The sequence below is a fragment of the Streptomyces sp. NPDC001135 genome, from assembly GCF_053598395.1.
The window spans coordinates 503,098-560,435 of record NZ_JBSFKD010000001.1 but is presented as its reverse complement, the minus strand read 5'-3'; the positions used below and the strand labels follow the sequence as shown (position 1 = coordinate 560,435).

Annotated in this window: 50 protein-coding genes, 1 tRNA gene and 1 riboswitch (2 of these 52 only partly in view); of the genes, 20 read left to right on the top strand and 31 right to left on the bottom strand. The window is 72.3% G+C overall.

The annotated features are described in order from the left end of the window. Positions 1–565, bottom strand: the 5' portion of a protein-coding gene (locus tag ACWC94_RS02720; protein WP_450794612.1) for an allantoate amidohydrolase. Its footprint begins 638 nt before the window's first position; 565 of the gene's 1,203 nt are visible here — the first part of the coding sequence; its start codon is at positions 563–565; the stop codon falls past the left edge of the window. Between the two features lie 92 nt (positions 566–657). After that, on the bottom strand, positions 658–2,322 hold the full coding sequence (hutU, locus tag ACWC94_RS02715; protein ID WP_450794527.1) for a urocanate hydratase: 1,665 nt from the start codon (positions 2,320–2,322) through the stop codon (positions 658–660). 209 nt (positions 2,323–2,531) lie between these two features. Between hutU and ACWC94_RS02710 the strand changes: the two genes are divergently transcribed. The 5 genes from ACWC94_RS02710 (at position 2,532) to ACWC94_RS02690 (ending at position 6,169) form a co-directional block, all read left to right on the top strand. Next, the gene (locus tag ACWC94_RS02710; RefSeq protein ID WP_450794611.1) at positions 2,532–3,854 is read left to right on the top strand and encodes a diaminopimelate decarboxylase; all 1,323 of its coding nucleotides are present in this window, start codon (positions 2,532–2,534) and stop codon (positions 3,852–3,854) included. A 179-nt stretch (positions 3,855–4,033) separates the two neighbouring features. Next, complete coding sequence (locus ACWC94_RS02705) at positions 4,034–4,417, top strand: hypothetical protein (RefSeq protein WP_450794526.1); 384 nt, start codon at positions 4,034–4,036, stop codon at positions 4,415–4,417. Then, positions 4,414–5,220 carry a transcriptional regulator gene (locus tag ACWC94_RS02700; protein WP_450794525.1) on the top strand — a complete coding sequence of 269 codons (807 nt, stop codon included), beginning with the start codon at positions 4,414–4,416 and terminating at the stop codon, positions 5,218–5,220. Before ACWC94_RS02705 ends, ACWC94_RS02700 begins: the two co-directional genes overlap by 4 nt. 31 nt (positions 5,221–5,251) lie before the next feature. Next, complete coding sequence (locus ACWC94_RS02695; RefSeq protein ID WP_450794524.1) at positions 5,252–5,764, top strand: roadblock/LC7 domain-containing protein; 513 nt, start codon at positions 5,252–5,254, stop codon at positions 5,762–5,764. A 30-nt stretch (positions 5,765–5,794) separates the two neighbouring features. Further along, complete coding sequence (locus tag ACWC94_RS02690; RefSeq protein ID WP_450794523.1) at positions 5,795–6,169, top strand: hypothetical protein; 375 nt, start codon at positions 5,795–5,797, stop codon at positions 6,167–6,169. On the opposite strand, the gene ACWC94_RS02685 is transcribed toward ACWC94_RS02690, so the two are convergent. The 3 genes from ACWC94_RS02685 to ACWC94_RS02675 all read right to left on the bottom strand — a co-directional run bounded on the left by ACWC94_RS02685 (position 6,170) and on the right by ACWC94_RS02675 (position 8,093). Beyond that, positions 6,170–6,754, bottom strand: coding sequence for a hypothetical protein (locus ACWC94_RS02685; protein ID WP_450794522.1), 585 nt, complete (start codon positions 6,752–6,754; stop codon positions 6,170–6,172). A 98-nt stretch (positions 6,755–6,852) separates the two neighbouring features. Next, positions 6,853–7,722: a MurR/RpiR family transcriptional regulator gene (locus ACWC94_RS02680; protein ID WP_450794521.1), complete on the bottom strand. Its 870-nt coding sequence runs from the start codon at positions 7,720–7,722 to the stop codon at positions 6,853–6,855. Continuing rightward, positions 7,719–8,093, bottom strand: coding sequence for a hypothetical protein (locus tag ACWC94_RS02675; RefSeq protein ID WP_450794618.1), 375 nt, complete (start codon positions 8,091–8,093; stop codon positions 7,719–7,721). The genes ACWC94_RS02680 and ACWC94_RS02675 overlap by 4 nt, the downstream gene beginning before the upstream one ends. A gap of 189 nt (positions 8,094–8,282) precedes the next feature. Here ACWC94_RS02675 and ACWC94_RS02670 point away from each other — a divergent pair, with 189 nt between their 5' ends. Continuing rightward, the gene (locus ACWC94_RS02670) at positions 8,283–8,723 is read left to right on the top strand and encodes a hypothetical protein (protein ID WP_450794520.1); all 441 of its coding nucleotides are present in this window, start codon (positions 8,283–8,285) and stop codon (positions 8,721–8,723) included. 6 nt (positions 8,724–8,729) lie between these two features. On the opposite strand, the gene ACWC94_RS02665 is transcribed toward ACWC94_RS02670, so the two are convergent. Both ACWC94_RS02665 and ACWC94_RS02660 read right to left on the bottom strand, forming a co-directional pair. Next, on the bottom strand, positions 8,730–8,861 hold the full coding sequence (locus tag ACWC94_RS02665) for a hypothetical protein (RefSeq protein ID WP_450794519.1): 132 nt from the start codon (positions 8,859–8,861) through the stop codon (positions 8,730–8,732). 542 nt (positions 8,862–9,403) lie between these two features. Beyond that, a complete protein-coding gene (locus ACWC94_RS02660; RefSeq protein ID WP_450794518.1) occupies positions 9,404–10,798 on the bottom strand; it encodes a cystathionine beta-synthase in 1,395 nt (464 codons plus the stop codon). A gap of 159 nt (positions 10,799–10,957) precedes the next feature. Here ACWC94_RS02660 and ACWC94_RS02655 point away from each other — a divergent pair, with 159 nt between their 5' ends. From ACWC94_RS02655 to ACWC94_RS02645, 3 genes are all read left to right on the top strand, one after another. Next, positions 10,958–11,977 (top strand): SGNH/GDSL hydrolase family protein, encoded by a 1,020-nt coding sequence (locus ACWC94_RS02655; RefSeq protein ID WP_450794517.1) that lies wholly within the window; start codon positions 10,958–10,960, stop codon positions 11,975–11,977. 198 nt (positions 11,978–12,175) lie between these two features. Further along, positions 12,176–13,396: an acetyl-CoA C-acetyltransferase gene (locus ACWC94_RS02650; RefSeq protein WP_450794516.1), complete on the top strand. Its 1,221-nt coding sequence runs from the start codon at positions 12,176–12,178 to the stop codon at positions 13,394–13,396. A gap of 283 nt (positions 13,397–13,679) precedes the next feature. After that, a complete protein-coding gene (locus ACWC94_RS02645) occupies positions 13,680–14,462 on the top strand; it encodes a hypothetical protein (RefSeq protein ID WP_450794515.1) in 783 nt (260 codons plus the stop codon). A 79-nt stretch (positions 14,463–14,541) separates the two neighbouring features. Here the strand turns inward: ACWC94_RS02645 and ACWC94_RS02640 are convergent, their stop codons facing one another. Then, a complete protein-coding gene (locus ACWC94_RS02640) occupies positions 14,542–14,853 on the bottom strand; it encodes a hypothetical protein (RefSeq protein WP_450794514.1) in 312 nt (103 codons plus the stop codon). Positions 14,854–14,952: 99 nt separating this feature from the next. Here ACWC94_RS02640 and ACWC94_RS02635 point away from each other — a divergent pair, with 99 nt between their 5' ends. After that, the gene (locus ACWC94_RS02635) at positions 14,953–15,183 is read left to right on the top strand and encodes a DUF4287 domain-containing protein (RefSeq protein WP_020940491.1); all 231 of its coding nucleotides are present in this window, start codon (positions 14,953–14,955) and stop codon (positions 15,181–15,183) included. A gap of 65 nt (positions 15,184–15,248) precedes the next feature. Here ACWC94_RS02635 and ACWC94_RS02630 read toward each other — a convergent pair whose 3' ends face one another. The 3 genes from ACWC94_RS02630 to ACWC94_RS02620 form a co-directional block, all read right to left on the bottom strand. Further along, the gene (locus ACWC94_RS02630) at positions 15,249–16,109 is read right to left on the bottom strand and encodes a Bax inhibitor-1/YccA family protein (protein ID WP_450794513.1); all 861 of its coding nucleotides are present in this window, start codon (positions 16,107–16,109) and stop codon (positions 15,249–15,251) included. Positions 16,110–16,278: 169 nt separating this feature from the next. Further along, positions 16,279–17,517 carry a 4-hydroxybenzoate 3-monooxygenase gene (locus ACWC94_RS02625; RefSeq protein ID WP_450794511.1) on the bottom strand — a complete coding sequence of 413 codons (1,239 nt, stop codon included), beginning with the start codon at positions 17,515–17,517 and terminating at the stop codon, positions 16,279–16,281. Between the two features lie 178 nt (positions 17,518–17,695). Beyond that, positions 17,696–17,782: transfer RNA gene (locus ACWC94_RS02620), tRNA-Leu, on the bottom strand. 425 nt (positions 17,783–18,207) lie between these two features. On the opposite strand from ACWC94_RS02620, the gene ACWC94_RS02615 reads away from it, so the two are divergent. Together ACWC94_RS02615 and ACWC94_RS02610 are read left to right on the top strand one after the other, a co-directional pair. Continuing rightward, a complete protein-coding gene (locus ACWC94_RS02615; protein ID WP_450794510.1) occupies positions 18,208–18,978 on the top strand; it encodes an ABC transporter ATP-binding protein in 771 nt (256 codons plus the stop codon). Beyond that, positions 18,978–21,506: an ABC transporter permease gene (locus tag ACWC94_RS02610; RefSeq protein ID WP_450794509.1), complete on the top strand. Its 2,529-nt coding sequence runs from the start codon at positions 18,978–18,980 to the stop codon at positions 21,504–21,506. Before ACWC94_RS02615 ends, ACWC94_RS02610 begins: the two co-directional genes overlap by 1 nt. Before the next feature lie 65 nt (positions 21,507–21,571). Here the strand turns inward: ACWC94_RS02610 and ACWC94_RS02605 are convergent, their stop codons facing one another. From ACWC94_RS02605 to ACWC94_RS02540, 14 genes are all read right to left on the bottom strand, one after another. Then, positions 21,572–22,864 (bottom strand): class I SAM-dependent methyltransferase, encoded by a 1,293-nt coding sequence (locus ACWC94_RS02605; protein ID WP_450794508.1) that lies wholly within the window; start codon positions 22,862–22,864, stop codon positions 21,572–21,574. A gap of 162 nt (positions 22,865–23,026) precedes the next feature. Then, a complete protein-coding gene (locus ACWC94_RS02600) occupies positions 23,027–24,418 on the bottom strand; it encodes an NAD(P)/FAD-dependent oxidoreductase (protein WP_450794506.1) in 1,392 nt (463 codons plus the stop codon). Positions 24,419–25,000: 582 nt separating this feature from the next. Continuing rightward, positions 25,001–25,996: a Ppx/GppA phosphatase family protein gene (locus ACWC94_RS02595; protein ID WP_450794505.1), complete on the bottom strand. Its 996-nt coding sequence runs from the start codon at positions 25,994–25,996 to the stop codon at positions 25,001–25,003. Beyond that, a complete protein-coding gene (locus ACWC94_RS02590; protein WP_450794504.1) occupies positions 25,993–26,529 on the bottom strand; it encodes a DUF501 domain-containing protein in 537 nt (178 codons plus the stop codon). The genes ACWC94_RS02595 and ACWC94_RS02590 overlap by 4 nt, the downstream gene beginning before the upstream one ends. Positions 26,530–26,581: 52 nt before the next feature. Continuing rightward, on the bottom strand, positions 26,582–27,058 hold the full coding sequence (locus ACWC94_RS02585; RefSeq protein WP_450794503.1) for an FtsB family cell division protein: 477 nt from the start codon (positions 27,056–27,058) through the stop codon (positions 26,582–26,584). Positions 27,059–27,173: 115 nt separating this feature from the next. Continuing rightward, the gene (gene eno / locus ACWC94_RS02580; protein ID WP_450794502.1) at positions 27,174–28,481 is read right to left on the bottom strand and encodes a phosphopyruvate hydratase; all 1,308 of its coding nucleotides are present in this window, start codon (positions 28,479–28,481) and stop codon (positions 27,174–27,176) included. Positions 28,482–28,773: 292 nt separating this feature from the next. Beyond that, the gene (locus ACWC94_RS02575) at positions 28,774–29,475 is read right to left on the bottom strand and encodes a transglycosylase family protein (RefSeq protein ID WP_450794501.1); all 702 of its coding nucleotides are present in this window, start codon (positions 29,473–29,475) and stop codon (positions 28,774–28,776) included. Positions 29,476–29,479: 4 nt separating this feature from the next. Beyond that, positions 29,480–29,653, bottom strand: a riboswitch (cyclic di-AMP (ydaO/yuaA leader). Between the two features lie 197 nt (positions 29,654–29,850). Continuing rightward, positions 29,851–30,963, bottom strand: coding sequence for a transglycosylase family protein (locus ACWC94_RS02570; protein ID WP_450794500.1), 1,113 nt, complete (start codon positions 30,961–30,963; stop codon positions 29,851–29,853). A 150-nt stretch (positions 30,964–31,113) separates the two neighbouring features. Continuing rightward, the gene (locus ACWC94_RS02565) at positions 31,114–32,424 is read right to left on the bottom strand and encodes a cytochrome P450 family protein (RefSeq protein ID WP_450794499.1); all 1,311 of its coding nucleotides are present in this window, start codon (positions 32,422–32,424) and stop codon (positions 31,114–31,116) included. After that, positions 32,421–33,482 (bottom strand): nucleoside triphosphate pyrophosphohydrolase, encoded by a 1,062-nt coding sequence (locus ACWC94_RS02560; protein ID WP_450794498.1) that lies wholly within the window; start codon positions 33,480–33,482, stop codon positions 32,421–32,423. Before ACWC94_RS02560 ends, ACWC94_RS02565 begins: the two co-directional genes overlap by 4 nt. 336 nt (positions 33,483–33,818) lie before the next feature. Beyond that, positions 33,819–34,472, bottom strand: coding sequence for a SurA N-terminal domain-containing protein (locus tag ACWC94_RS02555; protein WP_450794610.1), 654 nt, complete (start codon positions 34,470–34,472; stop codon positions 33,819–33,821). 188 nt (positions 34,473–34,660) lie between these two features. Beyond that, a complete protein-coding gene (locus ACWC94_RS02550; protein ID WP_450794609.1) occupies positions 34,661–36,154 on the bottom strand; it encodes a protein kinase domain-containing protein in 1,494 nt (497 codons plus the stop codon). Between the two features lie 38 nt (positions 36,155–36,192). Beyond that, entirely contained in the window at positions 36,193–36,837 is a 645-nt protein-coding gene (locus ACWC94_RS02545; protein WP_450794497.1) for a hypothetical protein, read from the bottom strand. 173 nt (positions 36,838–37,010) lie between these two features. Further along, positions 37,011–39,389 carry an N-6 DNA methylase gene (locus ACWC94_RS02540; protein ID WP_450794496.1) on the bottom strand — a complete coding sequence of 793 codons (2,379 nt, stop codon included), beginning with the start codon at positions 39,387–39,389 and terminating at the stop codon, positions 37,011–37,013. 188 nt (positions 39,390–39,577) lie between these two features. On the opposite strand from ACWC94_RS02540, the gene ACWC94_RS02535 reads away from it, so the two are divergent. From ACWC94_RS02535 to ACWC94_RS02520, 4 genes are all read left to right on the top strand, one after another. Beyond that, a complete protein-coding gene (locus ACWC94_RS02535; protein ID WP_450794494.1) occupies positions 39,578–40,285 on the top strand; it encodes a hypothetical protein in 708 nt (235 codons plus the stop codon). 83 nt (positions 40,286–40,368) lie between these two features. Then, a complete protein-coding gene (locus ACWC94_RS02530) occupies positions 40,369–41,085 on the top strand; it encodes a hypothetical protein (RefSeq protein WP_450794493.1) in 717 nt (238 codons plus the stop codon). 70 nt (positions 41,086–41,155) lie between these two features. After that, complete coding sequence (locus tag ACWC94_RS02525; RefSeq protein WP_450794492.1) at positions 41,156–43,021, top strand: M48 family metalloprotease; 1,866 nt, start codon at positions 41,156–41,158, stop codon at positions 43,019–43,021. Between the two features lie 76 nt (positions 43,022–43,097). Next, positions 43,098–44,222, top strand: a complete 1,125-nt coding sequence (locus ACWC94_RS02520) for a hypothetical protein (protein ID WP_450794491.1) — start codon at positions 43,098–43,100, stop codon at positions 44,220–44,222. 21 nt (positions 44,223–44,243) lie between these two features. Here the strand turns inward: ACWC94_RS02520 and ACWC94_RS02515 are convergent, their stop codons facing one another. Then, positions 44,244–44,987, bottom strand: a complete 744-nt coding sequence (locus ACWC94_RS02515; RefSeq protein WP_450794490.1) for a GNAT family N-acetyltransferase — start codon at positions 44,985–44,987, stop codon at positions 44,244–44,246. Between the two features lie 73 nt (positions 44,988–45,060). Beyond that, positions 45,061–45,780 (bottom strand): HNH endonuclease family protein, encoded by a 720-nt coding sequence (locus tag ACWC94_RS02510; RefSeq protein WP_450794489.1) that lies wholly within the window; start codon positions 45,778–45,780, stop codon positions 45,061–45,063. A gap of 251 nt (positions 45,781–46,031) precedes the next feature. On the opposite strand from ACWC94_RS02510, the gene ACWC94_RS02505 reads away from it, so the two are divergent. After that, complete coding sequence (locus tag ACWC94_RS02505; protein WP_450794488.1) at positions 46,032–46,793, top strand: SDR family NAD(P)-dependent oxidoreductase; 762 nt, start codon at positions 46,032–46,034, stop codon at positions 46,791–46,793. A 14-nt stretch (positions 46,794–46,807) separates the two neighbouring features. Here ACWC94_RS02505 and ACWC94_RS02500 read toward each other — a convergent pair whose 3' ends face one another. The 4 genes from ACWC94_RS02500 to ACWC94_RS02485 all read right to left on the bottom strand — a co-directional run bounded on the left by ACWC94_RS02500 (position 46,808) and on the right by ACWC94_RS02485 (position 54,322). Continuing rightward, positions 46,808–47,167: a MerR family transcriptional regulator gene (locus ACWC94_RS02500; RefSeq protein ID WP_450794487.1), complete on the bottom strand. Its 360-nt coding sequence runs from the start codon at positions 47,165–47,167 to the stop codon at positions 46,808–46,810. 30 nt (positions 47,168–47,197) lie between these two features. Then, positions 47,198–50,731 carry a transcription-repair coupling factor gene (gene mfd, locus ACWC94_RS02495; RefSeq protein WP_450794486.1) on the bottom strand — a complete coding sequence of 1,178 codons (3,534 nt, stop codon included), beginning with the start codon at positions 50,729–50,731 and terminating at the stop codon, positions 47,198–47,200. A gap of 223 nt (positions 50,732–50,954) precedes the next feature. Then, on the bottom strand, positions 50,955–53,537 hold the full coding sequence (locus tag ACWC94_RS02490; protein ID WP_450794485.1) for an ABC transporter permease: 2,583 nt from the start codon (positions 53,535–53,537) through the stop codon (positions 50,955–50,957). Further along, entirely contained in the window at positions 53,534–54,322 is a 789-nt protein-coding gene (locus ACWC94_RS02485; RefSeq protein WP_450794484.1) for an ABC transporter ATP-binding protein, read from the bottom strand. Before ACWC94_RS02485 ends, ACWC94_RS02490 begins: the two co-directional genes overlap by 4 nt. A 387-nt stretch (positions 54,323–54,709) precedes the next feature. Here ACWC94_RS02485 and ACWC94_RS02480 point away from each other — a divergent pair, with 387 nt between their 5' ends. The 3 genes from ACWC94_RS02480 to ACWC94_RS02470 form a co-directional block, all read left to right on the top strand. Continuing rightward, on the top strand, positions 54,710–56,257 hold the full coding sequence (locus tag ACWC94_RS02480; protein WP_450794483.1) for an MFS transporter: 1,548 nt from the start codon (positions 54,710–54,712) through the stop codon (positions 56,255–56,257). A 193-nt stretch (positions 56,258–56,450) separates the two neighbouring features. Further along, complete coding sequence (locus ACWC94_RS02475) at positions 56,451–56,972, top strand: DUF485 domain-containing protein (protein ID WP_450794482.1); 522 nt, start codon at positions 56,451–56,453, stop codon at positions 56,970–56,972. After that, on the top strand, positions 56,969–57,338 hold the 5' end (the start) of the coding sequence (locus tag ACWC94_RS02470; RefSeq protein WP_450794481.1) for a sodium/solute symporter. The gene runs 1,277 nt beyond the window's last position; only the first 370 of its 1,647 coding nucleotides appear in the window; the start codon lies at positions 56,969–56,971; its stop codon lies beyond the right edge, outside the window. Before ACWC94_RS02475 ends, ACWC94_RS02470 begins: the two co-directional genes overlap by 4 nt.

The following is a 57,338-nucleotide window of genomic DNA, read 5'->3' as shown; positions in this document are numbered from 1 at the left end:
CCAGGGCCCGTCCCTGCTCCACGTGCAGTTCGACGAAGGCTCCGATCCGGGCCAGCCGCTCCGGGTCGGCCCCGATCCCCTCGGGGTCGTATCCGGCGGCCTCCATGGCCTGCGGGAGGCTGACCCCGTCCCCGTCGGTGAGCCGGTGCGCCTGCTCGACGCTCAACTGCCCGGCGGTGAGCCGGGACCCGACACAGGCGAGCCCGAACCGGGCCCCCTCCTCGTCGCCGAAGTTGACGATGGCCAGGGGCCTCGCGAACCGCACTGCCCTGCCGCGCAGCTCGTCCAGCGCGGCGAAGGAGGACACGACCCCGAGGGGCCCGTCGAAGGCCCCGCCGTCCGGGACGGAGTCCAGGTGCGACCCGGTGACCACCGCGTCCCCGGCCGCCGGGTCCCCGAGCCAGGCCCACTGGTTCCCGTTCCGGTCCAGCTCGTACGTCAGCCCACGGGCTTCGGCCTGCTCCTTGAACCAGGCCCGGCAGTCGGCGTCGGCCCCGGTCCAGGCGTAGCGGCGGTAGCCGCCGGAGTCGGGGTGCCGGCCGATCGGGAGCAGCTCGCGCCACATCTCGTGGAAGGAGGCACCGGCCCGAGCGGCGGACGGCGACGAGAGCCCGGCCCCCACCGGACCGCTGCCGCTCGGCTCAGCAGAGCGCTGGGTCACGCCTCGTCACCCTCACGCATCGGCACCCGCACCCCGCGCTCGGCGGCGACCGACTCCGCGATGTCGTACCCCGCGTCCACGTGCCGGATGACACCCATGCCCGGGTCGTTGGTGAGCACCCGGCGGATCTTCTCGCCGGCCAGCTTCGTCCCGTCGGCCACGGAGACCTGGCCGGCGTGGATGGAGCGCCCCATCCCCACGCCGCCACCGTGGTGGAGGGAGACCCACGACGCACCGGAGGCCACGTTGACCATCGCGTTCAGCAGCGGCCAGTCGGCGATCGCGTCGGACCCGTCGAGCATCGCCTCGGTCTCGCGGTACGGCGACGCCACCGACCCGCAGTCCAGGTGGTCGCGGCCGATCGCCAGCGGAGCCGCCAGCTCACCGGAGGCCACCATGTCGTTGAAGCGCTCGCCGGCCTTGTCGCGCTCGCCGTAGCCGAGCCAGCAGATGCGCGCGGGCAGACCCTGGAAGTGGACGCGCTCGCCGGCCATCTTGATCCAGCGGGCCAGGGACTCGTTCTCCGGGAACAGCTCCAGGATCGCCTTGTCGGTCTTGGCGATGTCGGCGGGGTCGCCGGACAGGGCGGCCCAGCGGAACGGGCCCTTGCCCTCGCAGAAGAGCGGGCGGATGTAGGCGGGCACGAAACCGGGGAAGGCGAACGCCCGGCCGTACCCCGCCAGCTGGGCCTCGCCACGGATGGAGTTGCCGTAGTCGAAGACCTCGGCACCGGCGTCCATGAAGCCGACCATGGCCTCCACATGACGCGCCATGGACTCCCGCGCACGCGTGGTGAAGCCGGCCGGGTCCTTCGCGGCGGCGTCGGCCATGTCCTCGAAGGCCACGCCGACCGGCAGGTAGGACAGCGGGTCGTGGGCGGAGGTCTGGTCGGTGACGATGTCGATGGGGGCGTTCATCGCGAGGAGCTGCGGGACCAGCTCGGCGGCGTTGCCGAGGACGCCGATGGACAGCGGGCGGCGGGCGTCACGGGCCTCGGTGGCCAGCTGCAGCGCGTGGTCGAGGGAGTCGGCCTTCACGTCCAGGTAGCGGTGCTCGATGCGGCGCTCGATGGCGCGGGGGTCGCAGTCGATGCAGAGGGCGACGCCGTCGTTCATCGTCACGGCGAGGGGCTGGGCGCCGCCCATGCCGCCGAGGCCGGCCGTGAGGGTGATGGTCCCGGCGAGGGTGCCGTTGAACTTCTTCGCGGCGACGGCGGCGAAGGTCTCGTAGGTGCCCTGGAGGATGCCCTGGGTGCCGATGTAGATCCAGGAGCCGGCGGTCATCTGGCCGTACATGGTCAGGCCGAGGGCCTCCAGACGGCGGAACTCCTCCCAGTTGGCCCAGTCGCCGACCAGGTTGGAGTTGGCGATGAGGACACGCGGGGCCCACTCGTGGGTCTGCATCACGCCGACCGGGCGGCCGGACTGGACCAGCATGGTCTCGTCCTGCTTGAGGGTCCTCAGCGTGCGCACCATGGCGTCGAAGGAGCGCCAGTCACGGGCGGCCTTGCCGGTGCCGCCGTAGACGACGAGCTTGTCGGGGTGCTCGGCGACCTCGGGGTCGAGGTTGTTCTGCAGCATGCGCAGGGCGGCTTCCTGCTGCCATCCCAGGGCGCTGAGTTCCGTGCCGCGCGGTGCTCGTACGGGGCGGGGTCCCGACATCGTCTGCCTCCTCCTGTTACTACATCTATTCACATCCTGCATTCCTGAATAGAACTAGTCAATACATCGGGGCGCACCCGTCCGCGCGCCGCCGGTGTTTGGCTGGATGTACGCGAGGACGGGCACGACGGGACACGAGGGGAGAGGCCGTGGAGCAGGACATCCGGACGCGGGCCGCCGAGGCACGGGAGCGCGCCGCCCGGCGGGACATGGCGGTGCGGGCCGCCGTCGAGCAGGGGCTGCTGGGACCGGACGCCGCCGTCGTGGGACTGCTGGACGTGACCGGGATCCGGGAGTCGGCGGCGGCTCTGCGGGCGGCGTTCGACGCGGTCCTGCCGCCCGGGACGCCGGTGCTGCACGCCTTCGCGGTGAAGGCGACCCCGCTGGTGCCCGTGCTGCGGCTGCTGCACGAGGCGGGCATCGGCGCGGAGGTGGCCAGCCCGGGCGAGCTGGCGCTGGCCCGCGCGGCCGGGGTGCCGACCGGCCGGACCGTGCTGGACTCGCCCGCCAAGACCCCGGCGGAGCTGCGCGAGGCGCTGGCGCTGGGGATCGCGGTGAACGCCGACAATCCGCAGGAGCTGGACCGCCTGGACACCCTCGTCCGGGCCGCGCCCAGCCGCTCCCCGCTCGGCATCCGGGTGAACCCGCAGATCGGCGGCGGCACGATCGGGGCGACCTCGACGGCGACCGGGACCTCGAAGTTCGGGGTGGCGCTGCGCGACGAGGGGGCGCGCGAATGGGTCGTGCGGGCGTACCTGGACCGGCCGTGGCTGACCCGGCTGCACGCGCACACCGGCTCGCAGGGCATCCCGCTGCCGCTGCTGGCGCGGGGCGCGGCGGAGGCGTACGCGCTCGCGGAGGAGATCAACGAGAGGGCCGGGCGGCGGCAGATCGACACGCTCGACATCGGCGGCGGACTGCCGGTGAACTTCGCGGCGGAGGCGACGGCGCCGTCGTACGCGCAGTACGCCCGGCTGCTGGCCGGACAGGTGCCGGGGCTGTTCGACGGGCGGTACGGGCTGGTGACCGAGTTCGGGCGGTCGCTGCTGGCCAAGCACGGCACGGTGGTGGCCCGGGTGGAGTACGCCAAGAGCGCGGGCGGGCGGCGGATCGCGGTGACGCACGCGGGCGTGCAGGTGGCGACGCGGACCGTGTACGCGCCGGGGGTGTGGCCGCTCAGGATCGGCGCGTACGACGCCAAGGGACGGCCGAAGCCGGGTCCGGAGGTGGTGCAGGACGTGGCCGGGCCGGCCTGCTTCTCGGGCGACCTGCTGGCGGAGGGCCGCGCGCTGCCACTGCTGGAGCAGGGCGACTACGCGGCGGCGCTGGACACGGGCGCGTACTACTTCGCCCACCACTACGCCTACAACTCCCTCGCCCGGCCCGGCATCTACGGCTTCGCGCCGGACGGTTCGGGAGGGGTCGCCTTCGCCACCGTACGGGAGCCGCAGACGGTCGCCGAGGTGGTGGCGGAATCCGGCGGGGCGCACGCGCCCGCGCTCACCACCCTCAGGGCGCCCGGGAGCCGTTGACCCACCCCCGGCACCTTCGAACAAATGGGTCAACACGTCTGAGGGCACACGTCAGTTGACCCACACTAGTACGCCGGACGCATGTTCCACCGGAAATTGCCAAAGGCTCCCACTTCCGCGCGCACGGTGCGTAGTGTCACTGTCACTCAGCCGGAGGCCCAGGCGGGAGGGAACCCACGGTGCCCGGAATCGACGAGTGCCTGCTGGAAGCGATGCGGTTGCCCGGTGCGCGGGGAGCGGCACTGGTGGACTGGACGAGCGGACTGGCGCTCGGCACGGTCGGGGAGGCGCCCGGCGGCGATCACGAGACGACCGCCGCCGAGGCCGCCGAACTGGCCCGGATGGCCGCCGAGCACGGAGCCTTCGCGGCCCACGGGGACGGGCACCCGCCCGTCGAGGACGTGCTCGTCAGCAACCACGACAGCTACCACCTGCTGCGGTTCGTGGACACGTCCTTCGACAGCAGCGTCTTCCTGCACCTGTGGCTCGGCCGCGAGGAGGGCAATCTCGCGCTCGCCCGGATCCGGCTCGGCGAGATGGCTGCCCGGCTGGTGCTGGGATGACCGTGGTGCAGACACCTCCGCCGCCGCTGCCCGTGCGGGACAAGTCGGCCCCCCGGGCGCTGTCGCCGATGCTGACCCGGCTCGCCGAGGAGCGGGCCACCGGCGTCCTGGTGCGCGAGCACGGCACCCTGCACCTCGCCGAGGGCCGGGTGGTGCACGCCGAGAGCCCCCTCGCCCCCGGCCTCGACGTGCTCCTCACGGCCCACGGCACCCTCGCGACCGCCGCCTGGCAGCGGGCCGCCGACCGGGCCGCCGGCCCGCTGCAGGCCGCCGAACTCCTCCTGGAGTCCGGGCTGTTACCGTCCGGCGCGCTGGAGCTGTGCCATCTGGACGCGCTGTACGACGCCGGGTACTTCACACTGGCCCCGAGCAGCACCCCGGGACACTTCCGGTACGACAACGCGCCCCGCATCGGCCCGCTGCCCTCGGTCCCGGTCGTTGCCCTGGAACGGGAGACGCTGCGCCGCCGCCTGATGCTGCACCGGATGTGGCCGGACCCGGCCGCCGACAGCGCCCCGCTGATCCGCGCGGACCCGGCCGCCACCGCACCCGTCACCCCCCGGCAGCGGGCCGTCCTGGACCGTGTGGACGGCGTCCGCACGGCCACCGCGATCGCCCGGAACCTGGGCCGGCAGGCCTTCCACACGCTGGTGGACGTACGCCGGCTCGCGGCGGCCGGCCAGGTCACCCCCCTGGCGCCCGTCGTCATGGAACCCGTCCCGCCGCCCCTGACACCACCCCCGGTCACCGACCCCGACATCGCGCTGCTGAAGAGGCTCAGGGATGCGCTGGAGGCGCTTTGAACGGCACCGCCCCGCCGAGAGGAGAGAGCTGATGGTGTCCGAGGAGGACCTCCAGGCCGTCCTGGACGAGCTGCACCGGCTGCGCACCCGGGTGCCGCAGCTCACCGGCGCCCTGGCGGCCGGCGTCGACGGACTCGTCGTCGCCCACGACACCCCCGGAGTCGACCCGGAGGGCCTGTCCGCGCTCACCGCGGCCTCCCTCGGCGTCGCCGTGCGGGTCGCCGACGCCACCGGCAACGGCGGCCTGCGGGAACTGCTGGTGCGCGGCGAGCGCGGCTACGTCGCCACGTACACGGCCGGCCGCACGGCCGTACTGACCCTGCTCGCCGAAGGCCGGGTCAACGTGGGCCGGCTGCACCTGGAGGGCCGCCGGGCCGGCGCCCGCATCGGGGAGCTGCTGGACGCCGCCGAGGCCGCCGCCCGGGAGACCCGCCGGCCCACCCGGCCGCTGGGCGCCGTCAGCACCCCGCCCCCGACCCGTACCCGCACCGCCCGCGCGCCCCGCACCACGGCCGCCGAGGCGCGCACCGCGACCGACAGCTGATTCGAACCCTTCCGTTCCGAAAGGATCACCATGGCCAACACCGAGACCGCCCTGAAGGAAGCCCTCACCTCCATCGAGGGCGCCACCGGCGTCGCACTCGTCGACTACACCAGCGGAATGGCGCTGGGCACGATGGGCGGCAGCAAGGCCTTCGACCTGAACGTGGCCGCGGCGGGCAACACCGACGTGATCCGCGCCAAGATGCGCACGATGGAGATGCTGGGCCTCAAGGGAGAGATCGAGGACGTCCTGATCACGCTGTCGGACCAGTACCACCTGATCCGCCTGCTCAAGAGCCGCGGCGGCAACGGCCTGTTCCTCTACCTGGTCCTCGACTCGTCCCGGGCCAACCTGGCGATGGCCCGGCACCAGCTGAAGAAGATCGAGGAGGAGCTGGAGGTCTAGTCAGACGACGGCCGCGGTACGGCGGCGGGCCCCGCCCGGGGCCGCGTCGCCGGCCGCGATGCCCGTACCGCGCAGGCCCTTCACGGACCTGCCCGCCGGGCCCCCGCCGCGCCGGTCGAGCCAGTCGACGCGCACCCACAGCAGCGTCTCCCCGGCCCGCTCCCGCCGCCCGATCCAGGCGGCCTTGAGCCGCAGCCCGGTGCCGAGGCCGGCCAGCAGCATGCCGCCGGCCGCGGGCACGGCGAAGGCCGAGCCGAGCGCGGCGGCACAGGCCAGCAGCAGCCACCAGCGGTGCCCCCGGCGCCAGGTGCGCACGGTCACCGCACGGTCCTGCAGCACGTCGTACTTGCCCGCGCGGGTCGCACCGCGAGCCAGGGCGCCGTACCGCCGGCGTCGTACGAGCGCCATGGCGGCCGCTGCCACGAGGAACAGCGCGGCCCCGGCGAGCACCCCGATCCGGCGCCCGGTCACCCCCTGGGGCAGCACACCGATCCCGGTGGCGAACACCCCGGACCACCACAGCGGTGCGGCCCCCGCCCGTACGACGACGGCCACCCGGGCCAGTCCCTGTCCTCCGCGCGCCACGTCAGCCTCCCGTGTCACGTGCCCGCAAACAAAGCCTCGCCGGGAACCTAGTGGCAGAACGTGAGACGAATCTGAGAGCACACGCGGAAGACGGCCGGTCACTCCACGAACAGACCCCGGGCCGCCGCCTTCGCGTCGAACTCCTCCAGCCGGGCCTGCGCCTGCGGCAGGTCGTCGCAGACCGCCTCCAGCAGCACCCGCCCGAGCAGCATCGGCGCGCACGCGGTGTCGAAGGCGAGCCCGGTGCCGACGGCGGCGGGCAGCAGCAGATCGGAGTACTTGGCGACCGGGGCGAACGCGGAGTCGGCGACCGTGACGGTCGTCAGGCCCATGTCCTTGGCGTAGGCGAGGGTGTCGACGACCTCGCGCGGATGCCGGGGCAGCGCGAAGCACAGCAGCGCGGAGGCGCCGGCGCGGACGGCCGCGTCGATCCGGTCCTGGATCATCGTGCCGCCCTCGTTGAGCAGCCGGACGTCCGGGTGCACCTTGGCGGCGAAGTAGGCGAAGCCGTACGCCTGGGAGGCGGCGGCGCGCAGGCCGAGCACCGGCAGCGGACGCGATGCGGCCAGGATCCGGCCGGCCCTCTGCACCGGGCGCGGGTCGGCCAGCAGGTCGGCGAGGTGCCTCAGGTTCTCGATCTCGGCCTCGACGGCCTGCTGGTACTCGTTGAAGGCGCCCGCCCCGGCGGCCGGTTCGGCCGGTACGACCTCGCGCAGGTGCTTGCGCAGCGCCGGATAGCCGTCGAAGCCGAGCGCGACGGCGAACCGGGTCACCGACGGCTGGCTGACCCCGGCCAGTTCGGCCAGCTCCACGCTGGACAGGAAGGGCACGTCGGCGGCCCGCCGCACCATGCTGTGCGCGATCCGGCGCTGGGTCGGCGTGAGCCGGTGCCCTTCGAAGAGCGCCTGCAGCCGGTTGGCGGGGCTGTCCGTCATGCCCGTCGCCCCGGTACTCCTGTCCACGCTCATGACGCGCTCCCCCTCCAGATGTCCGTGAACCGGTCGAGCAGTGCGGCCGCCGCCGTCACGTCGTCCGTGAGCGGCCGGTCGGCCGGATCGTGACGGTACGCACCGCACGCGCGCGGGGTCTGCCGCGCGGCGTTCCGGTGGGCGCCGACGCCGGTGGAGCGGCCGTGGACGCGCCGGGTGGCGGCGGTCGGCCGGGCGGCGTTCCAGGAGTGCTCCGCGGGCCGCGGCGCGTCGGCCCCGGGGACCGGGTGCGCGGCACCGTCGGCGAGCCGTACGGCGTCCTCGACGCCGAGCCCGTCCCCGTCGACCACGCCCGTCGCGGCCCGCAGGGGCGGCACGGACTCCGGCGCGTCCATGATGCGAGACGACATCAAGCCCAAACTCCCCTCACCCCGACATCCGATCCTGCTCTGTGACCACCGAAGCCTATTCAGTCGCCCTATTCAGTCACCAAGAACTCTGCATGACGTTATACAGCCAGGCAAGCGGCGGCGGCCCGGCGCGAAGAGGGGGGCTGTCCCCAGTGCGGGGGGAAGCGACCGCTCCGTAGGCTCGGGCCCATGAGCACACTGGACTCGCCGGACGCGAGCCTGAAGAAGGACGCGGACCTGCGGAAGGAACTCGACGCCACCGTGCGGGCCCGCACGGACCTCGGTGACGACTACGACTCCGCGCTGGCCGACTCCTTCCTGGAGAAGGTCGAGCAGCGGATCGACGACGCGGTGGACCGCCGGGTACGGCGGCACCTGGCCGAGCAGCGGATGGAGACGGCGCGCGGCGCCCGGCGCCCGAAGGACGCCGACACCTGGACGGAGCGCTTCGGGTTCGCCGTCGTCTCGCTGGTCCTGGCGATCCCGCTGACCGCCGTCGGCGGCGGCATCGCGGGGACGGCCGGGACGCTGGCGACCTGGGCCGGCATCGTCGGCGTCAACTTCGCCCAGGCGGTGCGCACCAACCCGGACCTGCTCACCGGGCGGCGGCGCACGTCGTCCGAGGACTGACCGCCCTCACGCCTGCCGGGCCGGCAGCACCATGACCCGGCGGAGGTCGACGTGCCGGGGCCGGCTGGTGGCGCGGGCGACGACGTCCGCGACCCCGACGACCCCGGCGGGCCCCGGGCAGACGATCGTGGCGTACACCCCGGAACCGGGGGCCGGAGACCGCGGAGCGCCTTGTCCTGCTGGGGAGTTGGGGGCCCGGCACCGCACGCCGAGGCCCACGGGGACCCGCGGAAGAGGCTTTCGCGGGGACCGCCGCACCCCCGTTGCCGGGGGGCGGGACGACGGCGGTCCCCGCGAGGGACGCGGGCCGGGTCAGGCCGGGCCCCGCGTCCGTGGCGTCCATGGAGGTCCGGGAGCCGCTCCGGAGGTCCTAGGCGCCGTTCTGCGCCGGCCCGGACGGGAGCCCGCCCCCGCGCTCAACGCCTGGGAGGAACCCCGCCGTCCTGCCGACACCCACCAATGTGCCGGACCCGTGTTAAGCGGGTGCTGCGCGCACGTGACACTTCCGGTACGGCTTCGGACGGCCCGGGTCACCGCATGTTCGCCCGGGACACGGGCCGTTCACCAGGGGGCCGTCACCTGTTCCCGCCGATCCGGCCACGATCAGACCCGGTCGCTCTTCGGCGGCGGTCCGGATCCCTGCCCACGGCTCCGCAGAGGTGCCGGGCCCAACGGCGGGATCACGCCGCCGGGTTCGCGAGGAAGGCCAGGAGGTCCTGGCGGGTGACGATCCCGGCGGGCTTTCCGTCCACCAGGACCACCGCAGCGTCACGGCCTTCAAGGGCGGACATCAGGCGCTCCACCGGCTCACCGGAACCGACGACCGGCAGCGGCTCGGACATGTACTTCTCCAGCGGAGCGTCCGAGGGGGCGTGGTCGGCCACCAGGGCGTGCAGCAACACCCGCTCCTCCACGGCGCCGATCACCTCTCCCGCCATCACGTCGGGATGTCCCGCACCGGGGGCCACCACCGGCATCTGGGACACGCCGTACTCGCGCAGCACGCTGATCGCCTCCCCCACGGTCTCCGTGGGGTGCATGTGCACGAAGTTCGGGATGCCCTCTTCCACGTCCGCCTTCTGCGCGAGCACCGCCCCGGCCGTCTGCCCGGTGGTGGTCTGCTCGCTGAACCCGTGCTGGCTGATCCACTCGTCGTTGAAGATCTTCGACAGGTACCCACGGCCGCTGTCCGGGAGCAGTACGACCACGACGTCGTCCGGGCCGAGCCGCTCGGCGACCCGCAGCGCGGCGACGACGGCCATGCCGCAGGAGCCGCCGACGAGCAGGCCCTCCTCCTTGGCCAGGCGGCGGGTCATCTGGAAGGCGTCCTTGTCGGACACGGCGACGATCTCGTCGGCGACGGTGCGGTCGTAGGCGGTCGGCCAGAAGTCCTCACCGACGCCCTCGATCAGGTACGGCCGCCCGGAGCCGCCGGAGTACACCGAGCCCTCGGGGTCGGCGCCGATCACCTGGACCTTGCCGTCGCTGGTGTCCTTCAGGTAGCGGCCGGTACCGGAGATGGTCCCGCCCGTACCCACGCCCGCCACGAAGTGGGTGATCCTCCCCTCGGTCTGCTCCCACAGCTCCGGACCGGTCGAGTGGTAGTGCGACAGCGGGTTGTTGGGGTTGGAGTACTGGTCGGGCTTCCAGGCCCCCGGGGTCTCCCGGACGAGCCGGTCGGAGACGTTGTAGTAGGAGTCCGGGTGCTCCGGCGCCACGGCGGTCGGGCAGACGACCACTTCCGCGCCGTACGCGCGCAGCACGTTGATCTTGTCGGTGGAGACCTTGTCAGGGCAGACGAAGATGCACTTGTAGCCCTTCTGCTGGGCGACGATCGCCAGTCCCACACCGGTGTTGCCACTGGTCGGCTCGACGATGGTGCCGCCCGGCTTCAGCTCCCCGCTCTCCTCGGCGGCCTCGATCATGCGCAGGGCGATGCGGTCCTTCACGGAGCCGCCCGGGTTGAAGTACTCCACCTTGGCCAGGACGGTGGCCTGGATGCCCTTGGTCACGTTGTTGAGCCGCACCAGCGGGGTGTTGCCGACGAGGCTGATCATCGAGTCGTGGAATCGCACCGTTGTCTCCGGTCGCTGCAAAAGAAGTGTTCGTAGTGGTGTCGCCAGCCTAAGGCCAGCTGTGTGGCCGTGGCGGTCGTTCACTCCCCGTTGAGATTGGCACACGGTCTGTACGGGGCAAGGAGTGGATGTACGGCTATGAGGAGGTGGCGGCGACGCATGACGAGCATGTCGAGGGCGAGGGTGGCCCGCCGCATCGCGGCCGGAGCGGCGTACGGCGGTGGCGGGGTCGGACTGATCGGCGCGGCCGCGGTCGGTGTGCTGCTGGCGGAGGTCCGTCTGGCGCGGCGCCATGTGGGCAACGGCAGCGGCGGCCGGGTCCCGGTGGCCGACGGTGTGTACGGCCACGCGTACGACGTCCCGGGAGAACCGCCCCTCCGTCTGACCATGCTCGGCGACTCCACGGCGGCCGGGCAGGGTGTGCACCGGTCGGGACAGACACCGGGCGCGCTGCTGGCCTCGGGCCTGGCTGCGGTGGCGGAACGCCCCGTGGAACTGCGCAACGTCGCCCTGCCGGGCGCCCAGTCCGACGACCTGGACCGCCAGGTGGCCCTGGTCCTGTCGTCCTCGGCTCCCGTCCCGGACATCTGCGTGATCATGATCGGCGCGAACGACGTGACGCACCGGATGCCGCCGACCCGTTCGGTACGTCACCTGTCGGCGGCGGTACGACGGCTGCGCACGGCCGGCGCGGAGGTGGTGGTCGGCACGTGCCCGGACCTCGGCACCATCGAGCCGGTGCAGCAGCCGCTGCGCTGGCTGGCCCGGCGGGCCTCCCGGCAGCTGGCGGCGGCACAGACGATCGGGGTGGTGGAGCAGGGGGGCCGGACCGTGTCCCTGGGCGACCTGCTGGGCCCGGAGTTCGAGGCGAACCCGCGGGAGCTGTTCGGCCCGGACAACTACCACCCCTCGGCCGAGGGGTACGCGACGGCGGCGATGGCCGTGCTGCCGACGGTGTGCGCGGCGCTGGGCCTGTGGCCGGCGGAGGAGGAACGGCCGGACGTGTCGCGGCGCGAGGGCTTCCTGCCGGTGGCACGGGCCGCCGCGGAAGCCGCTTCCGAGGCGGGCACGGAGGTCACGGCGGCGATGCCCACCGGGCCGCGGGGGCCGTGGGCGCTGCTCAAGCGGAGGCGGCGGCGCCGGGTACCGGAAGCGGAGCCCGCACGTCCCTCGGTGTGACCCCCTGCGGGCTCCGCCCCGGTGGGCACGGGCCGGGGATCCGGGGGCGGAGTCCCCGGGTGGCCCGCCATGGCCAAGCAAGCGCTTAGTAAATTGCGGTACGGGTCACACGGCAACACCCGTGACCTGGGCCATACGGAGCGGTAACTTCCCAACCGGCCCTGCCCGATAAGCACACCCCGTTCAGATGGAGCCGTGATGCCCGAAGCCGTCATCGTCTCGACCGCCCGCTCCCCCATCGGCCGCGCAGGCAAGGGCTCCCTGAAGGACCTGCGCCCCGACGACCTGACCGCCACGATCATCCAGGCCGCGCTCGCCAAGATCCCCGAGCTGGACCCCCGGGACATCGACGACCTGATGCTCGGCTGCGGCCTCCCCGGCGGCGAGCAGGGCCACAACCTCGGCCGCATCGTCGCCGTGCAGATGGGCATGGACCACCTGCCGGGCTGCACGATCACCCGCTACTGCTCCTCGTCCCTGCAGACCTCCCGCATGGCCCTGCACGCCATCAAGGCCGGCGAGGGCGACGTCTTCATCTCGGCCGGCGTCGAGACGGTCTCCCGTTTCGTCAAGGGCAGCTCCGACGGCCTGCCGGACACCCACAACCCGCTGTTCGCCGAGGCCGAGGCCCGCACCGCGGCGGTCGCGCAGCAGGAGGGCACGACCTGGCACGACCCGCGCGAGGACGGCCTGCTGCCCGACCCGTACATCGCGATGGGCCAGACCGCCGAGAACCTGGCCCGCGCCAAGGGCGTCACCCGCCAGGACATGGACGAGTTCGGCGTCCGCTCGCAGAACCTCGCCGAGCAGGCCATCAAGAACGGCTTCTGGGAGCGCGAGATCACCCCGGTCACGCTTCCCGACGGCACGGTCGTCAGCAAGGACGACGGGCCCCGCCCCGGCGTCACCCTGGAGGGCGTCGCCGGCCTGAAGCCGGTCTTCCGCCCGGACGGGCTCGTCACCGCCGGCAACTGCTGCCCGCTCAACGACGGTGCCGCGGCCGTCGTCATCATGTCCGACACCAAGGCCCGCGAGCTGGGCCTGACCCCGCTGGCCCGGATCGTGTCCACCGGCGTCTCCGGCCTCTCCCCCGAGATCATGGGCCTCGGCCCGGTCGAGGCGAGCAAGCAGGCCCTGCGGCGCGCCGGCCTGACCATCGACGACATCGACCTGGTCGAGATCAACGAGGCCTTCGCCGCCCAGGTGATCCCCTCCTACCGGGACCTCGGCATCGACCTCGACAAGCTGAACGTCAACGGCGGCGCCATCGCCGTCGGACACCCCTTCGGCATGACCGGCGCCCGGATCACCGGCACGCTCATCAACTCCCTGCAGTGGCACGACAAGCAGTTCGGCCTGGAGACGATGTGCGTCGGCGGCGGCCAGGGCATGGCGATGGTCATCGAGCGCCTCAGCTGACACACCGTCCGTAGCGGAGCAGGCACGTCACGTCAGGAAACGGCCCGGAACCGAGGAAACCCCAAGGTTCTGGGCCTTTCCGTGATCCAATCTCGCCCAGGATGTGACCTATCTCGCTCGCCGCCCCCATCGGTGCAGGTCAGCGCAGGTCAGCGCGGTACACAGCCCCGGCGCGAACTCAAAGTCCCGTCCGTTTCGTGACGTTACGCACTGACAGTTGGATAGTCCGCCCTTCAAGCTGATGTAGGAAGTCGGGGGTCGACTTTGAACCGGGAGTACGTCAGTGAGCGCCATGCCGATCGCCCTGCTGCTCACCACGGCCGCCACCTGCGCCGTGGGCGTCGCCGTCCTGCGCACCGTTCTGAAGCTGCGCCGCCAGCTCGGGGAGCTGCAGGCCCAGCTCGCGGAGAACCAGTCAGCCGCCATGCGCGCGCTGGTGCCGAACGCCCGCAGCCACTCCGACGCCGACCACATACGCGCCGCCGTGGCCGAGGCGCTCGCCGAGGAGCGGGAGCGGGAGCTGGCCGAGGCGCGCGCCTTCTGGGCCGCGCAGGAGGCCCGTGACGCCTCCGACACCCCCACGCTGCTCGGCCTGCCCGACGCCGACCTGTTCCTGCCCCGGCCGACCGACTTCGCCGGCCTGGAGCCGGTGTCCGAGCCGACCGCCGAGGCCGACGAGTTCGCCGGGGAGTCCCCGGAGCTGGCCGCGGCCCGCCGCCGCCACCCCTCGCACCCCGACTTCGTCCCGGTGCAGTCGCCGGCGGTGAACGACCACGAGCGCACGGTGACCACGCTGGAGCAGCTGGCCGCCCAGCGCGTCGAGCTCTCCGACGTCCGGCCGGGCCCGCTCGGCACCCTCGACGTCTACGTCTTCGCCGACGGCACCACCCTGTGCATGACCCCGGGCCACCGCGAGACCGCCGAACGCCTGGCGGCGGCCGTGGGCGCGGGCGAGGCCCCGTACCTGCTGGGCGGCTCGGGCATCTCCGGCGCCTACACCCTGACCTTCGCCTGCGGCGAGGACATGGTCTACATCCTGGCCGACCGGGTCATAGCGTCGCTGTGAGACACCGGCGGGGCCCGGCACCCCGCCGGGGGCGCGGGCACCGCGGGACCGGCCACCAGACCGCCGGTCGCGAAACCCCCTAGACGCCCGCCCTCTGCCGCGCCTCCTCGACCATCCGGACCGATTCGGCGACCTCGTCCTCGGTCCGCAGCACCAGCGCCAAATCGTGCGCGGCCACGAGGATTTGATCAGCCGCCGCGAACATCCCCGCATCCGGCATCTCCCGGGCCTCGCTCCCCGGCTCCTCCACAGCCTGCGCCCGCCGGGCCAACTCCCTGGCCAGTGCCAGTGCCTCCGCGGCGGCGCCCCGCTGAAGGCGGCTCTGCGGCGCCGCGCGCAACCGGTCGGCGAAGTGATCCACTGCTTGGGTCAAGGGCGTCGTATCAACCACGCGCCGAGCGTAACGTGCCGCACTGTTGCCAATACGCGAACGCTCAGGCACGGTGACGTGAAGGACCGGCTTACATCCCCTTTGCGTTCGGAGGCGCCGATGTCCCAACTCTTCTCCGAGGAGACCCACCGCAACCTGCTCGCCCGCATCCCCCATTGCACCGGTCGTGAAGTCTCCGACTGGCTGCGCACCGTAGAAGAAGGCCCCGCCCTGTTCCGCTTCGAGGAGAAGGTCAGCTGGCTCCGGCACGAGTACGACCTCGCGTACGGTCACGCGAAGGCGATCGTCCACGAGTACGACCTGAGGAGGGCAGCCCGCAAGCTGCTCTAGACGGCGAAGGGCCCCGGGTCGCGACCCGGGGCCCTTGCTCATGACCGGCGCACGCGCCGCTCGCGCTAGTCGTTGTTGGTGAAGATCGCCACCAGCCGGAGCATCTCGACGTAGATCCACACCAGGGTCATGGTGAGGCCGAACGCGGCCAGCCAGGACTCGTTGCGCGGGGCGCCGTAGGCGATGCCGTCCTCGATCTGCTTGAAGTCGAGGGTCAGGAAGAACGCGCCGAGCAGGATCGCGATGATGCCGACGAGCGCGCCGAGCGGACCGAAGCTGCGCAGACCGCCGTCCTCGGCGACGCCGAACGCGACCAGCAGCAGGTTGACCGCCATGACCACCAGGAACGCCATGGCGATGGCGATACCGATGCGGGCGTAGCGGGCGGTGACGCGGATCCAGCCGGCCTTGTAGACCAGCAGGGTCGCCGCCGTGACCGCCATGGTGCCGAGCACCGCCTGGAACGGGGCGCCGCTCCAGCGGCTGTTGTACATCTCGCTGATGACCCCGAGGAAGACGCCCTCGAAGGCGGCGTACCCGAGGATCAGCGCGGGGGACGGGGTGCGCTTGAAGCTCTGGACCATCGCGAGGACGAACGCGACGATCGCGGAACCGACGGCCAGGCCGTAGCTGGTCGCCGTGACCGGCAGCAGCGCCCAGGCGAGGACGGCGCCGACGGCGACGGTGCCGAGTGTGATGGCCGAGCGGACGACGACGTCGTCCATGGTCATCCGGTCGGTGGTGACGGGGGCCTGCGGCGGGGCGCCGTGCTGAACCCCCGGCTGGGCGTACGGGTTCTGGGCGTAGGGGTTCTGCGCGTACGGGTTGCCCTGTGCGTACCCGGCCTGCGGTGCGGTGTTGAAGCCGGCGTAGCCGTTGTCGCGGCTGAACCCCCGTCGCGAGAAGACCGGGTTACTGCTCCTCATTTCACTCCTCCATGGCTGCCGTGCGCAGCCTTGGCTCAAGAGTAATGGATTGGCAAAGGACCGACCATGATACTTGAGGAGGATCTTTCCTCTGCCCTGCTGCCTCACACGCTACGTGGACCGGTGATTCCCGGCCACGGTTGATCGCATTCCCTGACGAACCTGCGACCTAACCGAAAGGAAACCCGGTGTACGCCTCGGCCAGGTCGGTCGCGGCCGCGCGGGAGGAGGCGATGCGTTCGAGCCGGGCCCGCTGGAGGCGGGCGTCGAACGGGGTGCCGCCCGGGGCCGGATGGAGCATCGTCGTCATGTCGCAGGAGAACCGCTCGGCCTGCCACACGCGGCGCAGACACGTCGCGGAGTAGGCGTCGAGGAGGTCCGGGGAGCCGGTCTCCTTCTCGTGGGCGAGGGCGCGGGCGAGGGTGACGGCGTCACCGACGGCGAGGTTCAGCCCCTTGGCCCCGGTGGGCGGGACGATGTGGGCGGCGTCGCCGGCGAGGAAGAGCCGGCCGTGGCGCATCGGCTCGTGCACGAAGGAGCGCATGGGGGTGACCGACTTGTGGGTGAGGGGGCCGCGTTCGAGCCGCCAGTCGTCGTCCGTCTCCGAGCGCCGCTCCAGCTCCGACCAGATCTCGTCGTCGGTCCACTCCTCGGCCCGTGTTCCGGCGGGCACCTGGAGGTAGAGGCGGGACACGAAGGAGGGGGCAGGGAGCGCGGCGACCTGCCCAAAAGCCTGCCCGGCAGGGTGGTGGCCGGTGACGGGCGGGCGCATCGACAGCAGGGCGAAGCCGCGCTCGTGGCGGGCGTAGACGAGTTCGTCGTGCGAGGGCGGGACGTCGGCGAGGACGCCGAGCCAGGCGTAGGGGTACGTCCGCTCGAACACGCGGGACAGGGCGGCCGGGAACGCCCCCCGGGCCACGCCCCGGAAGCCGTCGCAGCCGACCGCGTAGTCGCACTCCAGCACGTCCTCGCGGCCCTGGTGCCGGAACGGGATGCGCGGCCGGTCGCCGTCCGCGCCCTCCACCGCCAGCGCCCGCGCCTCGAACAGCAGCGGTCCGCCCTCCTTGAGCTGAAGGGCGATCAGGTCCTTGCAGACCTCGGTCTGGGCGTACGCCACGACCGACCGACCGCCGGTCAGGGCGGGGAAGTCGACGCGGTGGCGGCGGCGGTCGAAACGCAGTTCGATACCGTCGTGCCGCAGGCCCTCCCGGTCCATCCGCTCCCCGGCGCCGGCGGCGCGCAGCACGTCGGCCGTGCCCTGCTCCAGGATCCCGGCGCGCTGGCGCCGCTCGACGTAGGCGCGGTCGCGGCTCTCCAGGACCACGCAGTCGATGCCGGCGCGGTGCAGCAGCCGCGCGAGCAGCAGTCCGGCCGGCCCCGCTCCGATGATCCCGACGGTGGTGCGCATCGGCCCTGCCCCTTCCCGTGGCGCCCTCGCCCAGACGGCGACACAACCGACCCGCTGTCCGCGCTGTTCGCCTGATGAACTTTCCTCCACCGGCCGCGGAGGCGATTCCGCGCCGGTGACCATCCGGTGTCAGTGGGGGGTGGGAGCCGCGCGCTGAACCCTGTCCCAGGGGCGCGGGTGGTGCCCGGAGCCGGACTTGAACCGGCACGCCCGCGAAGGGGCAGCGAGGTTTAAGCTCGCCGTGTCTGCATTCCACCATCCGGGCAGGCCATGGGCTCCGCTTCGAGGTTCGAGCCTATCGGGACGCATCCCCCGAACAGCGGAAGGGCGGACCGATGTTGTCTTATTTTATTGACGTCTGAGGGTGCATCAGCCCGCGGAACGGGCCATCCGCACTTGCCAACAGCGTGACGTGACGGGGGTACGGACGTACGTGGAATGACGGAATTTCACCGTCCCAACGAGGGTGTTCCACCCGTTCTCGACATCGTTCGACACCGGTTCGACATCCGGTTCGACCGCCCCCCTGTCAGGGTCGGCCGTCCTCCCCAGGTATGACACCGGGGCCCGCCCGTCCGACCCGAGTCGCCCTACGGAACCGGAACAGCGGCTGACTACACGCGCTCCTGGCACCGAGACGATGGAACGGTCCCCATGGAACACACGTCGTCCCGACAGGAGCACCGTCCCGTGACCACCACACCCACCGCCGGCCGGACCACCGCCGTGGCCGCACGCGCCTCGGAGCTGTCGAAGACCTACGGGCAGGGTGAGACCCGGGTGGTCGCCCTGGACCGGGTCTCCGTCGACTTCCGGCAGGCCGAGTTCACCGCGATCATGGGCCCGTCCGGCTCGGGCAAGTCCACGCTGATGCACTGCGTGGCCGGCCTCGACACCTTCTCCTCCGGCTCGGTGCGCATCGGCGACACCGAGCTGGGCTCCCTGAAGGACAAGCAGCTCACCAAACTCCGCAGGGACAAGATCGGCTTCATCTTCCAGGCGTTCAACCTGCTGCCGACGCTGACCGCCCTGGAGAACATCACCCTGCCGATGGACATCGCCGGACGGAAGCCGGACAGGGCCTGGCTGGACCAGGTGATCTCGATGGTCGGCCTGTCCGGGCGGCTCAGCCACCGGCCCGCGCAGCTCTCCGGCGGTCAGCAGCAGCGCGTGGCCGTCGCCCGTGCCCTCGCTTCCAGGCCCGACATCATCTTCGGTGACGAGCCGACCGGAAACCTCGACTCGCGCTCCGGCGCCGAGGTGCTCGGCTTCCTGCGCAACTCCGTGCGCGAACTGGGCCAGACCGTCGTCATGGTGACCCACGACCCGGTCGCCGCCGCCTACGCCGACCGCGTCGTCTTCCTCGCGGACGGCCGGATCGTCGACGAGATGTTCGCGCCCACGGCCGACTCCGTCCTCGACCTCATGAAGCAGTTCGACGCGAAGGGCCGTACCAGCTGATGTTCCGCACCGCCCTGCGCAACGTCCTCGCGCACAAGGCCCGGCTGATGATGACCGTGCTCGCCGTCATGCTCGGCGTGGCCTTCGTCTCCGGGACCCTCGTCTTCACCAACACCATCTCCGACGCCTACCAGAGGAGTTCCGCCAAGGGCTTCGACCAGGTCGACGTCGCCGTACAGCCCAAGTACCAGGACTCCAAGGGGGACGAGGTCGGCCGGACGGCCGACCTGACCCGGGCCCTGCTGGACCAGGCCGGCAAGGTCCCCGGCGCCGCCTCCGCTACCGGTGTCGTCAGCGGCTTCACCGCCGTCGCCGACCAGGACGGCAAGCTGGCCGGCGGCGACTGGCAGTCCGCCGGCGGCAACTACTGGGGCGCCAAGGACGCCCGGTACCCGCTGGTCAGCGGCCACGCCCCGCACGGCGGGGACGAGGTGCTGCTCGACTCCAAGACCGCGAAGCGCGCCGGCTACGAGGTCGGTGACACCGTGCGCCTGTCGGTGAACGGCCCGGTCCTGAAGCCGACCCTCGCCGGCATCTTCACCACCGACGACGGCAACGTGTCCGCCGGCGGCAGCCTCGCCCTGTTCGACACGCCGACGGCGCAGAAGCTCTTCGGCAAGAAGGGCACGTACGACGAGATCGACGTCAAGGCCGCGCCCGGCACCAGCCAGGCCGCGCTCAAGGCCGAGCTGGACAAGGCCCTGCCGTCCCACCTGGTGGAGACCACCACCGGCAAGCAGCTCGCCGACGACCAGGCGAAGCAGATCGCCGACTCGATGAGCAGCCTGAAGCAGAGCCTGCTGGTGTTCGCCGGCATCGCGCTGTTCGTCGGCACGTTCATCATCGCCAACACCTTCACCATGCTGGTCGCCCAGCGCACCCGGGAGCTGGCCCTGCTGCGCGCGGTCGGCGCCTCCCGCCGCCAGGTGACCCGCTCGGTGCTCATCGAGGCGTTCGCGGTCGGCGCGGTCGCCGGTGTGACCGGTCTGGCCGCCGGTATAGGCATCGGCGCGGGCCTGCGCTCCCTGCTGGGCTCCTTCGGCGGCAGCGTGCCCGACGGGCCGCTGGTGATCAGCCCCGGCACCGTGGTGGCCGCCCTCGCGGTCGGCATCCTCATCACCATGCTGGCCGCCTGGCTGCCCGGCCGCCGCGCCGCGAAGATCCCGCCGGTGGCGGCGATGAGCAGCGTGCACGCCAAGGCGACGACCAAGTCGCTGGTGCTGCGCAACACGCTCGGCGCGCTGTTCGCGGCGGCCGGTGTCGCGGTGGTCCTCGCGGCCACGTCGATGGACGCCGACTCCGCGCAGGGCCCGATGGGCATCGGTGCCGTGCTGCTGATCACCGGTGTGTTCATCCTGACCCCGCTGCTGTCCCGGCCGCTGATCGCGGCCACCGGCCCGCTCATGCGCGCCTTCGGTGTCTCGGGCAAGCTGGCCCGCCAGAACTCGGTGCGCAACCCGCGCCGTACGGCGGCCACCGCCTCGGCTCTGATGATCGGCCTGACCCTGATCACCGGCATGACGGTGATGGCGGGCAGCCTGCAGACGGCGATCGACAAGATGGCCAGCTCGTCGCTGCGCGCGGACTACGTCGTCTCGATGACCAGCGGCGACCCGCTCTCCCCCGACGTGGCGCGGAAGCTCGCCGCGACCGACGGCGTGACCGCCATCAGCCCCGTGCGCCGGGCCGTCTCCCGGATCGACGGCTCCAGCGAGGTGCTGACCGGCGTCAACGGCTCCGCGATCGGCGCGCTGACCCATCTGGAGACGAAGCAGGGCACCTTCGAGGTGGGCGGCTCCCGGGTCGCCGTGGACGAGGACACCGCCAAGGCGCACGGCTGGAAGGCCGGGTCGGTCTTCACCGTGCACTACGAGGACGGCAAGCGGCAGAAGCTGACGGTGGCCGGTGTCTACCAGGGCAACGAGATGTTCAAGGAGATCCTGGTCGACAACGCGGCGGTCACTCCGCACCTGACCCACCCGGCCGACAGCGACGTCATGGTCAAGACCGCGGGCGGCGCCTCCAGCGCCACCAAGGACAAGCTGGTCAAGGCCCTCGACTCCAACCCGGCCATCAGGATCCAGGACAAGCAGGACATCTCCAACGCCATCGCGAAGATGTTCACGCTGATGCTGAACATGCTCTACGGCCTGCTCGGCATGGCGGTGATCGTCGCGGTCCTCGGGGTGATCAACACCCTGGCCATGTCGGTCTTCGAGCGCTCCCAGGAGATCGGCATGCTCCGCGCGATCGGCCTGGACCGCAGGGCGGTCAAGCGGATGGTCCGCCTGGAGTCCCTGGTCATCTCCCTGTTCGGCGGGGTGCTCGGCATCGGTCTGGGCGTGTTCTTCGGCTGGGCGGCCGGTGAGCTGCTGGGCACGAGGATGCCGACGTACGAACTGGTCCTGCCCTGGGGCCGGATGGCGGTCTTCCTGCTGCTGGCGGGCCTGGTCGGGGTCCTGGCCGCCCTGTGGCCGGCCCGGCGCGCGGCCCGGCTGAACATGCTGGCGGCGATCAAGGCCGAGTAGCCGTACGGCATCCGAGGGGGCCCCGTTCCGTCACCGGAGCGGGGCCCCTCGCGCCGTACCGCCGGTCAGCCGTTCCAGGTGCGGGTGCGCAGCGGCAGGCCGGAGGCGCCGGACTCCGGGGTGCGGACCGCCAGGACCTGGTTGACGCCGATCCGGTTGCGTTCGAAGGCGAGTGCGCAGGCAGCCATGTACAGCAGCCAGACGCGGGCGCGGCCGGGGCTGGCGAGCCGGACGGCGCGCTCCCAGTCCGCCTCCAGGTTGGCGACCCAGCGGCGCAGGGTGCGGGCGTAGTGCTCGCGGATGGACTCCACGTCCCGCACCTCGAACCCGGCGCGCTCCAGCTGGGTGACGGTGGTGCCGAGGGGGGCGAGTTCACCGTCGGGGAAGACGTACGCGTCGATGAACTCGTCCACCTCGTACGCCGATTCGTCGTACTGCGGGCGGCGGGCGATCTGGTGGTTGAGCAGCCGCCCGCCGGGCTTCAGCAGACCGTACAGCTGCTGGGCGTACTCCAGATAGCGTTCGGCGCCGACGTGCTCGGCCATGCCGATGGAGGAGATCGCGTCGAAGGGGCCGTCCCTGACGTCCCGGTAGTCCTGGACCCGGATGTCCACCCGGTCGGTCAGCCCCTCGTCGGCGACGCGCTTACGGGCGTACGCCGCCTGCTCCTGCGACAGCGTGACCCCGACGACGTCCACGCCGTGCTCGCGGGCCGCGTGGACGGCCATCGAACCCCAGCCGCAGCCGACGTCCAGCAACCGCTGCCCCGGTGTCAGGCCGAGCTTGGCGCTGATGAGTTCCAGCTTGTCGCGCTGGGCGCTCTCCAGCGTGCCGCCGTCCTCCCAGTAGGCGCAGGAGTACACCATGGACGGGCCGAGGACCAGCTCGTAGAAGTCGTTGCCGACGTCGTAGTGGTGGCTGATGGCCCGCCTGTCGGTGCGCCGGGTGTGCAGCTTCCGGCGCGGTCTGCGGGCCTCCTCGCGCGGCGGGGCGGGCGGGACCGGCGGCCCCGCCAGCTTCAGCAGCTCACGGACGGCGGCCCGTACGGCGGGGTCGCGTGCGCACTCGAGCAGACCGCGGGCGTCCTCCCCGCGCTCCCACACCAGACCCGCCATCGCGTCCAGCGCGGTGTACAGGTCCCCCTCGATCCCCAGGTCGCCGGAGACCCAGGCGCGGGCGAGGCCCAGCTCGCCCGGCTTGAACAGCATGCGCCGCAGGGCGCGGCGGTTGCGCACGACGAGCGCCGGCGCGCCCGGCGGCCCGGCCTGCGAACCGTCCCAGGCCCGCAGCCGGACCGGGAGCGGGGCTCCCAGCAGTTGCTCGGCAAGACTCCACAGCCGCGACGCGGCGTCGGCCATGACGCACACCTCCAAGACGACGATCCCGGATGCCGGTAACCACGTAAACACCGTCAGCCACCGAAGGTAGTCCCGCAGGCCGTCTTTTCCGGGCAAAACCGAAGGACCTCCCGCACCACGGATGGCAGGAGGTCCTTCGGGTCGGTCGTCGACCGGTGGGGGTCAGGAGGCCTTGGCCTTCTCCCCGGTCTTGTCGGCCGTGCTCGCGGCGGCGACCGGCGCGGGCTTGGCGGCCTCGTAGAACTCCTCGCGCGGGTTCTCCATGGCGCCCAGGGAGACGACCTCGCGCTTGAGGAACATGCCGAGCGTCCAGTCGGCGAAGACGCGGATCTTGCGGTTCCAGGTCGGCATCGCCATGCCGTGGTAGCCACGGTGCATGTACCAGGCGAGGCGGCCCTTGAGCTTGATCTTCATCTTGCCCATGACGATCATCGCCACGCCCTTGTGGAGGCCGAGACCGGCCACCGCACCCTTGTTGGCGTGCTCGTAGTCCTTCTGCGGGAAGCCCCGCATGCCGGAGACCACGTTGTCGCCGAGGACCCGCGCCTGGCGCAGCGCGTGCTGGGCGTTCGGCGGGCACCAGGCGTTCTCGTTGCCCGCCTTGCGGCCGACGAGGTCCGGGACCTGGGCGTTGTCACCGGCGGCCCAGATGTAGTCCGTGCCCTTGACCTGGAGCGTGGGCTCGCAGTCGACGTGGCCGCGGGGGCCGAGCGGCAGGCCGAAGCGGGACAGGGCCGGGTTCGGCTTCACACCGGCGGTCCACACGATCGTGTTGGAGTCGACCTCGAGGCCGTTCTTCAGCACGACGTGGCCGTCGACGCAGGAGTCCATGGAGGTGGAGAGGTAGATCTCCACACCGCGGCTCTCCAGGTGCTCCTTGCCGTACTGGCCGAGCTTGGGGCCGACCTCCGGCAGGATCTTGTCGGCGGCGTCGACGAGGATGAAGCGCATGTCCTCACGGGACACGTTCTTGTAGTACTTGGCCGCGTCCCGGGCCATGTCCTCGACCTCGCCGATGGTCTCCGCACCCGCGAAGCCACCGCCGATGAAGACGAAGGTGAGCGCCTTGCGGCGGATCTCCTCGTCGTTGGTCGAGTCGGCCTTGTCGAGCTGCTCGAGGACGTGGTTGCGCAGGCCGATGGACTCCTCGATGCCCTTCATGCCGATGCCCTGCTCGGCGAGGCCGGGGATCGGGAAGGTGCGGGAGACCGCGCCCATCGCGATGACCAGGTAGTCGAAGGGCAGCTCGTACGCCTCGCCCACCAGCGGGGCGATCGTGGCGACCTTGCGGTCCTGGTCGATGGTGGTGACCCGACCGGTAAGGACCTCCGCCTTCGGCAGCACGCGTCGCAGTGGCACGACGACGTGGCGAGGGGAGATGTTGCCGGCGGCGGCTTCGGGGAGGAAGGGCTGGTAGGTCATGTACGACCGGGGGTCGACGACCGTGACGGTCGCCTCTCCGTAGCGCATCTTCTTGAGGATGCGCCGAGCTGCGTACAGGCCTACGTACCCACCGCCTACTACGAGGATCCTGGGACGCTCCGTGGTGCTCATGCCATCGAGTATCCACCCGCCTCGGAGGGGTCGCTCGTGCGCCCCTTCACAAGGTCCGACAGGCCCTGTGCTACACTCCGCGGCTCGCGTGACGCAGATCATGGCGGCCGAGGGGAACCGCAGCATCCTCGGAGCCGTTGTCAATGCCGCGTGAGCTGCCTCTCTCGGCGGCGAGCGCGGGTGTGAGCCGTTCGCAACACCCCCGCCGGAACGCAATCCGAAGGTGTCGCACGACCCCCATCTGAACATGTTCAAGGACGTCTTGGGCACCCGAAAGGGTCAGCGGACACCCTTCCGTGCCCCGACCGGGCCGAATTCCTTGTGAAGAACTTCACGAAGTTTTCCGGCGCCGCACCGCCGGGGGCGCCCGGGAGGGCCCTTTCGGTGCCGCTCAAACGTTATCCGACCTGCTCAGCCGGAGGCTACTCACCAGTAACACCGGGTCTGGCCGCGCACCGCGCGACGACGACCGTGTCCGCCGAGGCCGTGCGGTGTCCCCCTCCGCAACGCCGGTGACGGTCCGACCGCGCTGCCGAAGCGACGGCCCTGGTTCCTCCCGGGGGGAACCAGGGCCGCTCCGCGTCACCGGGGCCGGCCACCGCCTCGGCCGGCCGCCTCTTCCGCCTCTTCCGCCTCTTCCGCCACCTTGAAGGCGATGCCGTCGAGGATGTCGTGCTCGCTGACGACGACCTCCTCGGCGCCGATCCGCTCCATGATCGCCAGCAGGACCAGGGAGCCCGCGCCGATGACGTCGACCCGGCCCGGGTGCATGGACGGGATCGCGGCGCGCTCGGCGTGCGTGGAGCGCAGCAGCCACCCGGTGATCTCGCGGACGCGGTCGTGGGAGATCCGGGAGTGGTGGATGCGCGCGGAGTCGTACTCGGGCAGTTCCTGGGCGATCGCGGAGACGGTGGTGACCGAGCCGGCCAGGCCCACCAGGGTGTGCGCCTCGCGCAGCGGGACCGTCCGCTCCGCGAGGTCCAGGGCGGCCTCGATGTCGGCCCTTATGGCGGCGATCTGCTCCTCGGTGGGCGGGTCGGAGACCTTGCCGCCCCGCACCAGGTGACGTTCCGTCATGCGCACGCAGCCGACGTCCACCGACCGCGCCGCCCGGACGTGGTCGTCGCCGACGACGAACTCGGTGGAGCCGCCGCCGATGTCCACGACGAGGTAGGGCCTGGTGAGGTCCGTACGCCCCGTCAGCTCCTTGGTCGCGCCGGTGAAGGAGAACTCGGCCTCCTGGTCGCCGGTGATGACCTCCGGCTCGACCCCGAGGATGTCCACCACGCCGCGTACGAAGTCGTCCCGGTTCTCGGCGTCGCGGGAGGCGGAGGTGGCCACGAAGCGCAGGCGCTCGGCACCGCGCTCCTTGATCACGGCCGCGTACTCACGGCAGGCCGCGAACGTGCGCTCCAGCGCCTCCGGGGCGAGCCGGCCGGTGCGGTCGACGCCCTGTCCGAGCCGCACGATCGTCATCCGGCGGTCGAGGTCGACGAGTTCACCGGTTCCCGGATGCACGTCGGCGACCAGCAGACGGATGGAGTTCGTACCGCAGTCGACGGCGGCGACCCGCGTCACTTCTCGTCCCCCTCGGTGTGTTCGAGGGTCACACAGGCACCCTTGCTCCACCACTCCGGCAGCATGGCGAGCGCCTCGTCGCCGAGCGGGTTCACGCCGGGGCCGGCGGCCAGCGAGTGGGCCACCAGGACGTGCAGGCACTTGACCCGGTCCGGCATGCCGCCCGCGCTCGGGAAGCCCTTCAGCTCCTCGATCTCGTCGCGGCGCCGGATGTAGTCCTCGTGCGCGGCCCGGTAGGCGGCGGCCAGCTCGGGGTCCGTCTGCAGCCGCTCGGTCATCTCCTTCATCACGCCGTTCGCCTCCAGCGTGCCGATGGCGGAGGACGCCTTCGGGCACGTGAGGTAGTACAGCGTCGGGAAGGGCGTGCCGTCGGGCAGCCGCGGCGCGGTCTCCACGACGTCCGGCTGGCCGCACGGGCAGCGGTGCGCGATGGCCCGCAGGCCCCGCGGCGGGCGGCCGAGCTGCTGCTTGAAGGCCTCCACGTCCGCGTCGGTGGGCTCGGTGCGCGAAGTGGGCGGCGGGGGCGTTTCCATGACTGCTCTTCGAAGCTTTCTGTCGGTTACGGCCGAAGGCCGGCGTTACTGCTCACTGGTCGGAGGCGTCGGACTTGTCGACCCCGTCCCAGACGTTCGCGTACCAGGGCCGGTGGGCGGCCCCGAGGTCGGTGCGCGACTGCTGGGCCGCGCCCGGGTCGACGACCACGTACCCGGTCTCGCCGGGCTTCACGTAGTGCAGCCGGCGCCGGATCTGCTGCTCGGCGTAGGAGTCGTCCTGCCAGCGTGCCTTGAGGTCGCGCAGCTGCTCGACCCGCTTGCGGGCCTGCTCCTGCTGCCGCTGGAGGTCGGCGATCTCCGCGCGCTGGGAGACGTACTGCCGCATCGGGTAGGCGAGCGCGACGATCATCGAGCACAGCACCAGCGCGAGCAGCGCCGCCCGGCCGGTGAGCCGGGAGCGGCGGGCCTGCCGCTTGGTCTGGGAGCGGTAGACCCGGGCCGCCGTCTGCTCGCCGAGCAGCCGCAGCCTGGTCGCGGTGGAGAAACGGTCGCGGTCCTTCACGGCCATGTGGCTCTCCGCCTCCCCTTGCCTTGCGCTTCACACGTGCGTACGTCCCCGGACACGGTACGGGACCGGGTCCGGGGACGTACGTATGACTGGCTAAGACTTAGCCCGGTGGGGGTCAGCCCTTGGCGACGTCGATGTGGCCGCGGAAGCGCGGGAAGGCGCTGCGGCCCGCGTACACGGCGGCGTCGTCGAGGATCTCCTCGATGCGCAGCAGCTGGTTGTACTTGGCGACACGCTCGGAACGGGCCGGGGCGCCGGTCTTGATCTGGCCGCAGTTGGTGGCGACGGCCAGATCGGCGATGGTGACGTCCTCGGTCTCGCCGGAGCGGTGGGACATCATGCACTTGAAGCCGTTGCGCTGGGCCAGCTCGACGGCGTCCAGGGTCTCGGTCAGCGAGCCGATCTGGTTGACCTTGACGAGCAGGGCGTTGGCGGTGCCCTCCTCGATGCCGCGGGCCAGGCGCTCGGGGTTGGTGACGAACAGGTCGTCACCCACCAGCTGGACCTTGTCACCCAGACGGTCGGTGATGACCTTCCAGCCGGCCCAGTCGTCCTCGAACAGCGGGTCCTCGATGGAGACGAGCGGGTAGGCCGCGACGAGCTCCTCGTAGTACTCCGTCATCTCGGCGGCGGAGCGCTCCTTGCCCTCGAAGAGGTACGTGCCGTCCTTGTAGAACTCGGAGGCGGCGACGTCGAGCGCGAGGGCGATCTGCTGGCCGGGGACGTAGCCGGCCTCCTTGATCGCCTCGAGGATGAGGTCGAGGGCCTCGCGGTTGGAGCCGAGGTTCGGGGCGAAGCCGCCCTCGTCGCCGAGGCCGGTGGACAGGCCCTTGCCCTTCAGGACCTTCTTCAGGGTGTGGTAGACCTCGGTGCCCCAGCGCAGGGCCTCGGAGAAGGACTCCGCGCCGATCGGGGCGATCATGAACTCCTGGATGTCCACGTTGGAGTCCGCGTGCGAGCCGCCGTTGAGGATGTTCATCATCGGCACCGGCAGCAGGTGCGCGTTCGGGCCGCCCAGGTAGCGGAAGAGGGGGAGGTCGGAGGCCTCGGAGGCGGCGTGGGCGACGGCGAGGGAGACGCCGAGGATGGCGTTGGCGCCGAGGGAGCCCTTGTTGTCGGTGGCGTCCAGGTCGAACATGGCCTGGTCGATCAAGCGCTGCTCGGTGGCGTCGTAGCCGACCAGCTCCGGGCCGATCTGCTCGATGACGGCGAGGACGGCCTTCTCGACGCCCTTGCCCTGGTAGCGGTTGGGGTCACCGTCGCGCAGCTCGATGGCCTCGAAGGCGCCGGTCGAGGCGCCGGACGGGACGGCGGCACGACCCGTGCTGCCGTCGTCGAGGCCGACCTCGACCTCGACCGTGGGGTTGCCTCGGGAGTCCAGGATTTCCCGGGCTACGACGACGTCGATGGACGGCACGAGCATCTCCTTCTTGGATGTGACGCTGGAAGTGCGGGGCTTGCTGCCTTACGGCTGCGCCTTGCGACTAGAGCCTAACCGTCTCCGGGGGATCGGCCACCGACCGACCGCCCCGTGGACGGGGAGGGACACGCAGACGGTACCCATTGTTCCTGAACGGAACAAAGGGTGGGTGCAGAAGGCACGCACATGACTGCCCGGGGCGCGCACAAAAGACCCCGCCCCGGCGCGTACGGGGGAACACGCGCCGGGGCGGGGAGTCCGTGGGGACGGGGGGCGGGCCGAGGGCCGCTGCCGCTTACTTCAGGTGCAGCTGCTGGCCCGGGTAGATGAGGTTCGCGTCCTCGACGATGTCCTTGTTCAGCTCGAAGAGCTTCTGCCAGCCGCCCTGGACGTGGTGCTTGGCGGCGATGGAGCTGAGGGTGTCACCGGTGACGACCTTGTACTCGCCGTCGCCCTTCTTGACCTTCTTGCCGGTCGGCGTGGTGACCGTCTTGCTCTTCGCCGGGGCCGTGCGCTCGGCGGAGCGGGAGGCGGCCTGCTGGTCGGAGCGCGTGGTGGTGCTGGGCGCGGTCGTCTTCGACGAGGTGGTGTGCGAGGGGGTGCTGGGCGCGGAGCCGTTGTAGGCGGCGCTCGACAGGCCCGTGCCGCAGACCGGCCAGGCACCCTTGCCCTGCGCACCGAGGACCTTCTCGGCGACGGCTATCTGCTGCGCCTTGGTGGCCTGGTTGGCCTGCGGGGCGTAGGCGGTGCCGCCGTACGCGGCCCAGGTGGAGGCGGAGAACTGCAGCCCGCCGTAGAAGCCGTTGCCGGTGTTGATGGACCAGTTGCCGCCCGACTCGCACTGGGCGACCGCGTCCCACTCGGAGGCGGTGGCGGCGGAGGCGTTGCCGGCCGCCATCAGCGGGGCGGCGACGGCGGCGCCGGTGACACCGGCGAGCGCGATGACACGGGTGGCCTTGGACGGACGACGGTGCTTGCCCTTGCCGGTAAACAGCATGGATCGATCCCCTCACCGACGCCTGCGAGGTGAGCTGTCGGGTTCGGGCCGGTTGAGTTGCCCGGCCGCACGCTCGCTCTCGCGAGGCGCGGCTTCACCCCCAGCCGGTTCCGGCGTCAACCGCCGGGCCCGGCACTTACCTTGGGTCCCCCGCTCCTGCCTACGGCGCTTGACGCGACGACTGTTCCCGGGCAACCGCTGGCAGGATTCGGCGTTGCGACTGCCGGGGCTCGTGGTGACGAGCGGCCTCGACCGTAGACACGTGATCGAGGGAATTTCAAAGACGATCAGGGCTTCTGAGACTCATCCCACACTTTCACCGAATCGGACATCAACGGCGAAACGGGGCGTCAACTGCCGCTGTCCTCCGCCCGTTTAGGAACCGACTTCCAGGGTCTGACCGGCGGCGATGTGGTTCGGGTCGGCGCCGATGACGCTCTTGTTCCCGTCGTAGAGCGCATGCCACCCGCCGTCGACACCCAGGGAGTCGGCGATGGAGGCGAGGGTGTCCCCCTCGCGGACCGTGTAGGTGCCGGCCGCACGGTCGGCGTGACGGCCGGAAGCGGGGGCGTTCTGACCGTTTGTCACGGTTTCGTCCGCACTCTCGCCGCGGTGACGTCCGCCACTGCTGAGCGTGCCGGTGTCGACCAGGCTCCAAGAACCGGCGGACTGCTGGTAATTGTCCGATTCGTCGGTACCGGGCGTTGCCGTCGGCGAGCTGTCGCCGCCCTGCGAGCCGCCATTGCCGGTCGAGCCGGACTTGTCGCCCTTGTCGGACTTGGGGGTGCTGGTTCCGGTGGAGCCGCCGGGCGCATCCGGGGTCTTCGTGGCGTGGTGACCCTTCCGCGGAGCCGGCGTGGCACTCGGGTCCGAGGAGGGACCGGAGGCGCCCGGAGCGGAGGAGTCCGGGCCGGAGGAGTCCGACGCGGAGGGGGAGCCCGTGCCGGAACCCGGGTCGGAGTGGGGGCCGGAACCCGGGCCCGAACCGGAGTCCTGCGCGGACGAATCCGGCAGACCGGACGAGTCGGAGGTCCCGGCCGAGCCGGAGGTGCCGGCCGAACCACCGGTGCCGCCCGGGCCGCCGACGCCGGTGTCGACGTCGACCGAAGCGGAGTTGGAGGTCAGACCGGAGAGCAGGGCGCAGGTGGCCCACGGCTTGGTGCCCTGGTCGGCCAGGATCTTCTCGGCGACGGCTATCTGCTGCGAGCGGCTGGCCTGGTCGGCGCTGTCGGCGTACTGCGTACCGCCGTACCTGCCCCAGTCGTCCTGCGAGATCTGCAGGCCGCCGTAGTAGCCGTTCCCGGTGTCCGCGCTCCAGGAACCGCCGCTCTCGCACTCGGCGACCTTGTCCCAGGTGGTGCCGTCGGCCGCGTTGGCGCTCGCGGCACCGAGCAGCGGGATGGCGATGGCGGAGCCGGTCACTCCGGCCGCGACGAGGAGGGCCGGAGCCTGACGGGGGCGACGGTGACGACCGTTCCCGGAGAGCATGCGGAAGCCTTTCGTGCGACAGCAGGAGCGGCGCGGCGCGCTGAAATCCGTCGCCACGCTGATGGGTGAACGTATCCGCAGACGATCACTTGTCACAAGTTAATGCCGCGCAGATCACGTGAAGATCACAAAGTTGAACGCCCTTCACGTTCACCGGCGCCCGGCCGCGCCGGCGGCCGGCGTGAACTCCACGGGCAGGGTGCGCAGGCCGCGCATGATGAGCCCGCCGCGCCAGCGCAACTCGTCCGGATCCACGGCGAGCCGCAGGTCGGGCAGCCGGGTGAGCAGGGTGGCGAGCGCGGTCTGGCCCTCCAGCCGGGCGAGCGGCGCGCCGAGGCAGTAGTGGATGCCGTGGCCGTAGCCGAGGTGCTGGTTGTCGCGGCGGGCGAGGTCCAGCGCGTCCGGGTCGGCGAACCGCTCCGGGTCCCGGTCGGCCGCCGCGAGGACCACGAGCACCGGGTCCCCCGGCGCGATGTCCTGGCCGCCGATGGTGAGCGGCTCGGTGGCGAACCGCCAGGTGGCCAGCTCCACCGGGCCGTCGTAGCGCAGGAGTTCCTCCACCCCGGTCTCCAGCAGGTCCGTTTCCCGCCTGGCCAGGGAGTCCTGGAGCCGCGCGCGCTGCTCGGGGTGGGTGAGCAGGGCGTAGGTGCCGTTGCCGATGAGGTTGACGGTCGTCTCGAAGCCGGCGAACAGCAGGATGAACGCCATCGCCGCGGCCTCGTTCTCGGTGAGGTGCTCGCCGTGGTCGGAGGCCCGGATGAGGCCGGAGATGAGGTCCTCGCCGGGCGCGGGCTCGGCGGGCAGCGCCTCGCGCTTCTTGTGGATCAGCTCGGCGAGGTAGCCGCGCATCTTCTTGACGGACCGGGCGACTCCGCCCCGCGGCCCTCCGCCGTGCCGGATCATCATGCCGGCCCAGTCCCGGAAGTCGTCCTGGTCCTCGCGCGGGACACCGAGCAGGTCGCAGATGGCGTAGATGGGCAGCGGGAAGGCGAACTCGTGGATGAGGTCGGCGGAGCCCCTCTCGGCGAACCGGTCGATGAGGTGGTCGGTCAGCTCCTGCACCCGGGGCGTGAACTCGGCGACCCGGCGCGGGGTGAACGCCTTGCTGACCAGGCGGCGCAGCCGGGTGTGGTCCGGCGGGTCGATGTTCAGCAGATGGGTCATCAGCTCGGCCTTGCGCTCGCCGGGGATGCCGGTCTTGCCCTTGGCGTGCGCGGGCTCGTCGTGATGCGCCGGGTTCTTGCTCAGCCGCTGGTCGGCCAGGGCCTGCCGGGCATCGGCGTACCGGGTGACCAGCCAGGCCTCGACCCCACTGGGCAGCCGCGTCCGGTGCACCGGCGCGTGCTCGCGCAGCCAGGCGTAGGCGGGGTAGGGGTCGGTGGCGAACTCCCAGGTGAACAAGGGGGGAGCGGAGTCCGGGGCGGAGTCGGGGGCGGTCCGGGGGTGGGGCTGGTCGGTCACTCCCCGACCGTATCCGGACTCGGGTGGGCCTCCGCGTCCCGGTGGCCGCCTCGGGCCGCGCGTATCGCTTCCGGCTCGACGCCCTCCGCCTCCCGGACCGCGTCCCGGTACGCCCGCGCCGCCGCCCGCAGGGCCGCCTCCGGGTCCACGCCGTCCGCCTCGGCACGGACCGCCAGCGCGAGCAGTTCGTAGCCGATGCCCTCGCCGCGCGGCAGGCGGACGTCCAGACCCGCCGTGCGGGCGCGGGAGGCGAGCTTGGCGGCGAGGGCCAGTGCGGGCTGGCCGAGCGGGACGCCCTCCGTGACCGAGGTGCGCTGCTTCTCCTCGGCCTTGGTGCGCAGCCAGTGCTCCTTGACGTCCTGTGGTGTCTCGGCCTTCTCGTCACCGAAGACATGCGGGTGCCGGTGGACGAGTTTGGCGACGATGCCGCCGGCCACGTCGTCGACGGAGAACGGCGCGTCCGGGTGCTCCTCGGCGATCCGGGAGTGGAAGACGACCTGGAGCAGGACGTCGCCCAGCTCCTCGCGCAGCTCCTCCCGGTCGCCGGTCTCGATCGCCTCGACCAGCTCGTACGCCTCCTCGAGGCCGTACTTGGCGAGGCCCTCGTGGGTCTGCCGGGACGACCAGGGGCATTCGGCGCGGATGCGGTCCATGACCTGCACGAGGTCCAGCAGGCGGGCGCCGGGCAGGTCGTAGGAGGCCGGCAGCAGCTCCAGCTCCGGCATGGAGACACGGCCGGAGCCGGCCAGCCGGGCCAGGCCGTCGGTGAGCGCGGGCTCCCCCTCGCCGGTGGCCACGACCACCACGGTCCGCCCGCCGGCGCAGGCGTCGACCAGCTCCTGCGCGGTGGGGGACGCCTCCTCCACGGCTGTCCCGGCCTCGCGCAGATACGGCAGCTGCGGATGCGTGCCGTCCGCGCACAGCACGGCGTCGGCGGCGCGCAGGGCCTGCCAGGCGGGCCAGGACAGCAGGCCCGGGGCGACACGGTGGCTGGTGGTGAGCAGGACGATGCGACCGGGGTCGGCCGGGGCGGCGAGGTCGGGGCTGGATGCGTTCACGGTCCGAACGTAACCCACGGCGGGAGGGAGCGGATTCGGTTGTCCACAGGGCAGGGACGATCGTGTGATCGTATGACCGACGCAGGGTGCCCGAACGTCCTCGGCCGGCGGCGTCCGGCCCCGCCGCGCTAGGGCCTGTCGTCAGACTCCCGTCGTCGCCCGGAGGGCGGCCCTGCGGCGTCAGGTGCGTGCTCTCGCCGTGCCGGGCGCCGACCCTCGTACTGGATGTCCTTGGGTCCGCGCCCGGTGCGGCGAGTGGGGGCACCTCCCACGCCCTTGAGGCAGCGGGGGAGCGTGCATGGCGCCGCCGGGCAGACGGGAGTCTGACGACAGGGCCTAGGCCGTGACCGGCTGCCCGCCGTCCGCCGTCGTGACCTCCCGCACCCACGGCGTGCTGGCGTCCACGCGACTGCTCTTCTGCACGTCCCAGGAGCCGTAGCGCGGGTTCAGGGCGACGCGGAGCTCCCGGGACGCCTTGGACAGGGCCTTCCAGAAGTCGGGCCGGCTGGTGTCGGTACCGAGCTTCCCGGCCAGCTTCTGCGCCTCCAGCTGGAGGCTGAGGTTCTCGTCGAGGTGGGCCGGGGCGATGCCGTACTTCTCCAGCCAGGCGGCCTGCAGCCCCTTGGCGCCGCCGGCCTGCTCCTCCAGGCCGGCACGCATCCGCTGGACCTCCTTGCGGGTCACCGTGACGCCCGCGTCCTGCGCGGCGCGGTGCAGCACCCGGTCGAGGACCATGTTGTGCAGGGTGTCCCGGGTGAGGCTGCTGGTGGAGGCGAGGACCTGCTGGTACTGGGTCTCGTCCGGCACCGCGGCCCGCTGTGCCCTGCGGACCTCGTCGACCCGGCTCTCCAGTTGGGCGACGGTGATCCGCTGCCCTCCGACGACGGCCGCGGCGCCCGGGTGCGCGTCGTTCCCGCAGGCGGTCAGCAAGGGTGCCGCGGCGGCGATCGCGGCGGTGAGGACGAGCGCGGTGCGACGGCGGCGGTGCAAGGGAACCTCCAAGGGGAGATTGTGCGACGGTGCACAAAGTCTTGCGGTGATCGATGGTAGGCAGTGGGCGGGCCGGGGCCAACCCATTCGACCAACGATTCGCACGCACTTGGGGCACCGCTGCGTCCGCCGCACCCACCGCTTCGGCTCAGCCGGTGCCGTCCGCCTCGTCCGTGACGTCGTACCCGCTAACCGCGCACCTGGCCGAGCCACTGCAGGGTGCGCCGGATCTCCAGGGCCATCGGGTGACCGGGGCCCCGCAGCCGCTCCACGTCCATCAGCAGCCGGGCCAGGGTGTCGTGGGCGGACGGCCGGTCACCCAGGGCGAGCAGCAGATGGCCGATGCGCCGGCGCACCTCGTGGGCGAGCTGCGGGTCGCCGGAGACGTACTGGTTCTCGTAGTACGGCAGCAGCGCACGGTACTCGGTGAGCGCCGCCGCCGGTTCGCCCAGCTGCTCCAGGCACTGCGCGGCCTCGTAGCGGTAGCGCAGGGACTGCGGGTCGGCGTGGCCGGCCTCGGCGGCGCGTTCGTCGGCGAGCCGGCGCAGTTCGGGCAGCGCGCGCCGGTACTGGCCGTCGTCCATGAGCGTCGCCGCGTACTGCTTGCGCAGCGTGCGCACCACCGGGGAGTGCTCGCCGTGCTGCTCGGCGGCGGCGGGCAGGATGGCGCCCAGGATGTCCACGGCCTGGGTGATGCGCCCCTCCCCCAGCAGGCGCTTGACCTCGTCGACGGCCGCGGCGACATCGGGCTTCTCGGCCACCGGCGGCGCCGGCGTCACGGGGGCGGGCTGGGGCGCGGGGGTACGCGCACGGTCCGGCCAGGGAGCGTGCGGGCGCAGGAAGGGGCGCGTGGGGTCCAGGGGCGCCCCTGTGGGCGTCCCACGCGCGGGCAGGAGCAGAGCCAGGTCCTCGTACACCTCCTGCGCGGAGCCCGGCCGGTGCTGCGGGTCCTTGGCGAGCAGCCGCAGGACGAGGGCCTCCAGCGCCTCGGGGACCTCGGGGCGGGTCCGGCGCACGGGCACCGGGGGCTCGTACAGGTGCCGGTGCAGCACACCGAGGGCCGTGGAGCCCGCGAACGGCACGTCACCGCTGAGCAGTTCGTGCATCAGCACGCCGAGCGCGTACAGGTCGGTGTACGGGCCGACCGCGCCGCCCATCGCCTGCTCCGGCGCCATGTAGGCGGGCGAGCCGATCGGGGAGCCGGTGTGGGTGAGACGGGTGGTGTCGGTGTCCATGACGGACGCCACGCCGAGGTCGAGCACGGTCACCGTGCCGTCCTGCTTCACCATCACGTTGCGCGGCTTGAGGTCGCGGTGGACGATCGGCACGGCGTGCACGGCGCTCAGCACCGCGCACAGTTGCGCGGCCACCGCGACCGCCCACGGCCACGGGTACGGATCGTGCTCGGCGAGATGGTCGGACAGGTCGGCGCCGTCGACGTACTGCATGACGAGGAACAGTTCCTCGCCCTCGCTGCCCGCGTCGTGCACGGTCACCAGACCGGGGTGGTCCACCTGCGCGGTCACCCGGCACTCGCGCAGGAACCGGCGGCGCAGCTCGTCCGCCTCCTGGCCCGCCACCTTGTCGGGCCGCAGCAGCTTCACCGCCACGCGCCGGTCGAGCCGCCGGTCGTACGCCGTCCACACCTGGCCCATGCCGCCCTGTCCGATGAGCGTGGACAGTTCGTACCGGCCGGCGACGACTCGTCCTGCCGCCACGCTCACCTTCCGCCCTCGTGGCCGTCGTGCCCGGCGTCATGCTTGCGCAGGTAGTCGCTCAGCTCGTCCAGTTCGGCGCGCACCTGCTCGATGTGGGTGGGCGCCGGGCGCCGCGGCGGCGGGGGCACGGGCGTGCGCGGCATCGGGGGCGGCGTGTGCGGGACGGCCGGGGCCGGGGGAAACGGCGTGTCGTGGCCCGCTCGGCCGATCGGCGTCGCCGGGGCGGGCGCCGCCGTGTACGGGTGCGCGGGGCCGGGGTAGCCGTACCCGGCCTGCGCCGGCCGCTGTGCCGCGTACGACTGCTGCCGCAGCATGAAGTGACGGATGTCCGCGGCGAGGTAGTACGCGATCGCGGCCACCAGCGTGCCGAGCAACAGGAACATGCCGAAGTAGCCGCCCGGGGTGTGCACATCGTCACCGGACTCGGTACCTATCAGCACCAGACTGAGGATGTCGGCGAACAGCGCGGCGACGAACAGGCCCCAGTCCAGCGACCGTCGCGTCACGATCGCCAGCCGCAACAGCATCACCCAGGCCAGCAGGCCGACGCTGAAAAACCCGGTCGCCACGAACAGCACACGCAGCAGAACCAGCCACGCGGTGTGCGGCGGCCGCTTCACCGGCTGTCCGTAGCCGAGGCCTTGCATGACTGCTCCTGATGCCTGATTTGGGCGTACGTGTCCGCCCGGCGCGTTCCGTCGGGCGGAGAACGCCGGTCGTGCGATTGTCGCTTCGAGCATATGACCCGACACGGACAAGGACACGGACAAGCGTCCCGGTTGTACCGAACCGTTGTCCTGCGCACTCCGTCGGCGGGCGGTCAGTCGGGCGCCACCGTACCGTCGGTGAGGCCGTCGTACATCCCGCGCACGAGCTGCTCGCCGAGCCGGCTCGTGTGGCGCAGCGCCCGCTCGAACTCGTCGAGTGCGCGGAAGCGCGCGCCGTAGCGCCGTTGTTCGTCCAGCGGGAGCCGGGGCAGCTGCAGGCGGCGCACGTCCAGGCGGGTCGCGGTGGAGGCGTAGCTGCTGGCCTGCCGGTTGTTCGCAGTGCCGCGCAGGAAGCCGGCGAGGAACCACGGATCGAGCGCCGTGCGATCGGGGCGCAGGAGCACGAGGTTGCGCCCCAGGGCGGCGCCCCCGGTCGCCTCGTCGATCACGCGCGCCACCGAGCCACCGCCCACCACCGGTACGACGACGTCACCCGGCTCGGTCAGTACGGCCTCCTCCTCGCTCTCGGGCAGCGTCCCGGAGGGTGCCGAGCCGGCGAGGACGTCGTGGTCGGTGAGCACGGGCACGCGCGCGTGGCCGCCGTTTCCGCCGGTGCGCATCATCAGCGCGCCCCCGCGCGCGAGTTCGCCGACGGTGGTGAGCGGCCAGCGCGCGCCCGGCGCCGGCGCGGCGGGCGGCGGGGTGAGGCCGGCGGTCAGGCGCAGGGTGGCACCGAGGCGCTCGCGCACCGCCGTGAGCGCCTCCGCGCCGTCGGCCACGGCGGCCGGCGGCAGATGACGGGCGGGAGCGAGGTCCACGTCGTCGTCGAGGAGTTCGATGACCGGCACGGACCGGGCGAGTCCGGGCCGCTCCTCCAGCCGCCCCGCGCGCTCGAAGGCGCGCCAGGCCTCCAGGACGGCCTCCCGCACCGCCGCCCAGTCCGGCCCGCCGCGCCCCTCCCCGGCGAACCTCCCCGTGTCCACGAGCAGCACCTCGGGCGCCGCCGGTGTCCGGTCGGGCCGGCGCAGCACCCACACGTGCAGCGGGATGTTGTACGGCGGTGCCGCCCCGACCGGCAGCGCGACCACGGCCCTGAGGGCGCCCCGGCGCAGCAGGTCGGCGCGGATCCGGCGCCCGGAACGGCGGGAGGCGGCGGCCGGCGGCATGAGCAGCACGGCGAGGCCGCCGTCGGCCAGCCGGGCCAGCGCGTGCTGCACCCAGGCGAGCTCGGACTCGGTGCGGGCCGGGAAGCCGTACTCCCAGCGGGGGTCGTAGGCGAGTTCGTCGTGGCCCCAGTTGCGCTCGTTGAACGGCGGATGGCACAGCACGGCGTCCGCGCGCAGCCCGGGGTGGGCGTCGGCGCGCAGGGTGTCACCGACGGCGCCGCGCACGGTGGCCCGGGAGTGCAGCGCGAGCCGCAACGCGGTGAGCGCGGCCAGGTCGGGCGCGCTGTCCTGGGCGTACAGCTCCTGGTCGGGGCGGGGACCGACGGCCCGCAACAGGGCGCCGGTGCCGCAGGCGGGATCCACGACGCGACGGGCGGGCCCGGCGAGGTCCGCCATGAGGCCGGCGAGTTCGGCCGGGGTGAGCGTGTACTGACGGGGGTTGGCGTCCAGGTGCCGCCCCAGCAGGAATTCGAAGGCCTGGCGCGCCCCCAGCTCGGCGGCCAGCTCGGCCGCGCCGCGCAGGAGCGGGGCGGAGAGGAGGAGCTGGGGGCCGGAGGGGGTGCGGAGCGCGGGGGTGGGGCCGGCGGTGGCGGAGGCGGAGGTGTTCACACCGGGCGCCGGGGAGGCTGGGTTCATACCGGGCGCCGGGGAGGCTGGGTTCACGTCAGGTGCCGCGTGACCCGGGTTCACACGTGACCCTGAGAGCCCGGCGTTCACGGCAGATGCCGCATGGCCGGGGTTCACATCCGGCGGCGTGTGACCCGCGTTCACACCAAGTGCCGTAGCACCCTCGTTCACAGCGGGGGTATCCGGCGCGACGTTCACACCTTCCGCGTCACCGGCCCCGTTCACCCCCTCCGCGCCACCGGACGCGTTCACAGCCGGACCCCCGCCCACGGCTCGCCCGCCGCGCGCCGCGCCGCCCGGTACACCGCCGAAGCGCGGCGCCATCACCTGCTCCAGCGCGCCCGGCAGCATCGCGGCCAGGCGCGCGTCGGAGCCGGCGCTCGCGTCGAGCCAGACGGTGGGGCGCTCGTGGATCAGCAGTAGGACGCATCCCGCGTGCACCAGGGCGGCCAGGGGGCCCTCGGGGTGTCCGACGAGTTGCTGCCAGACGCGTTCCCGCAGCGGGACCTCGGCGAGTTTGCCCTGCTTGCGCAGCCAGGACTCGACCTCGGCGAGCGCGAAGGACGGGCTGGTCTCGGTGCCGCCGACCGGCCTGGGGAAGTCGGCGTGCCGGCGCCGCCAGTTGCTCACGGCGGCTCGGCCCACCCCGGCGAGCCGGGCGATTCCGGCCGCGGTCACCTCTGTCGCGTTGTCCTGCACCGGCCCCGCTCCCCTCGTTCCGCCTGTGCACCGAGCATACCGGCGTACACAAGATCCAGGATTTCACGACCGTGTACTCACACAACTCTGTGAATCGTGTTGACTCGGTTCACAGCCTCTGTTCTTATTGACCCAGCGAACGAGCGGCCACCGGAGGGGGAGGCCGCCGCTCTGGGAGGGGATGCGCCATGGGTATGAAGGCCAAGGTCGCGCTGGGCGCCGTCGTGGGAGTCGTCGTCATCGGTGCCGTGTCCGCGAACGCCGGCAGCGGAGGTGGCGGCAAGGACGGCGGCTCGGACGCCAGCGGCAAGGGCTCGTCCGCCTCCGCCGGGCACACGCCCGGCGGCACCAAGGGCAAGAAGGGCACGGGGGACGCGCGGACGGCCGGGAAGCAGAAGGCCGCCCTCGCCGGCGACGGCGAGTACCAGGTCGGCTCGGACGTGCGGCCGGGCACGTACCGCACGCGGGGCAACAGCGACGACATGTGCTACTGGGAGCGCGCCAAGGACGCCAAGGGTGAGACGGACTCGCTGCTGGCCAACGACAACGTCAGCGGCACGAGTTACGTGACCGTCAAGGCCACCGACAAGATCTTCAAGTCCAGCGGCTGCAAGGACTGGGAGGCCGTCGACCCCAAGGCGAAGGGCACGCCCGCCTCGTCGATGGACGGCGACGGAGGCATGTACAAGGTCGGCACGGACATCGCGCCGGGCACGTACAGGTCGACCGGCAACAAGGACGACTCCTGCTACTGGGAGCGCACCAGGGACGCCGAGCACGGGCTGGACTCGGTCATCGCCAACGACAACGTGACCGGCACGGCCGTCGTCACCATCGGCCCGGGCGACGCCTACTTCAAGACCACCGGCTGCGGCGACTGGAAGAAGGCCGCCTGACCCGGCCCCGAGTCACCCCCCACCCCACCCCCCACTCCCCCACCACCGCTCACCTGCCACACCCACTCTTTTCAAGGACTGTCATGCGTCTCTCCCCCCGTCTCTCCCCCCGTGTCACCACGCTGCTCGCCGTCGCGGTGCTCCCGCTGGCCCTCACCGCCTGCTCCTCCGGTTCCTCCTCTCACGACGGGAGCGCGAGCGCCGAGCCGGCCAAGGCGAAGGACCTGAACGCCGGTCTTTCCACCGGTACGCGGCTGAAGAAGGCGATGGCGCCCGCGTCGGCCTTCCCCTCCGGGCTCACCCTCGAGGCCGCCGGTGCCGCGGACAGCGGCGGCGCGTTCCTCGCCCCGTCCGGCCGGAGCGCCGCGAAGCCGGACTGCACCAGGCTGGAGGGCACGTCCTGGATCCAGCTGAGCGGCTTCAAGGGGGGCGTGTCGTTCGCGCAGAACGACTACGCCAACCAGGACAAGACCGAGGAAGTCGCCCAGGAGATCGACCAGTTCCAGGGCACCACGGCGACCGAGGTGATGAAGGACCTGCGGGACGTCGCCACGCGGTGCGCCACGTTCACCGACACCGACACGCACTCCAAGGTGAAGCTCACGGGCAGGTCCACGGCCGGGCTCGGTGACGAGGCCTACACGATGACGCTGACGAGCGGCACGTGGGAGAACGGCACCACGCTGATCGCGGCGCGCTCGGGCAGGTCCGTGGTCACCGTGCTGTCCACGGCGGGCGGCGACAACGGCGCCGCGTCCGCGAAGCAGGTAACGACGAAGGTCCTGACGGCGCTGAAGTAGGAGGCGAAGCCGGGCGGCCGGGCCTGAACACCGGCCGCCCAGCCGCCACCCCGCCCCGTGAAAGATGCCCATGCCTCCGACGTCCCGCCCCGCCGCCAGGACGGCCGCGGAAGAAGCCGCCGCACGAGACCGCGGCCTCCCCGGAACCCCGCTGCGTGCCGCGCTCGCTCTCGGCCTGCTGACCGGGTTCTACCTGCTGGCCCTGCTCCTCCTCGCCGCGCTGGCGGTCCTGGACGTCACCCTGGCCCGGGGCCCGGGCTTCACGGTCGTCACTCTCGAGGGCTGCCTCGGCTCACTGGCGGTCGCCTGGTGCGTGGTGCGGGTCGTCCTTCTCAGCCGTGACCGCGGGGACGGGCGGGACGGGCCCTGCGGCCTGTCGCTGACGCCGCGGGAGCAGCCGGAGCTGTGGCGGCGCGTGCGTGACCTGGCCGAGCGGGTGGGCACCCGGCCGCCCGGGGAGATACGGGTGGTCCCGGGGGCCAATGCCATGGTGCGGGAGGACGCCCGGTGGCTCGGGCTGTTCGGGGGCGAACGGCGCCTCTTCCTCGGCGTGGCACTGCTGATCGGCCTGCCGGAGGACGAGCTGGACGCCGTACTCGCGCACGAGCTGGGGCATTACGCGCATGACGACACCCGGCTGGCCGGCCTGGTCTGGGCGCTGCGCGCCAGGTTGCTGCGTACCGTGCTCGCGTTGCAGCACCGGGCCGCACGTCAGGAGGCCGAGGAGAAGGCGGCATTCGCCGCGCGGGCCGTACGGCGCCGGGCGGCCGGCAAGCCGCCACCGGTGAGGCGGGAGCCCACGCGGGGCCCGGACCGCTGTCTGGCCATCGTCTTCTCCGCGTACGCGTGGCTGTGCCTCCGCCTGACCGAGGCGGTAAGCCGTCGGCAGGAGTACGCGGCCGATCTGACGGCCGCCCGGATCGCCGGACGGGACACCACGGCCGCCGCGCTGCGCCGCGTCCCCGCGCTCGAAGCCGCGGACGGCCTCTATCTGAACGCTTACGCGCGGATGGGGTGGGAGGCCGGCCTGCTGCCGCCGGAAGGACAGTTCTACGGCGGGCTCGCCCTTCTGCTCGCCGACGGCGCCCGCCGGGCGGAACTGGAGGCTCTGGCCGGGGAGCCGCTCCCGCAGGAGAGGTCCCAGGAGAGGTCTCCCTACGACAGTCACCCGCCCACGGCCGACCGCGTCGCGGCGCTGGAGGCGCTCCCCGACGACGGACGCGCCGCCCCGCGCGTACGGCGCCCGGCGTCCGCGGTGCTCCGGGCACCGGACAGTGTCCTGGCCGGGCTGGAGCGGGTCGTGCTGAGTCCGGAGGCGCTGTCCATGCGCCGGGTGCCCTGGGCCGAACTGCCGTCGCGGACCCGGCGCGAGAGGTGCGCGCGGGGCGCGGAACCGCTGCTGCAGGCCATGGCCCGGGCGGACGGCGCGCGAGGCGTCGCCACCCCCGAAGTCACCATCCCCGAAGTCGCCATCCCCGAAGTCACCCCGCCCGCAGTCACCCCGCCGCCGGTCACCGCCCTCGAAGTCCCCCCGCCCGGAGCCGTCCCGCCCGCGGTCACGCACCTCGGCCGTCTCCTGCACCTGATCGACCACGGCCTGCTGTACGACATCGCCGGCCGGCTGCCCAGATCGGAGCAGGCCGGCCGGAGCAGTGGCCGTGCGGCGCGCGAGTTCGCCAGGACGGCCTTCCGCTCAACCCTGCGCCACCTGGTCCTGCTCGCCGCGCTGGACGCGGGGCTGTACCGGTGGGAGCTGTGCTGGGCGGGGCCCCCGGCGCGGCAGGTGGCGTCCGACCGGCTCACCGAGGCGCTGGAGGGGGCCTTGGACCACGCGGTCGCCGATCCCCCGGACACGGCACCCCTGCGCGCGCTGCTGTCCGGCGGGGACCGTGTTCCGGTGGGCGGCACGGCACTCCCGCCCCCCGTCCTGCCCTGACCCCCTCCCGCTCTCTCTTCCCCCTCGCAGCATCTCCGGTCACCTCTTCAGGCGGCCCGACTCGGAAAGACCCGGTATGAACGTCCTGATCGACATAGCCGGTGCCGGCGCCCTCGTCTACGCGGCCGTCACCATCCCGCGCAACGCCCGAAAGGCGCGTGCGCTGCGGGCCGAGGCGAAGGCCAAGACGCCGGTCAACATCGACCCCGCCGCGTACGGCCTGGTGCCCGCCGCGCAGCTCGACACCCGTGCCGCGGGTCCCGATCCGGAGGCCGACGCGGTCGCGGCGGCCGCGCTCGCCGGTGACTGGCGGCGGGCCGCCGCCTACCTTGCCGGGGCGGGCCGTGACTGGGACCTGCGGTGGTACCGGCTCGGCATCCTCACGGACGCCGCCGCCGAGGACGACACCTGGCTCAAGGCATGGCGGACCGAGTACCCCGACGACCCGTCCGCCGCGCTGGTGCACGCCGACGCGCTCGTCACGCTCGCCGGCCGGGTCCGCGGTGCGAAGGGGGCGAAGCACACCACGGCGGAGCAGTTCGAGGGCTTCCACCGGCTGCTGGCCCAGGCGCTGCCGGCCTGCCAGGAGGCCGCGCGGATGGCACCCGACGACCCCAGCCCCTGGATCGCGCAGATCACCGTCGCTCTGGGTCTCGGCTGGTCGCACGACGAGTTCCGGGCGCTGTGGGCCGAGGTCACCGCACGCGACCCCCACCACTTCACGGCCCACGTCAACGCCTTGCAGTACTGGTGCGCCAAGTGGCGTGGTTCACACGAGCTGATGTACGCGTTCGCCGAGCAGGCCGCCGCCTCGGCTCCGCCGGGAAGCCTGCTGCCCGTCCTGCGCCTGTACGCGCTGCTGGAGCACGGGACCCGGGAGCCCAACGAGCCGGTGTACCACCAGCCGTTCGTCCAGGGGGCCGTGGACGCCACGCTGGACGCCGTGGACCGGGTGCCGGCCGGGCACCACCGGCTGCCGGTGGTGCGGCACCTGCTGGCGGACACGCTGTTCCTGACGAAGCGGTACGCGGAGGCCGTCGAGCAGTTCCGGGCGGTCGGCGGACACATCGGCAGCGTGCCGTGGACGTACTCCGGCAACCCGGTCAAGGCCTTCGTCTACGCCCGCACCAACACCTTCGTCTTCTGGGAGAAGGCCGGCCGCCCCGCCCCCGCGCCCCGCGGCCACGCCGCCGGGAGCTGACGGGCACCGGGGCCGCGGCGGCTACAGCGGGTGCCGCATCCACACGTTGGGCTCGACGTAGACGGCGTACCCGCGCTCCGGTTCGCAGCGGACGGGGACCAGTGCACCGGGCACCTCGACGTCCTCGGCGGTGTCGAACGGCAGCCCCGTCCAGCGGCGCCATTCCTCCAGTGAGGCGCCCACGGTCATGGAGGCGGGTGCGAGGGAGTCGATGCGCGCGCCGGCACGCGCGTGGACGCGCAGCCAGGGATCCTCGGGCAGGCCGTCGGGGCGGACCCGGTGGGCGTACTCGCTCATCGGGGTGCGCGGTTCGCGGTGCTTGGCGCTGGGGCGGACGGGGGCGACGACCTCACGGAAGCCGTGGGCGCGTGCACGGTCGCGCATCGCCGAGAGCATGACGGCGGACAGCCCGCGGCCCTGGGCGCGCGGGGCGACGGTGATGGAGATGGCACTCACCGTGTCGGGGCGGGTGCCGCGGCGCAGGTCGGCGAAGGCCCACAGCAGGACCTGGTCCCAGCCGCGCGCGGGCAGGGTGCGCCGGCCGTCGGTGCCGAGGGCGAAGGGCACGCTGAAGGCGTGGGCGACGATCTCGCCGTGCTCGTCCTCCGCGAACAGCGCGTACTCCGGCAGTTCGGTGGGGATACGGCCGTAATGGGCGGTGCCCACGGGATCGTTGGTCACGAACTCGGGCCAGGTGTCGGCCATCTCGAACAACGCCGGCAGCCGGTCGGGCCGCTCGGCGATGCTGCTCACCTTGACGTCCATGACGCTCACGGTAGGCGCCCGTGTCCGGCTCCGGAAAGGAATTTCGCCGGCTGCCGGAGAGGCGGGCTCCGGCTCACCGCGCCCGGAAACGGTCCGGTGCGTGGGTGGGGTTGCCGCCCGTGGGGAGTTTCTGGCCGGGGCAGCCGGTGAGGACCTTCTTCATGGCGGCCTTCTCGGCGGCGGTGACCCACAGGCCGTACTTCTTCTTCACCGCGACCTGGGCGGCCACATAGGTGCAGCGGTACTTCGGGTTCGGCGGCAGCCAGGTGGCCGCGTCGCCGTCTCCCTTGCCGCGGTTGGCGCTCGCGTCGACGGCGATGAGGTTGAGGGGGTCGTTGGCCAGCGCTATGCGTTTGCTCGGGTCCCAGTACTTGGCGCCCTTCTGCCAGGCGTCGGAGAGGGCGACGACATGGTCGATGTCGACCAGGCTGCGGCCGCGCCGGTAGGTGATGTCCTTGCCGGAGTAGGGGTCGGGTTCGAGCAGGCCGTAGGAGACCTTGCAGGCGCCGCCGGTGAACTTCACGTCCTTCAGGTCGCGTTTGAGTATGTCGTCGCGGGTGTCGCAGGAGTTGGAGTCGGTGTCCGCCCAGGCGGTGCCGAAGCGGGCCCGGGAGTACCCGGTCTTCGGGGCGCGTCCCTTGACGGTCAGCGAGTCGGCGGCGGCCAGGACCGCTTGCCCGCCCCCGGTCCTCACGGGTCCGGAGGATCCCTTGGTCTGCTCGCTCTTGCAGCCGGCCACGGTGACCGTCATGACGACCACCGCGGTGACCGCCCCGCCCCTCAGACGCGTCACGGTACGTCCCCCTTGCTCGCCGTTGTCCGCCCTGGTGGGCGGGCGGATCGTTCCTGTGCCCACGGTAACGGACCCCCGGCTTCCGCCCGATGGGACCAAATGGGTGCCATCAGGTGCAATACGGGCCCGACTTGGGGCATGGAGGGGCTTGGCCGGGTAGCCCGCGGGGTGCGGCCGTGCGCCCGCTCACCCCTCGCCTCCGCCCGGCCTGCTTGACCTTGCCGCCGGCGTCAGGGTTCGAGGATCCCGGCATGAGCGAAGACACCCGCACCCCAAGTCCCCGTGTCGTCGTCGTCACCGGTGCCGGCACCGGTATCGGCCGGGCCACCGCGCGCGCGTTCGCCGCCGAGGGCGCGCGGGTCGTCGCGGTCGGCCGCCGGGCGGCCCCCCTGGCCGAGACGGCCGACGGGCACCCCGGGATCACGCCGCTGGCCGCCGACGTCACCGCGCAGGACGGTCCGCGGGCCGTCGTACGGGCCGCACTCGAACGACACGGCCGTATCGACGTCCTGGTCAACAACGCGGCCGTCGTCGACACCCAGTCGCTGCGGACCTACACGCGCGCGTCCGTGGCGCCCCAGCTCGCCACGAACCTCCTCGCCCCCGTGCTGCTCACCCAGGCCGCGCTGCCGGCGCTGGAGGAGAGCCGGGGGGTGGTGGTGAACGTGACGACGTCGGTGGGTCAGCGGGGGTGGCCCGGCAACTCCCTCTACGCGGCGGGCAAGGCGGCGCTGGAGGTGCTGACCCGCAGCTGGGCGGTCGAACTGGCGGCGCACGGCATCCGGGTCGTCGCCGTGGCTCCGGGGGCGATCGAGACACCGATCGCCGACCACTCCGGCTACACGCCCGAGGAGCGCGCCGCCATCCGTGAGTGGCAGCTCGCCCACACCCCGCTCGGCAGGATCGGCCGCCCCGAGGAGGTCGCCTGGGCGATCACCCGGCTCGCCTCACCGCAGGCGTCGTTCGTGACGGGGGTGGTGCTGCCCGTGGACGGCGGAGCGGTCGTCGCCTGACCGGGCCCGCCCCCTCACGGACCCGCGTCCCCCGCCTCCCGCAGCGCCGCCGCCAGCCGGTCCCGTACCGCCGTCTGCGCCGCGATCCGCGCGTCCAGCACGGCCAGCCGGTTCCGGGCGACGTCGAGGCCCTTGGCGGGGACGGGGCCGGCGGTGACGTCCCCGTCCAGGCAGGGCAGGAACACGCGGACGTCGTCCAGGGTGAGGCCCGCCTCCAGCAGGTGCCGGATGTTGCGGACGCGCACGACGGCACCGGGGTCGTACTCGCGGTAGCCGTTGGCGGCACGGTCGGAGGTGATCAGGCCCTGCTGTTCGTAGTGGCGCAGGGCGCGCGGCGTCGCCCCGGTCGTCGCCGCCAGGTCACCGATCCGCACACGCGCCCCCCGTGGCCCGCACCGGACTGCCTACGATCCCAGGACCGAGGCGAGGAACTCCCCGACCCAGCCCAGCAGTTCACGGCCGACCAGCGGCTTGCCGCCGACCTTCGCGGTCTTCGGGCGCGGGACCAGCACCTGGTGCGCGGCGGGCTTGATGACCGTGCCCGGGTACAGGCGTTTGACCCGCAGTTCCTGCGACTCGCGCAACTCCACCGGCGCGAAGCGGATGTTGGTGCCCTGCAGGACGATCTCGCCGACGCCGCACGCACGCGCCAGCATCCGCAGCCCGGCCACCAGCAGCAGGTTCTCCACCGGTTCGGGCAGCTTGCCGTAGCGGTCGGTGAGTTCCTCGCGGACGGCCTTGATGTCGTCCTCCGAGGTGGCGGAGGCGATGGCGCGGTACGCCTGCAGGCGCAGGCGCTCGCCGGGGGCGTAGTCGTGCGGGACGTGCGCGTCGACGGGCAGCTCGATCTTGACCTCGAGCGGCGCCTCCTCCTCGATCTCACCGGTCTCCAGCTGGCGCCGGTAGTCCGCGACGGCCTCGCCGACCATACGGACGTACAGGTCGAAGCCGACGCCCGCGATGTGACCGGACTGCTCGCCGCCGAGGAGGTTGCCGGCGCCGCGGATCTCCAGGTCCTTCATCGCCACGTACATGCCCGCGCCCATCTCGGTGTGCTGGGCGATGGTGGCCAGGCGCTCGTGCGCGGTCTCCGTGAGCGGCTTCTCCGGCGGGTACAGGAAGTAGGCGTAGCCGCGCTCGCGGCCCCGGCCGACCCGGCCGCGCAGCTGGTGCAGCTGGGACAGGCCGAAGGTGTCGCCGCGCTCCACGATCAGCGTGTTGGCGTTGGAGATGTCGATGCCGGACTCGACGATCGTCGTCGACACCAGGACGTCGAACTTCTTCTCCCAGAAGTCGACGACGACCTGCTCCAGCGTCGATTCCGACATCTGGCCGTGGGCCGTGGCGATGCGCGCCTCGGGGACGATCTCGCGCAGCCTGGCGGCGGCGCGGTCGATGGACTCGACCCGGTTGTGGATGTAGAAGACCTGGCCCTCGCGCAGCAGTTCGCGGCGGATGGCCGCGCCGATCTGCTTCTCCTCGTACGGCCCGACGAAGGTGAGCACCGGGTGGCGCTCCTCCGGGGGCGTGGTGATCGTGGACATCTCGCGGATGCCGGTGACCGCCATCTCCAGGGTGCGCGGGATGGGCGTGGCGGACATGGTCAGCACGTCCACGTTCGCGCGGAGCTTCTTCAGCTGCTCCTTGTGCTCGACGCCGAAACGCTGCTCCTCGTCGACGATGACCAGGCCCAGGTCCTTGAACTTCGTCTCGGAGGAGAACAGGCGGTGGGTGCCGATGACGACGTCCACCGCGCCCTCCTTCAGGCCTTCCAGGACGGCCTTGGCCTCGGTGTCGGTCTGGAAGCGGGACAGCGCCCTCACACTCACCGGGAACTGCGCGTACCGCTCCGAGAACGTCCCGAAGTGCTGCTGCACCAGCAGGGTCGTGGGCACGAGCACGGCCACCTGCTTGCCGTCCTGTACGGCCTTGAAGGCGGCCCGCACCGCGATCTCGGTCTTGCCGTAGCCGACGTCGCCGCAGATCAGGCGGTCCATGGGGACGGACTTCTCCATGTCCTCCTTGACCTCGGCGATGGTGGTGAGCTGGTCCGGGGTCTCGGCGTAGGGGAAGGCGTCCTCCAGTTCGCGCTGCCAGGGCGTGTCGGCGCCGAAGGTGTGGCCGGGGGCGGCCATGCGCGCGCTGTAGAGCTTGATCAGGTCGGCGGCGATCTCCTTGACGGCCTTCTTCGCGCGTGCCTTGGTCTTCGTCCAGTCGGCGCCGCCGAGCCGGTGCAGGGTGGGTGCCTCGCCGCCGACGTACTTGGTGATCTGCTCCAGCTGGTCGGTCGGGATGTAGAGGCGGTCGCCGGGCTGGCCGCGCTTGGCGGGCGCGTACTCCACGACCAGGTACTCGCGGGTGGCGCCCTGCACGGTGCGCTGCACCATCTCGATGTAGCGGCCGACGCCGTGCTGTTCGTGGACGATGTAGTCGCCCGGCTCCAGGGTGAGCGGGTCGATGGTCTTGCGGCGGCGGGCCGGCATCCGGGCGCCCTCGCGGCCGGTGGCGCGCTGGCCGGACAGGTCGGTCTCGGTGAGCACGGCGAGTTTCAGCGCCGGGTCGACGAGGCCGTACTCGATCGAGCCGCAGCAGACGTGCACCACCGACGGGCTCAGCTCGCCGAGGTCGGCGTCGAGCCGTGCGGCGATCCCCTCGCCGCCGAGCACCTCGACCGTGCGGGCGGCCGGGCCGTGGCCCTCGGTGACGAACACCGTGCGCCAGCCGTCGGCGAGCCAGCCCTTGGTGTCGGCGAGGGCCCGCGCGGTGTCACCGCGGTAGGTCTCGGGTGCGTGCATGCCGAGCTTGAGGGTGTCCGCGTCGAGCTCTTCGTCGGCCGCGAAGGGGGACACCGACCACCACATCATGTCCCGCTCGCGCGCGCGGTCGCGGACGTCGGCGATGGACCACAGGGAGGCGGCACCGACGTCGATGGGCGCCTCGCCGCCGCCGGCGGTGGCCGCCCAGGAGGCCTGCAGGAACTCCTGGCTGGTCGCGACGAGATCGGCCGCACGCGTGCGTACCCGCTCCGGGTCGCAGACCACGGCCATGGCGCCCTTGGGCAGCACGTCGAGCAGCAGTTCCATGTCGTCCACGAGGACGGGGGCGAGGGACTCCATGCCCTCGACCGCGATGCCCTCGGCGATCCTGTTCAGGAGTTCACCGAGCTCCGGGTGCTCCTCGGCGAGGGCACGGGCGCGTGCGCGTACGTCGTCGGTGAGGAGCAGCTCGCGGCACGGCGGCGCCCACAGGCCGTGCTCGGCGACCTCCAGGGAGCGCTGGTCGGCGACCTTGAAGTAGCGGATCTCCTCGACGTCGTCGCCCCAGAACTCGACGCGCAGGGGGTGTTCCTCGGTGGGCGGGAAGACGTCCAGGATGCCGCCGCGCACGGCGAACTCGCCGCGCTTCTCCACCAGCTCCACGCGCGCGTAGGCGGCGGCCGCGAGGGCCTCCACGACGTCGTTCAGGTCGGCGCTCAGGCCCGGCTTCAGGGACACCGGCTCCAGGTCGCCGAGGCCCTTGACCTGCGGCTGCAGCACGGAGCGCACGGGCGCCACGACGACGGAGACGGGGCCGGTCCCGGGGTCGTCCGGGCTGGGGTGGGCGAGGCGCCGCAGGACGGCGAGACGGCGGCCGACGGTGTCGCTGCGCGGGCTGAGCCGCTCGTGCGGGAGGGTCTCCCAGGACGGGTACTCCACGACGCCCTCCGGGGGGAGGAGGGAGCGCAGGGCCGCCGCCAGGTCCTCGGCCTCGCGGCCCGTCGCCGTGACCGCGAGGACGGGGCGGCCGGCCTCGCGGGCGAGGGCGGCGACCGCGAAGGGGCGGGCCGCCGGGGGGCCGACGAGGTCGACGTGCATGCGGTTGCCGTCCGCGGCCGCCGTGATCGCTTCCGCGAGGGCGGGGTCCTTGACGACGGCGTCGAGCAGACCGTGCAGGCTCATGGGGGCTTTCCGTCCGGGGTGGGCAACGCAAGTAGCCCGGCGCGGGTGGCAGCCGGGGCTGTCCAGCCTACGACGCCGGCGGCGTCGCCGTCGGGGGCTGTGGACAACCCCGGGGAAGTGCACCGGCAGAACAACCCGGTGCCGGGGAGCCCTGGCGGCTCCCCGGCACCGGGTCTTTCCCCCGCAACCCCCGTATGCGGTGGTCGTCGGCCGGCTCGCGCGGCTAGTCCGTCGCGATGGCGTTCAGGACGTTCATCCGGCCGGCTCGGAACGCCGGGACCAGCGCGGCGAACAGGCCCACGAAGGCCGAGGCGGCGAAGACCGTGATGATCGTCGGCCAGGGGATGTCCAGGACGTTCAGGCCGTCCAGGGCCAGGAGCTTCTGGGCGGTCGCCCCCCAGCCCATGCCGAGGCCCAGGCCGAGCAGGGCGCCGAAGACGGCGATCACCACGGACTCCAGGCGGATCATGCGGCGCAGCTGGCGGCGGGAGAGGCCGATGGCCCGCATGAGGCCGATCTCCCGGGTCCGCTCGACCACCGACAGCGCCAGGGTGTTCACGACACCCAGGACCGCCACGATGATCGCGAGTGCCAGCAGGCCGTAGATCATGTTCAGCAGCTGGCCGATCTGGTCCTTCAGTGCCTTCTTGTAGTCGGTCTGGTCGCGCACGGTCACGTCGGGGTTGTCGTGCAGGGCCGACTTCAGCGCCTTGTAGGCGGCTGCCTGCTGACCGTCCTCCGCCGTGGCGAAGAGGAATTCGTCCTGCGGCATCCGGTCTGCGGGGACGTACTTGGCCATCGTCCGGATGGACGTGTACTTCGCGCCCGCGTCGATGAGACCGTCACTGCTGGTGATGGCCCGTACGGTCAGGTGGCCCGTGGAGCCGTCGGCGAAGGCCACGGCGATCCTGGAGCCGAGCCGGATGCCGTGCTCCTTGGCGAACTTGTCGGGTACCGACATCGAGTCGGGCCGGTAGGCGTCCTTCAGCTCGCCGGCGACCGTCTTGGTGCGCACGTCGCTCGCGTAGGTCGGGTCGGCGGCCATGATCGTGGTCTTCTTGAGGCTCGTGCCGTCCGGCAGGGTGAAGTCCGCGTCGGTCCACTTGTACTCGGTGACCCGCTTGAGGCCCGCCGTCCCCTTGACGGCCTTGACCGCCTGCGGGTTGAGGAGCCCGCCCTGGTTGCCGCTCTGGACGATGAAGTCCGCGCCGACGGTCTTGTCGAGCTGGTCGGTGGCCGAGGCGACCATGGAGGAGCCGACCACCGACAGACAGGCCACCAGGGCCAGGCCGATCATCAGGGCCGCGCCGGTGGCGCCGGTGCGGCGCGGGTTGCGCAGCGCGTTGCGCTCGGCCATCCGGCCCACGGGGCCGAAGATCCGCAGCATGACCGCGCCGAGGACCCGGACCAGTCCGCCGGCGAGCAGCGGGCCGATGACGACGAAGCCGATCAGCGTGGCCACCACGCCCAGGCCCAGCCATCCCGAGCCCGCCTTGGCCTTGTCGGCGGTGGCGGCGACGTACAGGCTCCAGCCTCCGGCGGCGGTGAGGACCAGGCCGATCACGGCCCGGACGGTGCCGGCCCTGGCGTCGGCCGGGGCGCCCGCGTCGCGCAGCGCGGCCATCGGGGAGACCTTGCCGGCGCGCCGGGCGGGCAGGTAGGCGGCCAGGACGGTGACCAGGACGCCGAGGAGCAGGCCTACGGCGGGGGTCGTCCAGGCGACGGTCAGGTCGTCGGTGGACAGGTGCATGCCCATCTGGCCCATGAGCTTCATCAGGCCCACGGCGATGCCGACGCCCGCGCCGACGCCGAGCAGGGACCCGAGCACGCCGAGCAGCAGCGCCTCGATCAGCACCGACCGGTTGACCTGCTTGCGGGAGGAGCCGATGGCGCGCATCAGGCCGATCTCACGGGTGCGCTGGGCGACCAGCATGGAGAAGGTGTTGATGATCAGGAAGATGCCGACGAGGAGGGCGATGCCGGCGAAGCCGAGCATCGCGTACTTCATGACGTTCAGGAAGCTCTTGAGGCTCTTCTGGTTGGCGTCGGCGACCTCCTTGGCCGTCTGCACCTTGTAGGCGTGGCCGAGGGCCGCGGTCACGTTCTTCTTCAGCTGCGCGTCGGTCACGCCCCGGGCGGCGGTGACGTTGACGTTGGTGTAGACGCCGGTCTGTCCGACCAGGGTCTGCTGGGCGGTCCTCGTGTCCAGGTAGAAGATCGCCGCACCCGGGTTGGTGACCTTGAAGGCGGCGATGCCGGACACGCGCGCGTGGTACGTGCCCACGACCGAGATCATGCCGATCTCGTCACCGAGCTTCAGGTGGTGCTTGTCGGCGGTGTCCTCGTCGACCATCACCTGGCCGGGGCCCTGGGGCGCCCTTCCGGTGGTGATCTTCATGGTGCGGGCGTCGTTGCCGTTCCAGCTGCCGACGATGGTGGGCGCGCCGCTGCTGGGCGACAGCTTGTCCTTCTTGGCGTCGACGACGGTCACCGAGGTGGAGAACACCGTCCCCTCGGCCGACTTCACGCCCCGCGCCCCGCGGACCTCGCCGAGCACGGCGGCCGGCACGACCGGCGGCTTGCCGGTGCGGGAGGTCGTCTCACCGGTGTCGGAGGCGCCCTTCGCGCTGACCGTCACGTCCGAGGCCGTGGCCTGGAAGAGTTTGTCGAAGGTGGTGTTCATCGTGTCGGTGAACACCAGCGTGCCGCACACGAACGCCACCGACAGCAGGACCGCGACCGCCGAGAGCGCCATACGGCCCTTGTGCGCGAAGAAGTTGCGCATCGAGGTCTTCAGGACGGTCATGACGTACGCCCCCGGGCGTCGAAGTCCTTCATGCGGTCCAGGACCTGATCGGCCGTCGGCTGGTACATCTCGTCGACGATCCGGCCGTCGGCGAGGTAGAGCACACGGTCCGCGTAGGAGGCGGCCACCGGGTCGTGGGTGACCATGACGATGGTCTGGCCGAGTTCGTCCACCGAGCGGCGCAGGAAGCCGAGCACCTCGGCACCCGCACGCGAGTCGAGGTTTCCGGTCGGCTCGTCCCCGAAGATGATCTCGGGGCGGGCGGCGAGCGCACGGGCCACGGCGACACGCTGCTGCTGGCCGCCGGAGAGCTGGGTCGGCCGGTGCTTGAGCCGCCCGGCGAGCCCGACGGTCTCCACCACGCGGTCCAGCCACGCCCGGTCCGGCTTGCGCCCCGCGATGTCCATGGGCAGCGTGATGTTCTCGAGCGCGTTCAGCGTCGGCAGCAGGTTGAACGCCTGGAAGATGAACCCGATCCGGTCCCGGCGCAGCTGGGTGAGCTTCTTGTCCTTCAGGCCGGTGATCTCGGTCTCGTCCAGGTAGATCTGACCGCCGGTGACGGTGTCGAGCCCGGCGAGGCAGTGCATCAGCGTGGACTTGCCGGACCCCGAGGGGCCCATGATCGCGGTGAACTGGCCGCGCATGATGTCCACGTCCACGTGATCGAGGGCGACGACACGGGTCTCACCGGACCCGTACGCCTTCACGACCTGCCGCGCCCGCGCGGCAACGGCCGTACGCCCTCCAGTGCCCCCGTGCCTGGGAATGGTCACAGCCGATGTCACGGTATGTCTCCTAAGTCGGTCATGCTGCTCAGCAGGTCTGCGGATGGTGCCCCGGCGTGCCGGGGAGTCGTCCTGGGATCGTCGATGAGTCTCGCCTTCGGCGGGGGCGCCGCGCGCTGGTGCGAAGCCCCCTCTTGCCGTGGGGAAAACCCCACCCCCGCCGGTTCCGGCAGCCGCCCCCCAGCGGCGTAAAGCCAGGTTAAGGACGGCACCGGGAGCATCTCGTCCTCCGGGGGTACGAACGCTCCCCGAGCCGTAGTACGGAGATACCCCTAGGGGTGCTCCACCGCGGGGTGGAGACGCTCTCGGGGTCGGCTCCACCCTTGGTCGCGAACAGCCTGCACCCTCCCGTCGCGTGAGGGTCAATGGGAAGCTGGCCCACCGGAGATGGATGCAAGGGGCACGGAGAGGGGACGGCCGGTGGGAGGCACGACACCCGCGATACGCAAGGGAGCCGCACAGGGCACCGGGACCCGCCGGCGGGGCGCGGTGGTCGCCGCGCTGATGCTGGCGATGGCGCTGGCCGCGCTGGACGCCACCATCGTCTCCACGGCCGTACCGCAGATCGTCGGCGACCTCGGCGGGTTCTCCGTCTTCTCCTGGCTCTTCTCCGGCTATCTGCTCGCCGTGACCGTCACGCTCCCCGTCTACGGCAAGCTCTCCGACACCTTCGGCCGCAAGCCGGTGCTGGTGGCCGGCGCGGCGGTGTTCCTGCTGGGCTCGCTGCTGTGCGCGGGCGCCTGGAACATGGCGGCGCTGATCGCGTTCCGGATCGTGCAGGGCCTGGGCGGCGGGGCCCTGCAGGGCACGGTGCAGACGCTGGCCGCCGATCTGTATCCACTGGCGGAGCGCCCGAGGATCCAGTCCAGGCTGTCCACGGTGTGGGCGGTGTCGGCGGTGGCCGGACCGGGCCTCGGCGGGGCGTTCGCCGCATACGCCGACTGGCGCTGGATCTTCCTGGTCAACCTGCCGATCGGCGCCGCCGCCCTCTGGCTGATCGTCCGTCATCTGCACGAGCCGGAGCGGGAGGAGCCGCAGGACGCGGACGGCACGGCACGCGCGCGTGTGGACTGGGCCGGCGCGCTCGCGGTGTTCGCGTGCGGCGGGGTACTGCTGACCGCGCTGGTGCAGGGCGGGGTCGCCTGGCCGTGGCTGTCGGCGCCGTCGCTGACCCTCTTCGGCACGGGCCTGGCGCTGGCCGGTGGAGTGGTCCTGGTGGAGCGGCGGGCCGCGCAGCCGATCATCCCCGGGTGGGTGTGGCGGCGCCGGACCATCGCGGCCGTCAATCTGGCGCTCGGCGCGCTGGGCCTGCTGATGGTGGCGCCGAGCGTGTTCCTGCCGACGTACGCGCAGTCGGTGCTCGGACTGGCGCCCGTGGCCGCCGGGTTCGTGCTGTCGGTGTGGACGCTCAGCTGGCCGGTGTCGGCGGCGTTCAGCCAGCACGTCTACCGGCGCATCGGCTTCCGGGACACCGCGCTGCTCGGCATCGGCCTGGCCGCGCTGATCCTGTGCGCGTTCCCGTTCCTGCCCTACCCCGGCTCGTGGTGGCAGCCGGCGCTGCTGATGCTGCTGCTCGGCGGTGCGCTCGGGCTGTTCCAGCTGCCGCTGATCGTCGGGGTGCAGTCGACGGTGGGCTGGTCCGAGCGGGGCACCACGACCGCGTCGGTGCTGTTCTGCCGGCAGACCGGACAGACCGTGGGCGCGTCACTGTTCGGCGCCGTCGCCAACGGGGTGCTGGCCGCCCGGCTGGGCGGCGCGGGCGACCTGGACTCCGTCACGCGCGCGTTGGACGCCGGAACGGCCCCGGAGGCGACCCGGCGGGCGATCGCCGACGCGGTGCACGCGGTGTACCTCGGCGCGGCGGGCGCGGCGGCCCTGGCCTTCCTGGTACTGCTGCTGGTGGCGCCGCGGCGGTTCCCGGTCCGCGAGGAGTGAGCGGGCCGGCCGGCGGCTCACCCGGGCGGTACGCCCAGGTCGGACACGTCTTCGCGTAGTAAGCGCATACCGACCGGCCAGTTCGGTGAAAACGCCGCGCCGCCCGGAACGCACGAGTAGCGTGCGTGACCCCACGCCCCCCACCTCCCTGCGGTCCGCCGCCACGGACCCGAGCCACGCAAGGAGCCCCGGGATGTCCTACGACCCGCCGCACCCGCCGTACGCCCGGCCCCAGCCGCCGTACACCCAGCCGCCACCGCCGTTCGCCCAGCCGCCGTACGCGCAACCCCAGCCGTCGTACGCCCCCTCCGAGCCGTCGTACACCCCCTCCCGGCCGTCGTACACCTACCCCTGGCAGCCCGCGGCGCCCGAGCCGTCCCGCCCGGGGCACCGGCCGCCCCGCGAACCCCTCGGCCACCACAGCGACCTGCGGGTGCTGCGCAGCGCCTACCGCTGGCAGCGGCGCACCGCCACACTCACCGCGCTGGGGTACTTCACGCTGTTCCTGGTCCTGTCCGCGTGCGCGCCCGACGTCATGACGCGCACGCTCGCCGACGGCATCCCCGCCGGCCTGCTGCTCGCCCTGGTCCAACTCCCCGTCACCTGGCTGGCGATCGCCCTGTACGAACACACCGCGCGCCGGCACGTCGATCCGCTCGCGGACCGCATCCGCAAGGAGACCGAGCTGGACGCACGCCGAGGAGCGACCCGATGACCGGCGCCGCCGGCTCCCCCGCCGTGGGAGGCTTCACCGGCTTCAGCGGCTCGGGCCAGGCCATGTCCCTGGTCGCCTTCTCCACCGTCGCCACGGTGACCCTGCTGCTGTGCGTGATGACCGGCCCCGACCGGGACGACCTCGACGAGTTCTACACCGGCTACGGCTCCCTGTCGCCGCTGCGCAACGGCCTCGCCATCGCCGGCGACTACATCTCCGCGGCCACCGTCCTCGGCACCGGCGGAGTGATCGCCCTGTGCGGCTACGACGGCGTCGTCCTCGCCCTCAGTACCGCGCTGTCGCTGATGCTGCTGATGTTCCTGCTGGCCGAACCGCTGCGCAACGCCGGCCGGTTCACCATGGGCG

Coding starts and splice junctions, on each gene's coding strand:
- hutU (WP_450794527.1), bottom strand. CDS start 2,322: ATGTCGGGACCCCGCCCCGTACGAGCACCGCGCGGCACGGAACTCAGC.
- ACWC94_RS02710 (WP_450794611.1), top strand. CDS start 2,532: ATGGCGGTGCGGGCCGCCGTCGAGCAGGGGCTGCTGGGACCGGACGCC.
- ACWC94_RS02700 (WP_450794525.1), top strand. CDS start 4,414: ATGACCGTGGTGCAGACACCTCCGCCGCCGCTGCCCGTGCGGGACAAG.
- ACWC94_RS02695 (WP_450794524.1), top strand. CDS start 5,252: ATGGTGTCCGAGGAGGACCTCCAGGCCGTCCTGGACGAGCTGCACCGG.
- ACWC94_RS02690 (WP_450794523.1), top strand. CDS start 5,795: ATGGCCAACACCGAGACCGCCCTGAAGGAAGCCCTCACCTCCATCGAG.
- ACWC94_RS02680 (WP_450794521.1), bottom strand. CDS start 7,722: ATGAGCGTGGACAGGAGTACCGGGGCGACGGGCATGACGGACAGCCCC.
- ACWC94_RS02675 (WP_450794618.1), bottom strand. CDS start 8,093: ATGTCGTCTCGCATCATGGACGCGCCGGAGTCCGTGCCGCCCCTGCGG.
- ACWC94_RS02670 (WP_450794520.1), top strand. CDS start 8,283: ATGAGCACACTGGACTCGCCGGACGCGAGCCTGAAGAAGGACGCGGAC.
- ACWC94_RS02655 (WP_450794517.1), top strand. CDS start 10,958: ATGACGAGCATGTCGAGGGCGAGGGTGGCCCGCCGCATCGCGGCCGGA.
- ACWC94_RS02650 (WP_450794516.1), top strand. CDS start 12,176: ATGCCCGAAGCCGTCATCGTCTCGACCGCCCGCTCCCCCATCGGCCGC.
- ACWC94_RS02635 (WP_020940491.1), top strand. CDS start 14,953: ATGTCCCAACTCTTCTCCGAGGAGACCCACCGCAACCTGCTCGCCCGC.
- ACWC94_RS02630 (WP_450794513.1), bottom strand. CDS start 16,109: ATGAGGAGCAGTAACCCGGTCTTCTCGCGACGGGGGTTCAGCCGCGAC.
- ACWC94_RS02625 (WP_450794511.1), bottom strand. CDS start 17,517: ATGCGCACCACCGTCGGGATCATCGGAGCGGGGCCGGCCGGACTGCTG.
- ACWC94_RS02610 (WP_450794509.1), top strand. CDS start 18,978: ATGTTCCGCACCGCCCTGCGCAACGTCCTCGCGCACAAGGCCCGGCTG.
- ACWC94_RS02605 (WP_450794508.1), bottom strand. CDS start 22,864: ATGGCCGACGCCGCGTCGCGGCTGTGGAGTCTTGCCGAGCAACTGCTG.
- ACWC94_RS02600 (WP_450794506.1), bottom strand. CDS start 24,418: ATGAGCACCACGGAGCGTCCCAGGATCCTCGTAGTAGGCGGTGGGTAC.
- ACWC94_RS02590 (WP_450794504.1), bottom strand. CDS start 26,529: ATGGAAACGCCCCCGCCGCCCACTTCGCGCACCGAGCCCACCGACGCG.
- ACWC94_RS02585 (WP_450794503.1), bottom strand. CDS start 27,058: ATGGCCGTGAAGGACCGCGACCGTTTCTCCACCGCGACCAGGCTGCGG.
- eno (WP_450794502.1), bottom strand. CDS start 28,481: ATGCTCGTGCCGTCCATCGACGTCGTCGTAGCCCGGGAAATCCTGGAC.
- ACWC94_RS02575 (WP_450794501.1), bottom strand. CDS start 29,475: ATGCTGTTTACCGGCAAGGGCAAGCACCGTCGTCCGTCCAAGGCCACC.
- ACWC94_RS02570 (WP_450794500.1), bottom strand. CDS start 30,963: ATGCTCTCCGGGAACGGTCGTCACCGTCGCCCCCGTCAGGCTCCGGCC.
- ACWC94_RS02545 (WP_450794497.1), bottom strand. CDS start 36,837: ATGCAAGGCCTCGGCTACGGACAGCCGGTGAAGCGGCCGCCGCACACC.
- ACWC94_RS02535 (WP_450794494.1), top strand. CDS start 39,578: ATGGGTATGAAGGCCAAGGTCGCGCTGGGCGCCGTCGTGGGAGTCGTC.
- ACWC94_RS02530 (WP_450794493.1), top strand. CDS start 40,369: ATGCGTCTCTCCCCCCGTCTCTCCCCCCGTGTCACCACGCTGCTCGCC.
- ACWC94_RS02525 (WP_450794492.1), top strand. CDS start 41,156: ATGCCTCCGACGTCCCGCCCCGCCGCCAGGACGGCCGCGGAAGAAGCC.
- ACWC94_RS02520 (WP_450794491.1), top strand. CDS start 43,098: ATGAACGTCCTGATCGACATAGCCGGTGCCGGCGCCCTCGTCTACGCG.
- ACWC94_RS02515 (WP_450794490.1), bottom strand. CDS start 44,987: ATGGACGTCAAGGTGAGCAGCATCGCCGAGCGGCCCGACCGGCTGCCG.
- ACWC94_RS02505 (WP_450794488.1), top strand. CDS start 46,032: ATGAGCGAAGACACCCGCACCCCAAGTCCCCGTGTCGTCGTCGTCACC.
- mfd (WP_450794486.1), bottom strand. CDS start 50,731: ATGAGCCTGCACGGTCTGCTCGACGCCGTCGTCAAGGACCCCGCCCTC.
- ACWC94_RS02490 (WP_450794485.1), bottom strand. CDS start 53,537: ATGACCGTCCTGAAGACCTCGATGCGCAACTTCTTCGCGCACAAGGGC.
- ACWC94_RS02480 (WP_450794483.1), top strand. CDS start 54,710: ATGGATGCAAGGGGCACGGAGAGGGGACGGCCGGTGGGAGGCACGACA.
- ACWC94_RS02475 (WP_450794482.1), top strand. CDS start 56,451: ATGTCCTACGACCCGCCGCACCCGCCGTACGCCCGGCCCCAGCCGCCG.